This window comes from Kitasatospora sp. NPDC051984 (assembly GCF_044593455.1).
Classification (GTDB): domain Bacteria; phylum Actinomycetota; class Actinomycetes; order Streptomycetales; family Streptomycetaceae; genus Kitasatospora.
In genome coordinates this window covers 1-56,335 of sequence record NZ_JBIUCB010000013.1, presented here as the reverse complement: position 1 = coordinate 56,335, position 56,335 = coordinate 1, and the positions used below count along the sequence as shown (strand labels likewise).

The 56,335-nt window shown below is 72.7% G+C and carries 55 protein-coding genes and 1 riboswitch (1 of these 56 cut by a window edge); of the genes, 21 read left to right on the top strand and 34 right to left on the bottom strand.

Features of this window, described 5'->3' with window-relative positions; all coding sequences use genetic code 11:
* From sepF to rsmH, 14 genes are all read right to left on the bottom strand, one after another.
* Window positions 1–222: the 5' end (the start) of a cell division protein SepF gene (gene sepF / locus ACIHEI_RS24050; RefSeq protein WP_387643811.1), read on the bottom strand. It extends 396 nt beyond the left edge of the window; the window shows 222 of its 618 coding nt (coding positions 1–222); its start codon is at window positions 220–222; its stop codon lies beyond the left edge, outside the window.
* 192 nt (window positions 223–414) lie between these two features.
* Window positions 415–1,203 (bottom strand): YggS family pyridoxal phosphate-dependent enzyme, encoded by a 789-nt coding sequence (locus tag ACIHEI_RS24045; RefSeq protein ID WP_392955637.1) that lies wholly within the window; start codon window positions 1,201–1,203, stop codon window positions 415–417.
* Window positions 1,200–1,934 carry a peptidoglycan editing factor PgeF gene (pgeF, locus tag ACIHEI_RS24040; RefSeq protein WP_396608041.1) on the bottom strand — a complete coding sequence of 245 codons (735 nt, stop codon included), beginning with the start codon at window positions 1,932–1,934 and terminating at the stop codon, window positions 1,200–1,202. The genes ACIHEI_RS24045 and pgeF overlap by 4 nt, the downstream gene beginning before the upstream one ends.
* Entirely contained in the window at window positions 1,931–3,148 is a 1,218-nt protein-coding gene (gene ftsZ / locus ACIHEI_RS24035; protein WP_387643802.1) for a cell division protein FtsZ, read from the bottom strand. Before ftsZ ends, pgeF begins: the two co-directional genes overlap by 4 nt.
* Before the next feature lie 333 nt (window positions 3,149–3,481).
* Window positions 3,482–4,255 (bottom strand): cell division protein FtsQ/DivIB, encoded by a 774-nt coding sequence (locus tag ACIHEI_RS24030; RefSeq protein WP_387861134.1) that lies wholly within the window; start codon window positions 4,253–4,255, stop codon window positions 3,482–3,484.
* Window positions 4,248–5,354, bottom strand: a complete 1,107-nt coding sequence (gene murG, locus ACIHEI_RS24025) for an undecaprenyldiphospho-muramoylpentapeptide beta-N-acetylglucosaminyltransferase (RefSeq protein WP_387643796.1) — start codon at window positions 5,352–5,354, stop codon at window positions 4,248–4,250. The genes ACIHEI_RS24030 and murG overlap by 8 nt, the downstream gene beginning before the upstream one ends.
* Window positions 5,355–5,360: 6 nt before the next feature.
* Window positions 5,361–6,602, bottom strand: a complete 1,242-nt coding sequence (ftsW, locus tag ACIHEI_RS24020; RefSeq protein WP_392955733.1) for a putative lipid II flippase FtsW — start codon at window positions 6,600–6,602, stop codon at window positions 5,361–5,363.
* 327 nt (window positions 6,603–6,929) lie between these two features.
* Window positions 6,930–8,366, bottom strand: coding sequence for a UDP-N-acetylmuramoyl-L-alanine--D-glutamate ligase (gene murD / locus ACIHEI_RS24015; RefSeq protein WP_392955642.1), 1,437 nt, complete (start codon window positions 8,364–8,366; stop codon window positions 6,930–6,932).
* Window positions 8,351–9,412 (bottom strand): phospho-N-acetylmuramoyl-pentapeptide-transferase, encoded by a 1,062-nt coding sequence (mraY, locus tag ACIHEI_RS24010; protein WP_396608040.1) that lies wholly within the window; start codon window positions 9,410–9,412, stop codon window positions 8,351–8,353. The genes murD and mraY overlap by 16 nt, the downstream gene beginning before the upstream one ends.
* The gene (gene murF, locus ACIHEI_RS24005) at window positions 9,409–10,812 is read right to left on the bottom strand and encodes a UDP-N-acetylmuramoyl-tripeptide--D-alanyl-D-alanine ligase (protein WP_392955646.1); all 1,404 of its coding nucleotides are present in this window, start codon (window positions 10,810–10,812) and stop codon (window positions 9,409–9,411) included. The genes mraY and murF overlap by 4 nt, the downstream gene beginning before the upstream one ends.
* The gene (locus ACIHEI_RS24000) at window positions 10,809–12,461 is read right to left on the bottom strand and encodes a UDP-N-acetylmuramoyl-L-alanyl-D-glutamate--2,6-diaminopimelate ligase (protein WP_396608039.1); all 1,653 of its coding nucleotides are present in this window, start codon (window positions 12,459–12,461) and stop codon (window positions 10,809–10,811) included. Before ACIHEI_RS24000 ends, murF begins: the two co-directional genes overlap by 4 nt.
* Before the next feature lies 1 nt (window position 12,462).
* On the bottom strand, window positions 12,463–14,598 hold the full coding sequence (locus ACIHEI_RS23995; protein ID WP_387643780.1) for a peptidoglycan D,D-transpeptidase FtsI family protein: 2,136 nt from the start codon (window positions 14,596–14,598) through the stop codon (window positions 12,463–12,465).
* Window positions 14,595–15,047 carry a septum formation initiator family protein gene (locus ACIHEI_RS23990; protein WP_387643777.1) on the bottom strand — a complete coding sequence of 151 codons (453 nt, stop codon included), beginning with the start codon at window positions 15,045–15,047 and terminating at the stop codon, window positions 14,595–14,597. Before ACIHEI_RS23990 ends, ACIHEI_RS23995 begins: the two co-directional genes overlap by 4 nt.
* A 126-nt stretch (window positions 15,048–15,173) precedes the next feature.
* Window positions 15,174–16,142: a 16S rRNA (cytosine(1402)-N(4))-methyltransferase RsmH gene (gene rsmH, locus ACIHEI_RS23985; RefSeq protein WP_387643775.1), complete on the bottom strand. Its 969-nt coding sequence runs from the start codon at window positions 16,140–16,142 to the stop codon at window positions 15,174–15,176.
* A 482-nt stretch (window positions 16,143–16,624) separates the two neighbouring features.
* Here rsmH and ACIHEI_RS23980 point away from each other — a divergent pair, with 482 nt between their 5' ends.
* From ACIHEI_RS23980 to ACIHEI_RS23965, 4 genes are all read left to right on the top strand, one after another.
* Window positions 16,625–17,140, top strand: coding sequence for a beta-class carbonic anhydrase (locus ACIHEI_RS23980; RefSeq protein WP_387643772.1), 516 nt, complete (start codon window positions 16,625–16,627; stop codon window positions 17,138–17,140).
* Window positions 17,141–17,309: 169 nt separating this feature from the next.
* Window positions 17,310–18,320, top strand: a complete 1,011-nt coding sequence (locus ACIHEI_RS23975; RefSeq protein ID WP_392955735.1) for an AAA family ATPase — start codon at window positions 17,310–17,312, stop codon at window positions 18,318–18,320.
* 1 nt (window position 18,321) lies between these two features.
* The gene (locus ACIHEI_RS23970) at window positions 18,322–19,641 is read left to right on the top strand and encodes a DUF58 domain-containing protein (RefSeq protein ID WP_396608038.1); all 1,320 of its coding nucleotides are present in this window, start codon (window positions 18,322–18,324) and stop codon (window positions 19,639–19,641) included.
* Entirely contained in the window at window positions 19,638–22,064 is a 2,427-nt protein-coding gene (locus ACIHEI_RS23965; RefSeq protein WP_396608037.1) for a transglutaminaseTgpA domain-containing protein, read from the top strand. Before ACIHEI_RS23970 ends, ACIHEI_RS23965 begins: the two co-directional genes overlap by 4 nt.
* An 82-nt stretch (window positions 22,065–22,146) precedes the next feature.
* On the opposite strand, the gene ACIHEI_RS23960 is transcribed toward ACIHEI_RS23965, so the two are convergent.
* From ACIHEI_RS23960 to ACIHEI_RS23950, 3 genes are all read right to left on the bottom strand, one after another.
* Window positions 22,147–22,524, bottom strand: coding sequence for a DUF3040 domain-containing protein (locus ACIHEI_RS23960; protein ID WP_387643760.1), 378 nt, complete (start codon window positions 22,522–22,524; stop codon window positions 22,147–22,149).
* A 240-nt stretch (window positions 22,525–22,764) separates the two neighbouring features.
* Window positions 22,765–23,517, bottom strand: coding sequence for a methyltransferase domain-containing protein (locus ACIHEI_RS23955; protein ID WP_396608036.1), 753 nt, complete (start codon window positions 23,515–23,517; stop codon window positions 22,765–22,767).
* A gap of 94 nt (window positions 23,518–23,611) precedes the next feature.
* Window positions 23,612–24,112: an SAV_6107 family HEPN domain-containing protein gene (locus ACIHEI_RS23950; RefSeq protein WP_387861146.1), complete on the bottom strand. Its 501-nt coding sequence runs from the start codon at window positions 24,110–24,112 to the stop codon at window positions 23,612–23,614.
* A 445-nt stretch (window positions 24,113–24,557) separates the two neighbouring features.
* On the opposite strand from ACIHEI_RS23950, the gene ACIHEI_RS23945 reads away from it, so the two are divergent.
* Together ACIHEI_RS23945 and ACIHEI_RS23940 are read left to right on the top strand one after the other, a co-directional pair.
* A complete protein-coding gene (locus tag ACIHEI_RS23945; protein WP_396608035.1) occupies window positions 24,558–25,235 on the top strand; it encodes a DUF4126 domain-containing protein in 678 nt (225 codons plus the stop codon).
* 75 nt (window positions 25,236–25,310) lie between these two features.
* A complete protein-coding gene (locus ACIHEI_RS23940; protein WP_396608034.1) occupies window positions 25,311–26,702 on the top strand; it encodes a phytoene desaturase family protein in 1,392 nt (463 codons plus the stop codon).
* 7 nt (window positions 26,703–26,709) lie between these two features.
* Here the strand turns inward: ACIHEI_RS23940 and ACIHEI_RS23935 are convergent, their stop codons facing one another.
* Window positions 26,710–27,432 (bottom strand): hypothetical protein, encoded by a 723-nt coding sequence (locus tag ACIHEI_RS23935; protein WP_396608033.1) that lies wholly within the window; start codon window positions 27,430–27,432, stop codon window positions 26,710–26,712.
* 95 nt (window positions 27,433–27,527) lie between these two features.
* The gene (metF, locus tag ACIHEI_RS23930) at window positions 27,528–28,442 is read right to left on the bottom strand and encodes a methylenetetrahydrofolate reductase [NAD(P)H] (protein WP_387643745.1); all 915 of its coding nucleotides are present in this window, start codon (window positions 28,440–28,442) and stop codon (window positions 27,528–27,530) included.
* Between the two features lie 173 nt (window positions 28,443–28,615).
* Here metF and ACIHEI_RS23925 point away from each other — a divergent pair, with 173 nt between their 5' ends.
* Entirely contained in the window at window positions 28,616–29,722 is a 1,107-nt protein-coding gene (locus ACIHEI_RS23925; RefSeq protein ID WP_396608032.1) for a polyprenyl synthetase family protein, read from the top strand.
* On the opposite strand, the gene ACIHEI_RS23920 is transcribed toward ACIHEI_RS23925, so the two are convergent.
* The 4 genes from ACIHEI_RS23920 to ACIHEI_RS23905 all read right to left on the bottom strand — a co-directional run bounded on the left by ACIHEI_RS23920 (window position 29,723) and on the right by ACIHEI_RS23905 (window position 32,815).
* Complete coding sequence (locus ACIHEI_RS23920) at window positions 29,723–30,328, bottom strand: VanZ family protein (protein ID WP_392955668.1); 606 nt, start codon at window positions 30,326–30,328, stop codon at window positions 29,723–29,725.
* 262 nt (window positions 30,329–30,590) lie between these two features.
* Entirely contained in the window at window positions 30,591–31,226 is a 636-nt protein-coding gene (thiE, locus tag ACIHEI_RS23915) for a thiamine phosphate synthase (RefSeq protein WP_396608031.1), read from the bottom strand.
* Complete coding sequence (locus tag ACIHEI_RS23910; protein WP_387643735.1) at window positions 31,223–31,588, bottom strand: Rv2175c family DNA-binding protein; 366 nt, start codon at window positions 31,586–31,588, stop codon at window positions 31,223–31,225. The genes thiE and ACIHEI_RS23910 overlap by 4 nt, the downstream gene beginning before the upstream one ends.
* Window positions 31,589–31,609: 21 nt before the next feature.
* Window positions 31,610–32,815, bottom strand: a complete 1,206-nt coding sequence (locus tag ACIHEI_RS23905) for an NAD(P)/FAD-dependent oxidoreductase (RefSeq protein ID WP_396608030.1) — start codon at window positions 32,813–32,815, stop codon at window positions 31,610–31,612.
* Window positions 32,816–32,863: 48 nt separating this feature from the next.
* A riboswitch (TPP riboswitch) is annotated at window positions 32,864–32,976 on the top strand.
* Here ACIHEI_RS23905 and thiO point away from each other — a divergent pair.
* The 5 genes from thiO (at window position 32,971) to pknB (ending at window position 37,322) form a co-directional block, all read left to right on the top strand.
* Entirely contained in the window at window positions 32,971–34,116 is a 1,146-nt protein-coding gene (gene thiO / locus ACIHEI_RS23900) for a glycine oxidase ThiO (protein WP_396608029.1), read from the top strand. It overlaps the preceding riboswitch by 6 nt.
* The gene (gene thiS, locus ACIHEI_RS23895; protein WP_380481019.1) at window positions 34,113–34,322 is read left to right on the top strand and encodes a sulfur carrier protein ThiS; all 210 of its coding nucleotides are present in this window, start codon (window positions 34,113–34,115) and stop codon (window positions 34,320–34,322) included. Before thiO ends, thiS begins: the two co-directional genes overlap by 4 nt.
* A 1-nt stretch (window position 34,323) precedes the next feature.
* Window positions 34,324–35,115: a thiazole synthase gene (locus ACIHEI_RS23890; RefSeq protein ID WP_387643724.1), complete on the top strand. Its 792-nt coding sequence runs from the start codon at window positions 34,324–34,326 to the stop codon at window positions 35,113–35,115.
* A 106-nt stretch (window positions 35,116–35,221) separates the two neighbouring features.
* Entirely contained in the window at window positions 35,222–35,527 is a 306-nt protein-coding gene (locus tag ACIHEI_RS23885; protein ID WP_396608028.1) for a hypothetical protein, read from the top strand.
* Window positions 35,528–35,591: 64 nt separating this feature from the next.
* The gene (gene pknB, locus ACIHEI_RS23880; RefSeq protein ID WP_396608105.1) at window positions 35,592–37,322 is read left to right on the top strand and encodes a Stk1 family PASTA domain-containing Ser/Thr kinase; all 1,731 of its coding nucleotides are present in this window, start codon (window positions 35,592–35,594) and stop codon (window positions 37,320–37,322) included.
* Window positions 37,323–37,329: 7 nt separating this feature from the next.
* Here the strand turns inward: pknB and ACIHEI_RS23875 are convergent, their stop codons facing one another.
* Window positions 37,330–37,959 (bottom strand): sulfite oxidase-like oxidoreductase, encoded by a 630-nt coding sequence (locus tag ACIHEI_RS23875; RefSeq protein WP_392955679.1) that lies wholly within the window; start codon window positions 37,957–37,959, stop codon window positions 37,330–37,332.
* 313 nt (window positions 37,960–38,272) lie between these two features.
* Here ACIHEI_RS23875 and bfr point away from each other — a divergent pair, with 313 nt between their 5' ends.
* A complete protein-coding gene (gene bfr, locus ACIHEI_RS23870) occupies window positions 38,273–38,752 on the top strand; it encodes a bacterioferritin (protein ID WP_392955681.1) in 480 nt (159 codons plus the stop codon).
* Between the two features lie 13 nt (window positions 38,753–38,765).
* Here the strand turns inward: bfr and ACIHEI_RS23865 are convergent, their stop codons facing one another.
* Together ACIHEI_RS23865 and ACIHEI_RS23860 are read right to left on the bottom strand one after the other, a co-directional pair.
* Window positions 38,766–38,999 (bottom strand): bacterioferritin-associated ferredoxin, encoded by a 234-nt coding sequence (locus ACIHEI_RS23865; protein ID WP_380481029.1) that lies wholly within the window; start codon window positions 38,997–38,999, stop codon window positions 38,766–38,768.
* A 126-nt stretch (window positions 39,000–39,125) separates the two neighbouring features.
* Window positions 39,126–40,457: a class II 3-deoxy-7-phosphoheptulonate synthase gene (locus ACIHEI_RS23860; RefSeq protein ID WP_387643716.1), complete on the bottom strand. Its 1,332-nt coding sequence runs from the start codon at window positions 40,455–40,457 to the stop codon at window positions 39,126–39,128.
* Window positions 40,458–40,755: 298 nt separating this feature from the next.
* Here ACIHEI_RS23860 and ACIHEI_RS23855 point away from each other — a divergent pair, with 298 nt between their 5' ends.
* The 5 genes from ACIHEI_RS23855 to ACIHEI_RS23835 all read left to right on the top strand — a co-directional run bounded on the left by ACIHEI_RS23855 (window position 40,756) and on the right by ACIHEI_RS23835 (window position 45,917).
* Window positions 40,756–42,693: an anthranilate synthase family protein gene (locus tag ACIHEI_RS23855; protein ID WP_396608027.1), complete on the top strand. Its 1,938-nt coding sequence runs from the start codon at window positions 40,756–40,758 to the stop codon at window positions 42,691–42,693.
* A 99-nt stretch (window positions 42,694–42,792) separates the two neighbouring features.
* A complete protein-coding gene (locus ACIHEI_RS23850) occupies window positions 42,793–43,179 on the top strand; it encodes a CU044_2847 family protein (RefSeq protein ID WP_396608026.1) in 387 nt (128 codons plus the stop codon).
* On the top strand, window positions 43,176–44,063 hold the full coding sequence (locus tag ACIHEI_RS23845) for a trypsin-like peptidase domain-containing protein (protein WP_396608025.1): 888 nt from the start codon (window positions 43,176–43,178) through the stop codon (window positions 44,061–44,063). The genes ACIHEI_RS23850 and ACIHEI_RS23845 overlap by 4 nt, the downstream gene beginning before the upstream one ends.
* Before the next feature lie 33 nt (window positions 44,064–44,096).
* Entirely contained in the window at window positions 44,097–45,029 is a 933-nt protein-coding gene (locus tag ACIHEI_RS23840) for a hypothetical protein (RefSeq protein ID WP_396608024.1), read from the top strand.
* Between the two features lie 9 nt (window positions 45,030–45,038).
* Complete coding sequence (locus ACIHEI_RS23835) at window positions 45,039–45,917, top strand: substrate-binding periplasmic protein (RefSeq protein ID WP_396608023.1); 879 nt, start codon at window positions 45,039–45,041, stop codon at window positions 45,915–45,917.
* On the opposite strand, the gene ACIHEI_RS23830 is transcribed toward ACIHEI_RS23835, so the two are convergent.
* The 3 genes from ACIHEI_RS23830 to ACIHEI_RS23820 all read right to left on the bottom strand — a co-directional run bounded on the left by ACIHEI_RS23830 (window position 45,914) and on the right by ACIHEI_RS23820 (window position 48,591).
* On the bottom strand, window positions 45,914–46,582 hold the full coding sequence (locus tag ACIHEI_RS23830; RefSeq protein WP_396608022.1) for a response regulator: 669 nt from the start codon (window positions 46,580–46,582) through the stop codon (window positions 45,914–45,916). The two genes, ACIHEI_RS23835 and ACIHEI_RS23830, sit on opposite strands and share 4 nt — an antisense overlap.
* Entirely contained in the window at window positions 46,575–47,681 is a 1,107-nt protein-coding gene (gene macS, locus ACIHEI_RS23825) for a MacS family sensor histidine kinase (protein WP_392955739.1), read from the bottom strand. The genes ACIHEI_RS23830 and macS overlap by 8 nt, the downstream gene beginning before the upstream one ends.
* A 94-nt stretch (window positions 47,682–47,775) precedes the next feature.
* Window positions 47,776–48,591 (bottom strand): lysophospholipid acyltransferase family protein, encoded by an 816-nt coding sequence (locus ACIHEI_RS23820; RefSeq protein WP_392955741.1) that lies wholly within the window; start codon window positions 48,589–48,591, stop codon window positions 47,776–47,778.
* A 173-nt stretch (window positions 48,592–48,764) separates the two neighbouring features.
* On the opposite strand from ACIHEI_RS23820, the gene ACIHEI_RS23815 reads away from it, so the two are divergent.
* Window positions 48,765–49,544, top strand: coding sequence for an alpha/beta hydrolase (locus ACIHEI_RS23815; RefSeq protein ID WP_396608021.1), 780 nt, complete (start codon window positions 48,765–48,767; stop codon window positions 49,542–49,544).
* A 10-nt stretch (window positions 49,545–49,554) separates the two neighbouring features.
* A complete protein-coding gene (locus ACIHEI_RS23810) occupies window positions 49,555–50,145 on the top strand; it encodes a hypothetical protein (RefSeq protein ID WP_392955696.1) in 591 nt (196 codons plus the stop codon).
* A 51-nt stretch (window positions 50,146–50,196) separates the two neighbouring features.
* Here ACIHEI_RS23810 and ACIHEI_RS23805 read toward each other — a convergent pair whose 3' ends face one another.
* The 5 genes from ACIHEI_RS23805 to ACIHEI_RS23785 all read right to left on the bottom strand — a co-directional run bounded on the left by ACIHEI_RS23805 (window position 50,197) and on the right by ACIHEI_RS23785 (window position 54,183).
* Entirely contained in the window at window positions 50,197–50,955 is a 759-nt protein-coding gene (locus ACIHEI_RS23805; RefSeq protein WP_387643694.1) for an endonuclease/exonuclease/phosphatase family protein, read from the bottom strand.
* A 177-nt stretch (window positions 50,956–51,132) separates the two neighbouring features.
* Complete coding sequence (locus tag ACIHEI_RS23800) at window positions 51,133–52,074, bottom strand: ROK family glucokinase (protein WP_387643691.1); 942 nt, start codon at window positions 52,072–52,074, stop codon at window positions 51,133–51,135.
* Between the two features lie 197 nt (window positions 52,075–52,271).
* Window positions 52,272–52,550 carry a DUF5304 family protein gene (locus ACIHEI_RS23795; RefSeq protein ID WP_387643689.1) on the bottom strand — a complete coding sequence of 93 codons (279 nt, stop codon included), beginning with the start codon at window positions 52,548–52,550 and terminating at the stop codon, window positions 52,272–52,274.
* A 26-nt stretch (window positions 52,551–52,576) separates the two neighbouring features.
* On the bottom strand, window positions 52,577–53,740 hold the full coding sequence (locus ACIHEI_RS23790; protein WP_387643686.1) for an ArsA family ATPase: 1,164 nt from the start codon (window positions 53,738–53,740) through the stop codon (window positions 52,577–52,579).
* An 8-nt stretch (window positions 53,741–53,748) separates the two neighbouring features.
* Entirely contained in the window at window positions 53,749–54,183 is a 435-nt protein-coding gene (locus ACIHEI_RS23785; RefSeq protein WP_387643684.1) for an SRPBCC family protein, read from the bottom strand.
* A gap of 248 nt (window positions 54,184–54,431) precedes the next feature.
* Between ACIHEI_RS23785 and ACIHEI_RS23780 the strand changes: the two genes are divergently transcribed.
* Window positions 54,432–56,228 carry an AMP-dependent synthetase/ligase gene (locus ACIHEI_RS23780; RefSeq protein WP_396608020.1) on the top strand — a complete coding sequence of 599 codons (1,797 nt, stop codon included), beginning with the start codon at window positions 54,432–54,434 and terminating at the stop codon, window positions 56,226–56,228.
* Window positions 56,229–56,335 lie beyond the last annotated feature (107 nt).

The window sequence follows — 56,335 nt, the reverse complement described above, 5'->3', positions numbered from 1 at the left end:
CACCGCGGCGGGCACCGGCTGGGGCGCGATCTGGGCCACGGGCGCCGGCTGCGCGGCGGCCGCCGCGGCGGGGGCCGCGGCCCGCAGGTCCTCGGTGCGACCGGTGCGGATCGGCTCCGGGTCCGTGTCGTAGTCGTCGTCGGGGTCGTACCCCTGGCTGTCGTAGGTCTCGTCCTCGACCAGGCCGAGATAGACCGCCATTTTGCGCATCGCGCCGGCCATGCTGCTGTCTCCTCCGCTCATGCGCCCACCGTTCACCTGCGGACGCCGTGATGGTCACGGCCGGTCAGGCCGACGGTCCGTCAGACCGCGGAGGTGTGCGCTCGGATGCGATCCACGGTTGCCCAGCAGACTGATCATCTGCTAGGTTCTGTCCTATTTTGTCCTGCAGTCTGATCTACTTACTCGGTGACGTTACCCGAGCGGTGACCGCACTCCGAGTACCGCCGTACCGACGCGTACATGTGTCGCTCCGGCGGCGATCGCCTGCTCCAAATCTCCGCTCATCCCTGCCGAAACCATCGTGGCAGTCGGATGCTCGGCGCGTACGGCGCTTGCGATTTCCGCAAGGCGCGCGAAGGAGCGCGCGGGGTCGCCCGCCAAGGGGCCCGCGAGCGGTGCGACCGTCATCACACCGTCCATTCGCAGCCCGGGCGTGTCGGCGATCTTCCCGGCCAGCGCGAGCACGTCGGCGGGCGCCACGCCCGCACGGTGCTCGCCCTCGCCCGACTCCTTGTCAAGAGCGACCTGCACCAGGCAGCCCAGCGGCGGCCGTTCGGCGTTGCGGACGGCCGCGGCGAGCGAGTCGACCAGACGGTCGCGGTCCACCGAATGCACCAGATCGGCGTAACGGACCACCGAACGGGCCTTGTTGGTCTGCAGCTGGCCGACGAAGTGCCAGGTCAACGGGAGATTGACGCAGCGCTCGGCCTTCGGGGCGGCGTCCTGGTCGCGGTTCTCCGCAACGTCGGTGACGCCGAGTCCGGCGAGCAGCGCGGTGTCCTCGGCGGGGTAAGTCTTGGTCACCACGATCAGGGTGACCTCCTCGCGCGGGCGCCCGGCCGCGGCGCAGGCGTCGGCGATCCGCCGCTCGACCACGTCGAGGTTGGCACCGAGTTGGTCGAAGCGGTCGCGCTGAGCGTCCGTCAGGGCGGCCGCGAAGTCGGCGCCACCGGGGAACGGACCGAAGATGTCGTTCGTCATGAGAGTGCAGGCCCCAGCCAGACGTAGCTTGCGAGTCGGCCGGTCCGCTGCTCCCGACGGTAGGAGTAGTGGTCCGGGGATTCCATGGTGCAGACAGAAGATCGCACCACATCGCGCACGCCCGCCTCGGCGAGTTGGGCGGCGACGCCGGCCGGCACGTCCAGGGCGGGAGTGCCCCAGGAGGTTTCCGACCGGGCGGCCGGGACGAGCGCGGCCACCTCGGCGCGCATCGCCTCCGGCACTTCGTAGCAACGGCCGCACACGGCGGGGCCGGTGGCGGCGAGGATCCGCTCGGGGCGGGCCCCGAGTTCACGCATCGCGGCGACCACCGCGGGCACGACCCCGGCCGCCAGGCCCGGGCGCCCCGCGTGCGCCGCGCCGGTCACGCCGGCCTCGGGGTCGGCTAGCAGCACCGGCACGCAGTCGGCGGTGAGCACCGCGAGGGCCAGCGGACGGTCGGTGACCACCGCGTCCACCGTCGGGGCGTACCCGGCGGGCTGGCGGTCCGTCACCACCGCGACGTCGGCGCCGTGCACCTGGTTCATCCAGACCACATCGGCCGGATCCAGTCCCAGTTCGCGGGCTGCGAAGAAACGGTTCTGCACTACGGCTTCGGGCGAGTCGCCCACCGCACCGCCGAGGTTGAGCTCCCCGTACGGCGCGGTGCTCACCCCGCCCCACCGGGTGGTGGAGGCGAAGTGAGCACCGTTGCGAAAGGCCGTTTGGATCACTTCAGGAAGTCCGGCACGTCGAGCTCCTCGGCGGGGCTCTCGACGTACGGCTGGCGCACCGGCTGCACCTGCGGCGGCACCGGCGCGGCGGTGGTCACCGGCACCGGGGCCTCGGACGGACGGGTCGGCTCGTCGGAGCGGGTGACCGAACCGATCGAACCGTAGGACGGGCGGGTGGCCGGACGCTCCGGGGCGGCCGGGGAGCTGCTGCTCGACGCCGAGCTGGAGGCCGACTTGACCACCGGCTCGCGGACGATGGCCGGCGGCTGCCCGCCGTCGAAGCCGGCCGCGATCACGGTGACCCGGACCTCGTCGCCGAGCGCGTCGTCGATGACCGCACCGAAGATGATGTTCGCCTCGGGGTGGGCGGCCTCGCTGACCAGCTGGGCCGCCTCGTTGATCTCGAACAGGCCGAGGTCGGAGCCGCCGGAGATGGACAGCAGCACACCGCGGGCGCCGTCGATCGAGGCCTCCAGCAGCGGCGAGGAGATCGCCATCACGGCGGCGGCCTTGGCACGGTCCTCGCCGCGCGCCGAGCCGATCCCCATCAGCGCCGAACCGGCGTCCGACATCACCGACTTGACGTCGGCGAAGTCCAGGTTGATCAGACCGGGGGTGGTGATCAGGTCGGTGATGCCCTGGACACCGGAGAGCAGCACCTGGTCGGCGGAGCGGAACGCGTCCAGCACCGAGACCTGGCGGTCGGAGATCGACAGCAGCCGGTCGTTGGGGATCACGATCAGGGTGTCGACCTGCTCGCGCAGCGAGGCGATGCCGTCCTCGGCCTGGTTGGCGCGACGGCGGCCCTCGAAGGTGAACGGGCGGGTGACCACACCGATGGTCAGCGCGCCGAGCGAGCGGGCGATGTTGGCCACCACGGGCGCGCCGCCGGTGCCGGTGCCGCCGCCCTCGCCGGCCGTCACGAAGACCATGTCGGCCCCCTTGAGGACCTCCTCGATCTCCTCGCGGTGGTCCTCCGCGGCCTTCCGGCCGACCTCCGGGTTGGCGCCGGCGCCGAGGCCGCGGGTGAGCTCACGGCCGACGTCGAGCTTCACGTCGGCGTCGCTCATCAGGAGGGCCTGCGCATCGGTGTTGATCGCGATGAACTCGACGCCCTTGAGCCCGACCTCGATCATCCGGTTGATGGCGTTGACGCCTCCGCCACCGATGCCGACGACCTTGATGACCGCGAGGTAATTCTGGGGTGCTGCCACGTCGGGGCCTCTCGCCTCGAATTTCCGGGTCGGCTCCCCTGGATACGAAGGCCGACGGATGTCGATGGGTGGGAAGCACGTGGTTCCAACCCGAACCCTAAACTTGAGGTTGAGGGTTATCGCTGTGCCGGTGTCAGTTCGTTGTCAAGCACAGCTCGTTGACACAGGACAGTAGGTCGCAACCAACGCGTGTTCCAACGAACACGCCGAGCTTCCCTTTTTCTTTTGAGCCTATGTGATCATCGACCCCCCGGTGAAACCGGGGTGACCACCAAGGGTCGGACCGGAGCCTCGGCTCCGTCAATACCTCCCCCGCGCAATGAACTTACCGGATCAGCCGGACACCGCCGGGGCATCCGGCGCACTCACGTCGTAATTCGACGCCTTCCGGCCGAGCAGGGCCGTCAACACCCGTGCCTTGCGGGCGGTGTCCTCCGCGCTGCCCCAGCGAACCGTTGCGCCGGAGGCGAGTTGGAGGCGGATGTCGTCGTACGAATAGACCGTGAGCGAACCGGCCTGCTTCGCCACCTCCGACGGGAGGCCGGCGGCCACCGTGATCGCCGAACGGACCAGCGTGGGGCGGTCGATGACGGCCAGTGCGTCGTTGGCCGGCTGGCCGAGTTCGAGCGCCACCAGCGGTACGCCGCTCGGCGGCTGCGGCTCGGTGGCGAATTCCACACCCAGCGCGTCGACCTGGACGAACCGGCCGTCCTCGGCACGGATCGCCGCCACCGGTTGACGTTCCGTCACCTTCACCCGCAGCGTGTGCGGCCAGCCGCGCCACACCTCGACCCGGGCCACCCGGGGCACCTTGCCCACCAGTTGCTCGGCCCGGCCCAGGTCCACCCGGGCCAGCGGGCCGCGGGCGGTGGAGCCGAGCGCCCGCTCCACCTCGTCCTGGCTCAACTTACCGGAGTCCAGGCCCTGGACAGCCACCCGGCGGACCTCCAGCGCGGAGGAGAAGAACACCGTCCAGCCGAGCGCGCCGAGCACCAGGGCGCCGAGCACCGCCAGCACCAGCACGCCCCTGCGGGACAGTCGGAGCCGGGGCGGACGGGCCTCGTCGCCGTCCTCCCCGAACTCCTCCTCGTAGTCCTCGTCAGCCACGGCGGCGGCCGCCGCGGCCGGCCTCGATCGCCTCGTACACCATCTGCACCAGCAGGTCGTCGGCGTCCCGGCGGCCGAACTCGGCGGCGGAGCGCGACATCTCCCACAGCTTCGCCGGGTCGGTGAGCACCGGCAGCACGTTCTTCAGCACCCAGTCCGTGGTCAGGTCGGCGTCGTCCACCAGCAGGCCGCCGCCGGCCTTCACCATCGGCTGGGCGTTCAGCCGCTGCTCGCCGTTGCCGATCGGCAGCGGCACGAACGCGGCCGGCAGGCCGACCGCGGCCAGCTCGGCCACCGTCATCGCGCCGGCCCGGCAGAGCATCATGTCGGCCGCCGCGTACGCCAGGTCCATCCGGTCCACGTACGGCACCGCGCGGTACGGCGGCATGCCCGGGATGTCGTCGATGGTCGGCAGCTCGTTCTTCGGGCCGACCGCGTGCAGGATCTGCACGCCGTACTGCTGGAGCCGGGGCGCGATCGCCTGCACCGTCTCGTTCAGCCGGCGGGCACCCTGCGAGCCGCCGGACACCAGCAGGGTGGGCAGTCGCTGGTCCAGGCCGAAGTAGTGCCGGGCCTCCGCGCGCACCGTGCCGCGGTCCAGGGTGGCGATGGTGCGGCGCAGCGGGATGCCGATGTAGCGGGAGTCGCGCAGCTTGGAGTCCGGGGTGGAGACGGCCACGAAGTCGCTGTAGCGGGCGCCGATCTTGTTGGCCAGGCCCGGACGGGCGTTCGCCTCGTGCACCACGATCGGCACCCCGGCGCGCTTGGCGGCCAGGTAGGCGGGCATCGCCACGTAGCCGCCGAAGCCGACCACCGCGTCGGCGTTGACCCGCTCGATGACCTCCTGGGCGGCCCGCACGGTGCCGCGCAGCCGGCCCGGGACGGTGATCAGCTCGGGGGTGGGCTTACGGGGCAGCGGCACCGCCGGGATCAGCGCGAGCTCGTAGCCGCGCTCCGGGACCAGCCGGGTCTCCAGGCCGCGCTCGGTGCCGAGGGCGGTGATTCCGACGGACGGGTCGTGCCTGCGCAGCGCGTCCGCGAGCGCCATGGCCGGCTCGATGTGGCCGGCGGTCCCGCCGCCGGCGAGTACGACATGCACCGAAATTCACCGCTCCCTGCGCGTTGGCCCGGGGGCCTTCCGCGCTGTGGTTTTCCTACCTGGCACCACCCGGTCCAGGACGGACCCGAACCGGGAGTTGGCCCCTTTACGCCATCGGCGGGGCCGGGCAGCCAGCGCTGCCTTCGCCGCCGGGGTGCTGCGCGCGAAGCACAGCAGCAGCCCGATGGCGCACATGGCCGACAGCATCGCGGAACCACCGTACGAGAACAGCGGCAGCGGGACGCCCGCGATGGGCAGGAGTCCCAGCGCCGACCCCAGGTTGACCACGGCCTGAGCCATGATCCACGTGGTGGCGGCGCCCGCCGCGTACCGGACGAACGGGTCCGTGGTGCTGAGAGCCACACGGATACCCGCGTAGCCTAGTGCCGCGAAGAGCGCGAGCACGGACAGCGTCCCCACCAGGCCGAGCTCCTCGCCGGTCGCCGCGAAGATGAAGTCGGTGTGCGCCTCCGGGAGTTGCCCCCATTTCTCGACGCCAGCACCCAGTCCGGATCCGAACGGCCCGCCGGCGGCCAGCGCGTACAGTCCGTGCAGCGCCTGGAAGCAGTCCAGGTTGGGGTCCGGCTTGGTGACGCCGACGCAGGCCAGCCGGCCCAGGCGGTGCGGCACAGTGATGATCAGCGCGGTGCACGCGACCACCGCGATGCCCAGGGTGGCCGCGAACAGCCGCAGCGGCGCGCCGACCATCCAGAGCAGGCCGAACAGCATCGCGACCAGCACCATCGTGGTGCCCATGTCGCCGCCCAGCATGATCAGCATCATCAGCACGACGGTGCCGGGCACCAGCGGGATCAGCAGGTGCTTCCACTGGTTGAGCATGTGGGTGCGCTGCTTGCGGGCCAGCAGGTCGGCCGCCCACAGCAGCAGCGCGAGTTTGGCGAACTCGGACGGCTGGATCTGGAAGAAGCCCAGGCTGATCCAGTTCCGGTTGCCGTTGATCCGCACCCCGATGCCCGGGATCGCCACCAGCACCAGCGCGGCCACCACCCCGAACAGCAGCGGGTACACGGCGGTGCGCAGCACCTTCACCGGCGCCCGGGTGAGCGCGACGGCGATCGCCCCGCCCAGCAGCAGGGCGATCAGCTGCTTGCGGAAGAAGAACGTCATCGGCAGCCCGAAGTCCACCACCACGCTCTGCGAGGCGGAGAACACCATCACCAGCCCGAGCACCACCAGCAGCGCCGCCGAACCCAGGATCAGGTAATAGGGCGTCAACGGACGGGCCATCAAGTACCCGAACCGCTCACGCGCTGCGCGCACCCGCGCGACGGGTCCTGCGGACTTGAAGGTGGTCGTGGTCGCCGAGACCAGTCGCAGACGCGGCTGCTTCTCGCTGGGCGGCACGTCCGTCTCCTCGTCGTCGGGGGCGCCTACAGGGCGGGTGGAGCTGGCGGGCGGGCGCGAAATCAGGGGCGCGGGGAACTGCGCGACAAGCGCGAAGCCCGTCCGCCAGGTCGCGATCACGTGCAAGCCATTGTCCTGCATCGCGATCTTGCTGACGGGTGCCTTCCGCTCGGCGCAGTTCCCCGCGCCCCTGTTTTCGCGCTCGCCTGCCTACATGCTTCGAACGGCCGCCGCGAACATGTCCCCGCGCTCACCGTAGTTGGTGAACATGTCCATCGACGCGCAGGCGGGTGCGAGCAGGACGGTGTCGCCCTTCTGCGCGGCGGCGGCCGCCACGCGGACGATCTCGGCCATCGCCTCGGCGCCAGTCTTCCCGGGCGCGGGTTCGAACACCGGGACTTCCGGGGCGTGTCGCGCCAGCGCCTCGCGGATCAGCTGCCGGTCCTGGCCGATCAGCACGGCGGCCCGCAGCCGGGGGGCCGCGTCGGCGACCAGCTGGTCGAACGTCGCGCCCTTGGCGAGGCCGCCGGCGATCCACACCACGGGGCGGTAGGCGGCCAGCGAGGCGGCCGTCGCGTGGGTGTTGGTGGCCTTGGAGTCGTCCACGTACGTCACACCGTCGACCTCGGCGACGTGCGCGATGCGGTGGGCGTCGGGCCGGAAGGCGCGCAGCCCGTCGCGGACGGCCTTGGCGTCCACGCCGTACGCCCGGGCGAGCGCGGCGGCGGCGAGCGCGTTGGCGATGTTGTGCGGCGCCGGCGGGTGGATGTCGGCGACGGCGCCGATCTCCGCGGCGGCCCGGTCCCGATCGGGGACGAAGGCGCGGTCGACCAGCAGGCCGTCCACGACGCCGAGGTTGGAGATGCTGGGGGCGTCGAGGCCGAAGCCGATCGCGCGGCAGCCCTCCTCGACGTCGGCCTCGCGGACCAGTGCCTCGGTGGCGGGGTCGGCGAGGTTGTAGACGCAGGCGACCTGGTTGCCCTGGTAGATCCGGCCCTTGTCGGCGGCGTAGGCCTCCATCGAGCCGTGCCAGTCGAGGTGGTCGGGGGCCAGGTTGAGCACCGCGCCGGAGTGGACGCGCAGCGAGGGCGCCCAGTGCAGCTGGTAGCTGGAGAGTTCGACGGCGAGGACGTCGTAGGGCTCCTCGGCGAGGACCGCGTCCAGCACCGAGACGCCCACGTTGCCGACGGCGGCGGTGCGCTTGCCGGCGGCGGTGAGGATGGACGCCAGCATCTGGACGGTGGTGGTCTTGCCGTTGGTGCCGGTGACGGCCAGCCAGGGGGCCGGCTCGCCGGTGGCGGGGTGCGGGGTGCGCAGCCGCCAGGCGAGTTCGACGTCGCCCCAGACCGGGACGCCGGCCTGCTCGGCGGCGCCGAACAGCGGGCTGTCGGGGGCCCAGCCCGGCGAGGTGACGATCAGCCGGGTGCCCTCGGGCAGGGTGGTGCCGTCGCCGAGGCGGACGGCGATGCCCTGTTCGGTGAGGGCGGCGGCCTTGGCGTCCAGCGCGGGGCCGGTGCCGCCGTCCACGACGGTGACGTGCGCGCCGAGCCCGTGCAGGACTCGGGCGGCGCTGACCCCGGAGAGGCCGAGTCCCGCGACGACGACCGGCAGGCCGGCCCACTCCGGGTTGATCATCCGGTCACCCATCCCGCGTAGAAGAGTCCGAGTCCGACGGCGACGCACAGGCCCTGGATGATCCAGAACCGGACCACGATCAGGACTTCGCTCCAGCCCTTGAGTTCGAAGTGGTGCTGGAGTGGCGCCATCTTGAAAACGCGCTTGCCGGTCATCCGGAACGAGCCGACCTGGATGATCACCGAAAGGGTGATGATCACGAACAGGCCGCCGAGGACGGCGAGCAGCAGCTCGGTGCGGGAGACGATGGCCAGACCGGCCAGGGCGCCGCCGAGGGCGAGCGAGCCGGTGTCACCCATGAAGATCTTCGCGGGCGAGGTGTTCCACCACAGGAAGCCGAAGCAGGAACCCATCAGGGCGGCGGCGACCACAGCGAGGTCCAGCGGGTCGCGGACCTCGAAGCAGGACGCGGTGGCCTTGATCGCGTAGGCGCAGTTCTGGGTGTGCTCCCACAGGCCGATGAAGGTGTAGGCGCCGAAGACCATCACCGAGGCGCCGGTGGCGAGGCCGTCCAGACCGTCCGTCAGGTTCACGCCGTTCGACATCGCGGCGATCATGAAGTAGGCGAAGAGGACGAACAGCACCGGGCCGATCGCCCACTTGAAGTCCTGCGCGAACGACAGGTGCGTGGACGCCGGGGTCAGCCCGCGGCTGTCCTCGAACTGGAGCGCCAGGATGGCGAAGGCGAGCGCCACGAAGGACTGGCCGAGCAGCTTCGCCTTGGCCCGCAGGCCCAGCGAACGGCGCTTGACCACCTTGATGTAGTCGTCCAGGAAGCCGACCAGGCCCAGGCCGGTGGTCAGGAACAGCACCAGCAGGCCGGAGGCAGTGGGCGACTCGCCCGTTATCGCCTTGGTCGCGAAGTAGGCGATCAGGGTGGCCAGGATGAAGGCGATGCCGCCCATGGTGGGCGTGCCCTTCTTGCTGTGGTGCGCCTTGGGGCCGTCGTCACGGATGTACTGGCCGTACCCGTGCTTGGCGAGCAGCTTGATCAGGGCGGGGGTGCCGAGCAGCGTCAGCACCAGGCCGATCAGGCCGGAGAAGAGGATCTGCTTCACTTCGCGGCACCGTCCGCGAGCAGTGCCTCGGCGACCTTCTCGAGGCCGACCGAACGGGATGCCTTCACCAGGACCACGTCCCCCGGCCGCACCTGACTGCGCAGCAGCTCGATCGCCGCGTCCGCGTCGGACACCAGCACCGACTCCTCACCCCACGAACCTTCGTTTCTCGCGCCCAGTTCCATCCGGGCCGCCTCGCGTCCGCCGACCGCCACCAGCTTGGTGATGTCGAGCCGGACGGCGAGCCGTCCGATGGCGTCGTGCTCGTCGAAGCTGTCCTCGCCGAGCTCCCGCATCTCACCGAGCACCGCCCAGGTGCGGCGGCGCTCCGGGCCCTTGCCCGCCATCGTCGCCAGTGCCCGCAGCGCGGCCCGCATGGACTCCGGGTTCGCGTTGTAGGCGTCGTTGACGACGGTCAGGCCATCGGCCCGGTCGACCACCTCCATGCGCCAACGGGACAGCGCACCGGCTTCGCCGAGTGCCTCGGCGACGCGGTCGACGGGCATCCCGAGCTCCACCGCCACCGCAGCGGCGGCGAGGGCGTTCGAGACGTGGTGCTCACCGTACAGGCGCAGCTGCACGGGTGCGGAACCGGCCGGGGTGCTGAGCGTGAACTGTGGCCGCCCGGTGGCGTCCAGGCGAACATCGGTGGCACGGATGTGTGCGTCCGAGGATTCGCCGAACAGCACGACGCGGGCCTTGGTGCGGCTGCTCATGGCACGCACCAGCGGGTCGTCGGCGTTCAGCACGGCGACGCCGTCGGCCGACAGCGCCTCCACCATCTCGCCCTTGGCCTCGGCGATGCCCTCCTTGGAGCCGAACTCGCCGACGTGCGCGGTGCCGATGTTCAGCACCAGGCCGACGGTGGGCGGGGTGATGCCGGTCAGGTACTCGATGTCGCCCTTGTGCCGGGCGCCCATCTCCATCACCAGGTGACGGGTGGTCGGGGCGACCTGGAGGGCGGTCAGCGGGTGGCCGATCTCGTTGTTGTGCGAGCCCGCCGGGAAGACCGTCTCGCCGTGCTTGGCCAGCAGTTGACCGATCAGGTCCTTGGTGGAGGTCTTGCCGGCCGAGCCGGTGAGCGCCACGATCCGCACCTCGGTGGCGCGGGCGACCACGGCGCGGGCGAGCCGGCCGAGCGCGACGACCACGTCGTCGACCAGGATCGCGGGCACGCCGACCGGGCGGGTCGCGAGCACCGCGACCGCGCCGTCGGCGACCGCCTTGGCGGCGAAGTCGTGGCCGTCGACGCGTTCGCCGAGCACGCACACGAACAGGCCGCCGGGCTCGATCTTCCGGTTGTCGGTGACCACCGCGCCGGTGATCAGCGCGTCCGGGTCGGCCGCGTCCAGGGTGCCGTCGACCGCCTTCGCGGCCTCGGCCAGGGAAAGTGCGATCACCGGTCTGCCTCCATCAACTGCTCCATCGCGACCCGCAGTACCTCGCGGTCGTCGAACGGGCGGACCTCGCCCTTCACGTACTGCCCGAGCTCGTGGCCCTTGCCCGCCACGAGGACGGTGTCCCCGGCGTGCGCCCGGGCGACGGCAAGCGCGATCGCCTCGGCGCGGTCGGGGACGGCGAGCACCTCGGCGCGCTCGTCCTCGGGCACCTCGGCGGCGCCGCTCAGCATGGTGGCGAGGATCGCCAGTGCGTCCTCGGAACGCGGGTTGTCGCTGGTGAGGACGGCGGTGTCGGCGAGCCGGGCGGCGATCGCGCCCATCGGGGCGCGCTTGTACGGGTCGCGGTCGCCGCCGCAGCCGACGACGACGTGCAGCCGGCCCTTGGTGACCTCACGCAGCGAGGCGAGCACAGCGCTGAGCGCGTCCGGCTTGTGCGCGTAGTCGACCACGGCGACGTACGCCTGCCCGGCGTCGACCTTCTCCAGCCGGCCGGGCACGCCCGGGACCTGGGCCACCCCGGCGACCGCGGCGCCCAGCTCGATGCCGGCGGTGACCAGCGCGGTGATCGCGCCGAGCGCGTTGGCGACGTTGAACGGGCCGGGCAGCGGCACCGAGGCCTCGGCGCGGGCGCCGTCCGGGCCGAGCACGGTGAAGGTGGAGCCGGCCGGGCCGAGCTGGACGTCGACGGCGCGCCAGTCGGCTGCCGGGTCGCCCGCGGCGGAGAACGTGACCATCGGGATCTGGGCCTCGCCGGCCAGCCGGCGGCCGTAGGAGTCGTCGCGGTTGGCGACGCCGAGCCGGGCCTTGCCGGGCTCGAACAGCCGGGCCTTGGCCCGGTAGTAGTCCTCCATGTCGGGGTGGAAGTCGAGGTGTTCCGGCGTCAGGTTGTTGAACAGCGCGACGTCGTAGGCCACGCCGTCGGTGCGGCCGTACACCAGCGCGTGGCTGGAGACCTCCATGACCACCGAGTCGGCGCCGGACTCGTTCATCACGGCGAGCACCGCGTGCAGGTCGGTGGCCTCGGGGGTGGTGCGCTCGGACTTGATCCGCTCGGTGCCGACCCGCATCTCGACGGTGCCGATCACGCCGGGCAGCCGGCCGGCCCCGCGCAGGCCGCCCTCGACCAGGTACGAGGTGGTGGTCTTGCCGTTGGTGCCGGTCAGGCCGATCATCAGCATCCGCTCGGCGGCGGCCCCGTAGACCGCCGCGGCGAGCTCGCCCATCACCGCTCGCGGGCTGTCCACCACCAGCAGCGGCACGCCCGCGCCGGCGGCCAGCTCCGCGCCGGCGGCGTCGGTGAGCACCGCGACCGCGCCGGACGCCACCGCACCGGCGGCGAACGCCGCACCGTGGTGGTTGGCGCCGGGGAAGGCGACGTACACGTCGCCCGGACGCACCGCCCGGGAGTCGTGGGTGATGCCGGTGACGGCGGGCCCGTCAACGGGCGGCAGCCCGAGCAGCCGGGCCGCCTCGGCGAGGGGCAGCGCCGCAGCGCGGCTCGGACGAGGGGGACTCGCGGAGATTTGATCGGATTTCGGCACGGCCGGAAGGCTATCGGCCCCATGCCCCCCTGGGCCAAACCGGGCCCCGGTCGTGACGCTGCTCACATCGCGCTCGGCGCGCCGCGAAGTGTCGGGGGTGTCGCTCATCTCAGGGCTTCCAGTCGACGGGCAGGTTCGGCGCCTCGCTGCCGCTCGGCGGAACCTGGAGGGTCTTGAGGGTGAACTCCATCACCTGCTTGAACACGGGCCCGCACAGCTGCCCACCGAAGTGCCCGTTGACCGGGTGCTGGATGACGCAGGAGACCGTCACCCGGGGCTGGTCGGCGGGCGCGAAGCCGATGAAGGAGGCGGTGTACCCGGAGTACTTGCCGGTCTTCGGGTCCACCCGGTCGGCGGTGCCGGTCTTTCCGGCCACCCGGTAGCCCGGGATCTGCGCCTTGTTGCCGGTGCCCTGCTCGTCGGTGACGACGGACTCCAGCATCTCGGTCAGCGTCTTCGCGGTCGCTTCCGTCACCACCCGGCTCTGCGCCCCGGCCGGCGCGGGCGTGAACCGCCCGTCCGGGCCGGTGGTGCCGGCCAGCAGACTGGGCGCGACCCGTACGCCGCCGTTGGCGATGGTGGAGAACACCGAGGTGGCCTGCAGGGCGTTCACCGAGAGGCCCTGGCCGAACGGAATGGTGTACTGCTGCGAGCCGTTCCAGTCCTCCGGCTTGGCCAGGATGCCGCGGGTCTCCCCGGGGAATCCCAGCCCGGTGGGCTTGCCGATGCCGAACTTGTCGAGGTACCCGGCGAGCACCTTGTTGGACTCGGCCTGGGTGGCGCCCAGGTGTTCGGCGGCCTCGATGGTGCCGATGTTGGACGACTTGGCGAGCACGCCGGCCAGCGTCAGGTACCAGGTCTCGTGGTCGATGTCGTCGTGGAACACCCGGTCGGAGCGCTGCAGGGTGTTCGGCACGGTGACGTGGGTGTCCCAGTTCGCCGAGCCGGTGTCCAGCACCGCGGCCATGGTCATCAGCTTCGCGGTGGAGCCCGGCTCGTAGGCGTCCTGCAGGGCCGGGTTGCCGAGCTGGTCGGCGCGGGCCGAGGACAGGTCGTTCGGGTTGAAGCCCGGGGATGACGCCATCGCCAGCACCTGACCGGTCTTCACGTCCTGGACTATCACATAGCCCTTCTCCGCACCGGAGTTGGACACCTGGTCGGTGATGGCGCGCTGCGCCGCCCACTGGATGTCCGGGTTCACCGTCAGCCGCAGGTCGTTGCCGGGCACCGCGTCCTGCCGGCTGCCGCCGGCGGTGGCGACCCGGCGGCCCCCGGCCGAGGCGTAGGTGGAGTAGCCGTCCTCGCCGGCCAGCTGCTGCTGGTACTGGAGTTCCAGGCCGCCGGTGCCGGTGCCCTCGGCGTTGACGAAGCCGACCAGGTTGGCGGCCAGGCCGTTCGCCGGGTAGCTGCGCTTGGTCGACTGCTCCCAGAACACCCCGGCCAGCGGGTTCACGCAGGCGTTGTCGAGGAACTGCCGGCCGCCCTTCTCGGCGGGCTTGCCGAGCAGCTCGCGCTGGCCCCGGCAGTTGGCCGTGTCGGTCTGCCTGGCCAGCGAGGACTTCAGGTCGGCGATCTGCGCCTTGGCCTGCGGGGTCTGACGGGAGGTCAGCAGCGCGTACTGGCTCTTCGGGTTCTTCGCGTTCGGGTGCAGCGAGCCCGCCAGCTTCTCCTTCGACACGCCGAGGATCGGCGCGAGCAGCCCCGCGGCCTGCTCCGGGGCGTCCGGAAGGTGGGTCGCCTCGGGGGTGAACATGGTCGGGTCGGCGGTGATGTCGTACGCGTCCACGGTGGTGGCCAGCACGGTGCCGTCGGCGGCGGTGATCGAGCCGCGCTCGGCGGGCAGCTTCACCCGCACGTACTTGTTGGCGCCCGCGCCGGCCGCCAGCGCGTCGGAGTCCAGCAGCTGGAGCTGCACCAGCCGGCCCGCGAAGATCGCGAACACCAGGCCCAGACTGACCGTCACCAGCCGCAGCCGGCGCTTCGGATCGGCCAGCTTGATGGCCCGCGGGGCGGACGCCGGGCGGCGGCCCGGGGCGGGGCGGCGGACGTCGGGGCGCGGCCGGGGCCGGGCGGCGGGCCGGCGCTCCCCGTCGGACGGCCGCGGGCGGGCCGGACGGGCCGGGCGCGGCGGGGCGCCGTCGGCGGAACGGCGCGGCTCGCCGACCCGGCGGCGGGGCGCGGCGGGTCGGCCGCCGGCCGGCGGGGTGCGGCGCGGGCGGTCGGCGTCGCCTGGCGGGCGGCTCACCGCTGGGCCCCGGCCGGGGCACTGGCGGGCGGCGCGGGGGCCAGCTCGATGCCCGGGTCGCCGGAGCTCGGCGCCGCCGAGGGCGACGGCGAGCCGGAGGCGCCGCCGGGGCGCTGCCAGGGATCGGAACTGCTGCGCGGCACCGGCGGGTTGTCCTCGGCGGCCTTGGGCTTGCCGGTGACGCTGCCGTCGGCGCCGAGGAAGACCGGGGCGCCGCCGGGGACCATGCCGAGCTCGCGGGCGCGCTGCTCCAGCGCGTCGGGCGCGGACTGGGCGGCGATCTCCTGCTGGAGGGACTGCTGCTGGTCGGTGGCCTCGGTGGTCTGCTTCTTCAGCCGGGACATCGTGAACGAGCCCTCGTTGAGAGCGGTGTTGAGCATCAGCAGGCCGAGCAGCCCGGCCGACAGCAGAGTCACCACCAGCACCGCGAACGGGGCGCGCCCCCGCATCGAGCGTGCCCCGGGCCGGACGGTGATCCGTGCCCTGCCCCCCTGCCCGGGGACGCGCCCCCGGGTCCGCTCGCCGGCCACCGGCACCGCTCCACTCCCCTTCGTTCCGCTGCTCCCGGCGGCTGGCTACCTCCGGGTCTCCCTGATCCTCTCCGCCACGCGCAGCCGAACGGGTGCGGCGCGCCGGTTCTCCTCGATCTCCTCCTCGGTCGCCAGTTCGGCTCCTCGGGTGAGCAACTTCAGCCAGGGCTGGAGCTCCTCGGGGATCACCGGCAGGCCCGGCGGGGCGGTCGAGGTGGCCCCGGCCTGGAGGTATTGCTTGACCAGCCGGTCCTCCAAGGACTGGTAGGACATCACGACGATCCGACCGCCCATCGCGAGGGCGTCCAGTGCGCCGGGAATGGCCCGGTCCAGCACCTCCAGTTCGCCGTTGACCTCGATCCGCAGCGCCTGGAAGGTCCGCTTGGCCGGGTTGCCGCCGGTCCGCCGGGTGGCGGCCGGAATGGCATTCCGCACCAACTCCACCAGACGAGCGCTGGTGGTGAACGGTTCCTTCTCGCGTTCCCGCAGCACCGCGGAGGCGATCTTCCCGGCGAACCGCTCCTCGCCGTACACCTTCAGGATCCGGGCCAGGTCGCCGTGGCTGTAGGTGTTGAGGACCTCGGCGGCGGAGATGCCGCGGGTCTGGTCCATCCGCATGTCCAGCGGCGCGTCCTGGGCGTAGGCGAAGCCGCGGTCGGCCTCGTCCAGTTGCATCGAGGACACGCCGAGGTCGAACAGCACGCCCTGCACAGCGGGGATGCCGAGGTCGGCCAGCACCTGCGGGATCTCGTCGTAGACCGCGTGCACCAGGGTGGCGCGCTCGCCGAAGCGGGCCAGCCGCTCGCCGGACAGCTTCAGTGCCTGCGGGTCGCGGTCCACGGCGACCAGCCGGACCTCGGGGAAGCGGGTCAGCAGTGCCTCGCTGTGGCCGCCCAGGCCCAGAGTGGCGTCCACCACCACGGCGCCGGGCGCGGAGATCGCCGGGGCGAGCGCGTCCAGGCAGCGCTCCAGCATCACCGGAATGTGCCGGGGGTTGGGGCTGTCGGTACTCATACGGGGGCGGGGCCCTTCCTCAGGTGCAGGTGTGGCCCCGCCATTCTCGCCTACCGGCCCGCCGGTTCCGCACGCCACCCGTGGTCCCCGCCCGCTCGCTCGGGGGAAGGAGCGACCGCCCGGCGCCGGGGAAGGTGCGCCAGGTGGGCACGGAGCGGGAGGAGGCCGCAGGCTGCGTACGGGCCGGTGGGCCCGGTGCGGAGAGCGGCCGGGCGCCCGGTTGCCGGGTGCCTTCCGCCGTGCTCCACTGCGCCGCCAGACTATCGCCCACGCCTCGCCAGTCAACGCTCCGCGACGGCGCACCACCCGCCCGGCCGTATCGGTTTGCGCAGGTCGGACCAGTACTGAGGGCCCCCAACCGGACGGGGCGCGGAACGCTCCGGGTGCGCCGGTCGAACCGGGTCGAAGCCGTCCGAAGAGGGCTGGTAAAGGCTTTCGCAGGTGGGCCCCGCCGCCCGCGCGACCCCACTACCGTCGTCGCCATGGCACCTGCTCCCGGCACCGACCGGCCGTCCGAGACCGACCGCTTCGTGGCAGCCAACCGCTCCTACGCCGAGACCTTCCGGGACGGCGGCATGGACGCCCGTCCGGTTCGCAAGGTCGCCGTGGTGGCGTGCATGGACGCCCGGCTCGACCTGTTCGCCGCACTCGGCCTGGAACTCGGTGACGCCCACATCATCCGCAACGCGGGTGGCGTGGTCACCGACGACACCATCCGTTCCCTGACCATCAGCCAGCGCGCCCTGGGCACCCGCACGGTGGTGCTGATCCACCACACCGGCTGCGGACTGCTCGGCCTGACCGAGGACTTCCGGCACGAACTCGAGCGCGAGGTCGGCCAGCGCCCGCAGTGGGCGGTGGAGGCCTTCAGCGATCTGGACGGCGACGTCCGCCAGTCCATGCAGCGGGTACGGACCTCGCCGTTCCTGCCGCACCGCGACGACGTGCGCGGATTCGTCTTCGACGTGCACACCGGGCTGCTCCGCGAAATCCGCTGAAACCGTTCGGCCCGCACCCTCGTCCCAAACCGGGACAGCCTTCGCGAGTCGCCCGGCCGGGTGACTTCTGGCCGGGGGACAGGGAAGAATGCGCCAAGTATTCGGGGTGGGCGGAGGTCGAACCAGCCGCCCGGTGACTGCTGCACATGGGAGCGTACGGGTGACGACCATCAACGGGCAGGGCTCGGAGCAGCCGACGGCGGACCGGCACGAGCGCCGGGAGCCTGCCGGGCTGGCGGAGTTGACGGCGGTGGTCGACCGGGTCCGGGCGTCCGTCGAGAGCGTGATCGAGGGCAAGCCCGAGGCGGTCCGGATCGCGCTGACCGTGCTGCTCGCCGAGGGCCACCTGCTGCTGGAGGACGTGCCCGGCGTCGGCAAGACCATGCTCGCCAAGGCGCTGGCCCGCTCGGTGGACTGCACGGTCCGCCGGATCCAGTTCACCCCGGACCTGCTGCCGTCCGACGTCACCGGCACCAACGTCTTCGACCAGCACCAGCGGGACTTCGAGTTCCGGCCCGGCGCGATCTTCGCGCAGATCGTGGTCGGCGACGAGATCAACCGGGCCTCGCCGAAAACCCAGTCGGCGCTGCTGGAGTCGATGGAGGAGCGTCAGGTCACCATCGACGGCACCTCCTACGAGCTGCCCTCGCCGTTCATGGTGATCGCCACCCAGAACCCGGTCGAGATGGAGGGCACCTACGCCCTGCCGGAGGCCCAGCGCGACCGCTTCATGGCCCGCATCTCGATCGGCTACCCGAGCCCCGAGGCCGAGTACGCGATGCTCGACCTGCACTCGGCCGCCAACCCGCTGGACAAGCTGCAGCCGGTCGCGCACGCCTCCGACCTGCTCAAGCTGATCAGCGTGGTCAAGGGCGTGTACGTCTCCGACCCGGTCCGCCGGTACGCCGTCGACCTGGTCGCCGCCACCCGCAACACCCCCGAACTGCGGCTCGGCGCCTCCCCCCGGGCCACCCTGCACCTGGTCCGCGCGGCCCGCGCGCACGCCGCCCTGGACGGCCGCGACTACGTGCTGCCGGACGACATCCAGGCGCTGGCCGTGCCGGTGCTGGCGCACCGTCTGCTGCCCACCTCGGAGACCCAGCTGAGCCGCCGCACCGTGGAGAACGTGGTGCTCGACCTGGTGTCCCGACTGCCGCTCCCGCGTCCGCAGGGCCGCTGAGGTGGCGGGCCCCACCCGGCCCTCCGGGCTGCGCGCCGCCCTGAGCGGGCTCACCACCCGCGGACGTTCCTTCCTGGCCGCGGGCCTGACCGCCGCGCTCTGCGCTTACCTGTTCGGGCAGAGCGCGCTGTTCCAGGTCGGCGTGCTGCTCGCGATGCTGCCGCTGGCCTCCGCGCTGCTGCTGGTGCGCACCCGTTACCGGGTCGCCTCCGGCCGCCGGCTCAGCCCGCAGCGTGCGGCGGCCGGGCAGGAGGCCCGGGTGCACCTGCGGCTGGACAACATCTCCCGGGTGCCCACCGGCCTGCTGCTGCTGGAGGACAAGGTCCCGTACGTGCTGGGGCCCCGTCCGCGCTTCGTGCTGGACCGGGTCGAGCCGCGCGGCTTCCGCGAGGTGTCCTACCGGGTCCGCTCCGACCTGCGCGGCCGCTACCCGCTCGGCCCGCTGCAGCTGCGGCTGTCCGACCCGTTCGGGATGTGCGAGCTGACCCGCGCGTTCAGCGCCGCCGATGTGCTCACCGTGGTCCCGCAGGTCCAGGACCTGCCGCCGGTGCGGCTGCCCGGTGAGTCCGCCGGGCAGGGCGAGTCCAACACGCACACGCTGGCGCTGGCCGGCGACGACGACGTGATCCCGCGCGAGTACCGGCACGGCGACGACCTGCGACGGGTGCACTGGAAGTCCACCGCCCGCTACGGCGAGCTGATGGTCCGCCGGGAGGAGCAGCCGCTCAGGGCCCGCGCCACCGTGCTGCTGGACACCCGGGAGATCGCGCACCGCGGCTCCGGCCCGGCCTCCTCGTTCGAGTGGGCGGTGTCCTGCGCGGCCTCGGTCACCGTCGACCTGGTGCAGCGCGGCTACCAGACCCGGCTGCTCACCGACACCGGCCGGGCCCACCCGCAGCACGGCGCCTCCGCCACCACCGCCGCCGAGAGCGTCGGCGTGCTGCTGGACGCCCTCGCCGTGGTCGAGCACTCCGACGGCACCGGCCTGGCCCGCGCCGAGGAGGTGCTGCGGCTGGGCGGCGAGGGCCTGCTGGTGGCGATCGTCGGCGACCTCGACGACGAGCAGATCGAGCGCCTGTCCCGGCTGCGCCGCCGCGTGGGCGGCGCGGTCGCCCTGCTGCTGGACACCGGCACCTGGGCGGGCCTGCGGCACCTCTTCCCGGACGCGTCCGACGAGCAGACCGACTCGGCGGTCGGCCGGCTGCGCGCGGCCGGCTGGACCGTCCTCCCGGTGCGGGCCGGCGACTCGCTGCCCGCGCTGTGGCGGGCCGCCGACCGCACCCAGAACTCCGTTCCCTACCGAGACGAGGTCGGCGCGTGACCACCCGGGCCAAGTTGACGCTCTGCGCTGCCTTGGCGACCGCCCTGGCGGCGCTGTCCCTGTCCCCGCTGTTCAAGGACTCCTTCGCACTGGCCCCGCACGGCCTGCTGATGATCGTCGCCGCGGCCGCCGTCGGCTCCGGCCTGCGCGCCCTGCCGCTGCCCCGGGCCCTGGTGCTGCCGCTCCAGCTGCTCGCGGTGCTGTACGTGCTGATGCTGTCCACCGTGCAGTCCGCGATGAGCTTCGGCGTGCTGCCCGGCCCGGGCGCGCTGGACGCCGTCTCCACGCTGCTGGCCTCCGGCGGAAGCGACATCCAGGAGTACGCGATCCCCGCCCCGACCACCGACGGCCTGCGGCTGGTCGTGGTCGGCTCGGTCACCCTGGTCGCCGTCCTGGTCGACGCCCTGGCCGTCACCTACCGCCGGGCCGCCGCCGCGGGCCTGCCGCTGCTTGCCCTGTACTCGGTGGGCTGCGGCCTGGCCGACTCGCCCGGCGGCATGTGGCTGTGGTTCCTGTTCGCCGCGGCCGGCTACCTGGTCCTGCTGTACACCGAGGGTCAGGACCGGCTCACCCGCTGGGGCCGGGTCTTCCACGGCACCGGCCGCTCCGCCGTGGCGATGTCCAACGGCGGCCGCCGGGTCGGTCTGATCGCGCTGGCCGCCGCCGTCCTGCTGCCGGCCCTCGCGCCCGCGACCGGCGCCGGACTGTTCGGCGGCTTCGGCGGCCAGGGCAACGGCAACGGGACGGGCACCGGGGCGGGCGACGAACGCTCGCTCAACCTGGTGGTCGCCCTCACCGCCAACCTGCGCGCCAACGACGACACCGAACTGCTGCGCTTCTCCACCAACGCCACCGACGCCGACCAGCTCTACCTGCGGGTCGCCGCGCTCAGCGAGTTCGACGGCGCGGAGTGGAAGGCCGGCGAGCAGTCCGCCGAGCCGCTGCCGACCACGCTGCCCCAGCCCGAGGGCCAGGGCCCCGGCATCTCCAACACCACGGTCAACACCAACATCAAGATCTCCGACCGGCTCGGCACCACCTGGCTGCCGATGCCGTACCCGGTGTCCTGGATGGAACTGCCGTCCACCAGCAACTGGCGCTTCGACAAGACCTCCCGCACCGTGGCCGCCGTCAACGGCCAGAAGACCAACGGTCTGTCGTACAGGGTCGGCTCGTACAGCGTCGCCGCCGACGCCACCCAACTGCGCGCGGCCGCCCCGCCGCCCGAGGACATCACCCGGCGCTACCTGGGGCTGCCGAACAACCTGCCCTCCGTGGTCGGCGAGACCGCCAAGAAGATCACCCAGGGCGCCGACAACCCGTACGACAAGGCCGTCGCCCTCCAGCAGTACTTCACCAAGGGCGACTTCACCTACAACACCAAGATCGAACCGCGTACCGGGCCGGACGCCATCGCCAAGTTCCTCCAGGACAAGGAGGGCTTCTGCGTGCACTTCGCCGCCACCATGGCCGCGATGTCCCGCGAGCTCGGCATCCCCTCCCGGGTCGCCATCGGCTTCACCCCCGGCACCGGCGACGCCTCCAACCGGATCGTGCGCAGCTCCAACTACCACGCGTGGCCCGAGCTGTACTTCTCCGGCCTCGGCTGGATGCGCTTCGAGCCCACCCCCGGCCGGGGCACCGTCCCGCTGTACTCGCTCCCGAAGACCGCCAACTCGGCCCAGCCCAGCACCCAGCCCAGCGCCTCCGCGTCCGCCGACCAGCCCTCCGCCGGGCCGTCCGCGTCCAGCTCCTGCGGCACGCAGCAGCAGCACCGGATCGGCGACTGCGCCGACGAGGCCGTGCTCGCCGAGCACCGGACCACCAGCACCCCGTGGTGGCAGACCTGGCCCGCCCTGCTCGCCGCGGCCGGCCTGCTCCTGCTGCTCGTCCTGGCGGCCACGCCCATGGTGCTGCGGCGACGGCTCCGCAAGCGCCGCCTCGGCGTCGGACGGCACGCGCCCGGCGCCGACGGGCCCCGGCTCAGCGACGAGCAGGTGCTCGCCGCCTGGGCCGAACTCGTCGACTCCGCCTGGGACCTGGGCCTGCCCCCGGACGAGGCACGCACTCCCCGGAACGCCGCCCGCCGGCTCGCCGAGGACGCCCACCTCGCCCCCGCCGCCGCCGAGGCCGCCGGCCGGGTCGCGCTCGCCACCGAACGCGTCATGTACGCCCGCGAGTCCGACCCGTCCCCGCAACTCGGCAGCGACGTCCACACCGTCCGTACGGGCCTGCTCACCCAGGCCACCCGCCGCCGGCGGCTGCGCGCCCTGCTGCTGCCCGCCTCCACCGTCCGTTTCTGGTGGCGCACCCAGGACCGCGTGGCCGCCCTCCGCGAACGCACCGCCGAACGCACGGCCAGGGTCCGCGCGGCGGTCCGCGACCGGCTGCCCCGGCCGTTCCGGCGGGCGCCGAAGGACTGACCGCCCCGGCAGTGCGAAAAGAGATCCGCCCGAGGAGGGAAACTCCCTCCTCGGGCGGATCTCTGTATTGGTTCCGGTTGCGCTACAGCCCGCTCTGCTCATCGCGGCGCCGCTGCCAGCGCTGTTCCATTCGGTCCACGACACCGGTCTTCCGGCGAGGCGCTGCCGCCTGCCGTGGACCGTGTCCGGCCGGGCCTCGACGCCACGCGGTGACCGCGAGGACCGCACAGCCCAGCATTACCAGGAACCCGACCACGCTGACCCAGATGACCTGCGCGACCAGGCCGCCCATGAGCAGCGCGATGCCCGCCACGAACCCCGCCGCGGCCAGGTAGACCCGCCGACGGGTGTAGGTGCGCAGGCCGGTTCCCTCAAGCGCTGACGCGAACTTGGGATCTTCGGCGTACAGCGCTCGCTCCATCTGCTCGAGCAGTCGCTGCTCGTGCTCCGAGAGCGGCACGGAGTCCTCCTACTCGTCGGTCGCGGGGCGACCGGTCCGCCACCCCTGGCTCGGGCCTGTGTGGTCCATATGCCCCACCGGTCTGGCCGTCATGCTTACCGGCTTTACCCAGATCATACGGTCCACCGGCCCTGTTCGGCGTGGTCAATCAGGCGTGGCTCGGGCCACTGCGACGCAGGGCCCGCACCTTTGCAACGAGCGGACCCGCAACTTGGTGCCCCGGTACGCGTCTCCGGGCGGTCAGACCGCTTCGGCGAGCAGGTGGAGCTGAGTGGCGACAGCGTGGAAGGCGGGCTGCTCGGCGGCGGCCAGCTCCAACTTGAGCAGGGCGTCGAACGCGCCGGGCTCGGTGTCGACCAGGACGCCGGGGACCAGGTCGGCGAAGACCCGGACACCGTGCACCGAGGTGACCTTCAGGCCGGCGCCGGTGGCGAGGGTGCCGAGCTGGTCGCCGGTGAAGCGGCGGGGCATCGGGTCTCCGGCGCCCCAGCGGCCGTCGGGGGCGTCCAGCACGGCGCGGGCGTCGGCGAACTGGCCGGCCACCGCGCGGGCCAGCACGGCACCGTTGCGGTTGGCGGCGAGCAGGCTGACCAGACCGCCCTTGCCGAGCGTGCCGACCAGGTTGCCGAGCGCCTCGGCCGGGTCGTCGACGACCTCCAGCACGCCGTGGCAGAGCACCGCGTCGACCGAGCCGGCCGGAACCAGCTCGGGCAGCGTCTGGGTGTCTCCCTGGACGGCGCGCACCAGGTCGGTGACCCCGGCCTCGGCGGCCCGCCGTTCCAGGGCGAACAGCGCGTCGGGGCTGGGGTCGACCACGGTGACCCGGTGGCCCAGCCGGGCCACCGGCACGGCGAAGTTGCCGGTGCCGCCGCCGGTGTCGACGACCTCCAGGACCGGCCGTCCGAGCTCGGCGGAGCGCCGCTCCAGCGCCGACCGCAGCACCTCCCACACCACGGCGGTACGCAGCGCACTGCGGGGACGAGTCGGATACAAGGCGGCACCCCTCATAGGCAGGACTTCCACGGCGGGAACGCCCTCACCCTATCCGGCCGGAGAGGGCGCCTCCGGTACGGCGCCGGTGCCGGGCTCAGGGGTGCACGGCCAGGATCCGCTCCACGATGCGCAGGTAGAGGGCGGTGTTGCGGATCAGGTCGTCCGCGTCGCGCTCCCCGGCGGCACCGGCGATGCCGGCCTCGGCGGCGGCGCGGCGACGGGCGCCGGCGGCGAAGTAGGCGGCCCACTCGGTGAGTTCGGGAGCGACCTCGGACAGCAGCTCCCAGGCCGGACGGATCGCGTGCCGGCGGCGCGGGCTGCGCTCCGGACGGCCGCGGACCGCGAGCACGGCGGCGGTGGCGCGCAGCGCGGCGAGATGGGCGGTGGCGTAGCGCTCCAGCGGATCCTGCCGGCCGCGGGCGTGCACCAGGGTGCGGTGCGCGTGCCGGAGCAGTTCGAGCGCGGCCGGCGAGGCGGGAACCCGCCGCAGCACCGGGTGGACGTCGGCTCCGCGCGCGGCGGGCAGGGTGGGCTGGTCGACGGTGGGTTGATCGACGGCAGGGCGGGCGACAGGCTCAGGACGGCTGATGGTCATGGGTCTCCCCCGTTCACTCCGGACCTTGCCCGGGCCGGTCGGCCCGGTCATGCATCCATCGTGAACGGGGGGTCTGACAACTCCGGACCGTTCGTGCCCGGCCGGTCGTCCCCACGGCCGCTCCCCCGGTCGAAGCCGGGCTCCGCCGCCCCGTGTCGGCGGTGCCCGGCCCCGTCGGGCGGCCATTTGGTCGCGCCCAGGGCCTGTGGTGCGGGCCAGCTGTCCCCCGTTGACGGTGGCCTGCCCCGGGCGCTTCGGGCGGCTCACCCGGCGGCGGCCTTCCCGTTGCCCACTACTGTGCCGTCGCGGCGTCACAGCGGGAACCCGCCCGAGTACTCAACCGGTGATCTGAGTACGCGTACTCAGACACCCCCGGCGGTCGGCGGGGGCGGGTACGGTGGGCCGGATTTCCGCCCGAGAGCCGGGCGGGCGAAGGGGGGCCGTGGTGGGAGCCGTTCCGCTGATCTTCACCAGTGGCTGGGCGAGCGGGGTCAACGCCTACGCCGTGGTGCTGCTGCTGGGCCTGTTCGGCCGCTTCGGCGGCGCCGAGACGGTACCGCCGGTGCTGGAACGCACCGACGTGCTGATCGCCGCCGCGGCGCTCTTCCTCTGCGAGGCCGTGCTGGACAAGATCCCCTACGTCGACAGCGTCTGGGACGTCCTGCACACCTTCGTCCGCCCCATCGCCGGCGCCACCGTCGGCGCCCTGATGGCGGCCCACGACCCCGGCTCCCTCGGCGAAGTCGCCGCCGGCGCGATCGGCGGAACGACGGCCCTGCTCAGCCACGGCGTCAAGGCGGGCCTGCGAATGGCCGTGAACACCTCCCCGGAACCCGCCACCAACATCCTGGTCAGCCTCGCCGAAGACCTCTCCGTGGCGGGCCTGGTGACCCTCGCGGTCTTCCACCCCTGGCTCGCCGCCTCGGCGGCGGCGGTCCTGCTGCTGCTCGGCGTGCTGCTGGTGTGGTTCGCGGTGTCCCGGATCCGACGCTTCTGGCTGCGCCGCAAGGAGCGCCGGCAGGCGAAGGCAAGGGTGCGAAACCAAGGAGAGCGCAACGAGGGGCGCGGGGAACTGCGCGAGGCGGAAGGCACCCGGCAGCAAGATCGCGACCCCGCACAGTGAGCTGAACGTGGACGCGCCCTCGCAGGCGGGCACTCCCCGGCAGCGCCACGTGAAGGCCGCATAAGATCTCCTGCCATGGCTCGCATTCTCGTCGTCGGCGCAGGTATGGGCGGTCTGGCCGCCGCGTCCAGGCTGGCCACTCTCGGGCACCGGGTGACGGTGCTGGAGGCGGCCGGGACGTACGGCGGGCAGGTGGGGGCGTACCGGCGGGAGGGGTTCGGGTTCGACACCGGGCCGGGTCTGCTCGCGCTGCCCGCGGTGTACCGGGACCTCGCGCTGAAGACCGGCCGGGAGCCGCTGGAGCAGCTGCTCGGGTTGCGGCCGGTGGATCCGGAGAGCCGGCACCTGTTCGCGGACGGCACCGAGCTGGTGCTGCCGAACGCGTCCCGGGGCGGGGTCGGCGAGGCCCTGGACGGGGCTTTCGGCGCGGGCGCGGGTGCGCGGTGGAACGACATGGTCAACCGGGGCCGCACGGTGTGGGAGGCCACCCGCCGTCCGCTGCTGGAGGAGCCCCGCCCGGCGGTCGAGCCGGCCGATCCGTACCCGGTGCCGCCGCGCCGCGGGCTGTCGCGGCTGCTGCCGCGCGGGCGCCACACGCTGGCCGATGTCGCCGCCCAGGAGTTGGCGGGTGCGCCCGGCCCGTCGGCGCTGCTCGCCGAATACGCGTTGCGGTACGGCCTGAGCCCGCTTTCCGCGCCCGCCTCGGCGACCGTCCTGCCGTACATGGAGCAGTCGTTCGGCGTCTGGTACGTGGACGGCGGTCTGCGGGCGCTCGCCGACGCGGTGTTCGAGCGCTGCGAGAAGCGCGGGGTCGAGTTCCGTTTCGGCACGCCCGTACGGGAGTTGGAGCGTTCGGGCGGCCGGGTCACCGGTGTCCGTACCGACGACGGGACGCCGGCCGCCGACCTGGTGCTGTCGGCCGTTCCCGGGCTGGGTGTCGCCGCGCCCGCCGAGCCCGCGCCCGGCCGTTTCACGGTGCTGCTCGCGCTGAACGGTGCCCGCCCGGCCGGCACCGCGCACCGCACCGTGCTGCACGGCGCGGACGTCGCCGCCGAGGCCCGCGCGGTCTTCGCCGACCGCACCCTGCCCGAGCGTCCCACCGTCCAACTGCTGCGCCCGGACGACCCGTTGCTGGTGCCCGGGCCCGACTCCGAGGCGGCCGTGCTGACCGTCACCGTCCCGGCCGGGCTGGAGTTGACCGACGCTCAGCAGGACGCCTACGCCGACGGGTTGCTGGCCCGGCTGGCCGCCGCGGGCGTCGACCTGCGTGCGCGGCTGCGCTGGCGGGAGACCCGGCTGACCGCCTCCGTCCCGGCACCCGCGCTGGCCGGCGGACGGCTCGGCCAGGCCAACGAGGCGGGCGAGCCCGGCCTGTACCTGATCGGCGCGTACGCCCATCCCGGCGGCGGGCTGGCCCGGGTCGGGATGTCCGCCTCGATCACGGCCGGGCTGATCGGTCCGGCCTGACGGGCACTCAGTACTGCTGCTGGTAGCCCCAGTTGTGCTGCTGCTCGCCCGGCTGCTGCGGGATGTACGGCTGCTGCTGCTGGTACTGCTCCGGCTGGTACTGCTGCTGTTGCGGGTACTGGTAGACCGGCTGGCCGTACTCGTCGTAGCCGATCAGCTGCGGCTGCTGGGCGTACGGGTCCTGGTAGGCCTGCTGCTGGTGGCCGAACTGCGGCTCCGGCTGCTGGTAGTAGTACTGCTGCTGGTCGGGCTGCTGCTGGTAGGCGACCGGTTCGTCGGTGTAGATGCCCGCGTCGATCTCCTGGAACTCCTCGTACGCGTACGGCTGTTCGTCCACCGGCTCGTCCTCGACCGGGCCGACCTCGCCGACCTTCGGGGCCGCCGCGGCCACCACCGCCGCGGCGGTCGCCCCGCCGGTGGCCGCGGCAAGCAGCGGGACCTTGGCCAGCGGGCCGGGGAGGGTGCCGTCCGCGCGGCGCAGCGACCAGCCCACCGGGCGGCCGCGCTTGACCGAGAGGGTGACCATCGCCTGCCCGGCCGCGAAGGCCGCGGCGCCCGCGACTATCACCGGAACGGAGGACTGCGTCATCCCCGCGACCACCCCGAGGAAGCCCACCAGGGCCAGCGCCCGCCAGTGCAGCGCGGCCCGGTTCTGCAGCAGCAGTTCGGCCGTCAGCCAGACCGCGACCAGCGCCAACGCGCCATAGAGGAACAGGTTTCCGATGCCCATCCCGCAACCTCCAGACGCCACCATCACCGCGCGATTGCGGGCGACTGTACCGCCTCCGGGCAAACACCACAGCATCCCGTCCACCCGGACGGCGGTCAGTGCTTGTGGAGGCCCAGGTTCTGGTAGATCTCCAGCGTCGAGGTGCTGTGGTTGAGGGTGATGAAGTGCAGGCCGGGGGCGCCCTCCGCGAGGAGCCTCTCGGCCATGACGGTGGCGTGTTCGAGGCCGACGGCGCGGACTTCGGCCGGGTTGTCGGCGGCGGCCTCCAGGCGGCGGCGGAAGTCGGGCGGGAAGTCGGAGCCGGACAGCTGGGGGAAGCGGACCAGCTGGCGGATGTTGGTGACCGGCATGATCTCCGGGATGATCGGCGTCTCGCAGCCGGCCGCGGCGACCCGGTCGCGCAGCCGCAGGTAGTCCTCGACCTCGAAGAACATCTGGGTGATCGCGTAGTCCGCGCCGGCCCGGCACTTGGCGACGAAGTGCTTGATGTCCTCGTCCCACTCGCTGGAGCGCGGGTGCATCTGCGGGAACGCGGCCACGCCGACGCAGAAGTCGCCGATGCCCTTGATGAGTTCGACCAGTTCGTAGGCGTAGCTGACGCCGTCGGGGTGACGCACCCACTCGCCCATCGGGTCGCCGGGCGGGTCGCCGCGGACGGCGAGCACGTTGCGCACGCCCTCGTCGGCGTACTGGCCGATGATGTTGCGCAGTTCGGCCACCGAATGGTCGACGGCGGTGAGGTGCGCGACGGGGGTCAGGGTGGTTTCGGTGGCGATTCGGCCGACCAGGTTGACGGTGCGGCCTCGGGAGGATCCGCCGGCGCCGTAGGTCATGCAGACGAAGTTCGGGTCGAGCGCCTCGACGCGGCGGATCGCGTCCCAGAGTTTGCGCTCGCCCTCTTCGTTGCGGGGCGGCATGAACTCGAAGGAGAAGGAGCGGTCGCCTGCCGCCAGCAGGTCGCGCACGGTCTGGGCGCGGTCGCTTCTGGTGGAGGGAATCCCGAGTGCCATGCAGGCAGGTTAGCGTTCGGCGGCGCGGCCCGGACAAACCGAGTCCAGGGGTTGAGACAGTAATCGAGATTCCCCCGGGCGCGTCCCGGCGGTCCGGCCCGGGCGTCGGCGGACGAGTGCACCCAGGCGGGGGCGTTAGTCTGACTGTCAGACCAATCTATCCGGAGTTCCAGGTGCCCTCCTCCATCCGTCTTCCCCGCAACCCCGTCGATGCGGAGGACGTGCGCGACCGCGTCAACGCCGCGCTCAGCGCGTTCATGGCCGAACGGACCGCCCTGCTCTCCGGCATCTCCGACCAGCTCGGTCCGGTCGCCGGCGCGCTGCGCGAGTTCCTGCTCGACGGCGGCAAGCGGCTGCGCCCGGCGTTCTGCTACTGGGGCTGGCGCGCGGCCGGCGGCTGCGCCGAGGAGCCCGGCATCGAACGCGCCGCGGCCGCCCTGGAGCTGCTCCAGGCCAGCGCCCTGGTGCACGACGACCTGATGGACCGCAGCGACACCCGCCGTGGCCTGCCGTCCGTGCACCGCCGCTTCGAGGGCATGCACCGGGCCAACGGCTGGCGCGGCGACCGCGAACAGTACGGCGCGTCCGCTGCGGTACTGCTCGGCGACCTGCTGCTGATCTGGTGCGACGAGCTGTTCCAGCGCTCGGGCCTGCCCGCCCCTGCGGTGTCCGCCGCCAAGCCCGCGTTCGACCTGATGCGCACCGAGGTCATGCTCGGCCAGTACCTCGACGTACTGGAGCCGGTGGCCGGCGACTCCACCGACGCCGACGCACTGGACCGGGCGCGGACGGTACTGCACTACAAGTCCGCGAAGTACACCATCGAACGCCCGCTGCAGGTCGGCGCACTGCTGGCCGGCGCCGGCCCCGACCTGGTCGAGGCGCTCGGCAACTTCGGCCTGCCGCTCGGCGAGGCCTTCCAGCTGCGCGACGACCTGCTCGGCGTATTCGGCGACCCGGCGGTCACCGGCAAGCCGGCCGGCGACGACCTGCGCGAGGGCAAGCGCACCCTGCTCGTCGCCCACGCGATGCGCGGCCTCTCGGAGCTCGACGCCAAGACCCTGGACACCCGGCTCGGCGCGCCCGACCTCACCCCGGACGAGGTGGCCGAGCTGCGCGAACTGATCTCCGCCAGCGGCGCCCCGGCGATCGTCGAGGCCCGCATCGACCAGCTGCTCACCGAGGCACTGACCGCCCTGCACAACGCGCCGATCGCCGACGGCCCGACCCGCGAGGTGCTCCAGGCCCTGGCGGACGCGGCGACGGTGCGCAAGTACTGATCAGCGGTCCCGCCACCGCCGGGAGGCGAGTGCGGCCAGCCCGGCGCCGGCGGCGTTCAGCAGGACGTCGTCCACCGAGGAGACCCGGTCCAGCCACAGCACGTACTGGGCCGTCTCCACCAGCACCGAGCAGGCCGCACCCAGCGCCAGCACCCGCGGCACCGTGAGCGATCGGAACCGGATCGGCGCGAAGAAGCCGAGCGCCGCGAACACCAGCAGGTTGCCGCCGATCTGCACCGTCGCGGTCACCGGCGTGCCCTGGGTGAGGACCTCGTACAGGTCCCGAAACGGCACCAGGCTGACCCGCCGGGGCGCGACACCCGCCCCCGGGCCCGGCAGCAGGATCATCCAGACCCACGGCACCGTCCCGTGCACCATGGCGACCTCGGCGAAGGCGGCTCGGCGCCGGGAGAGCACCCGCACCAGCACGGCCGACAGCGGCAACGCGGCCAACGACCAGAACACCGCCGCATTGACCGTCCCGAGCCACGGCTGCCACCCGGCACGGTGATGCAACGGCCGCTGCGCGACGAAAGCCACTGCCGTGGCGAGAACGGCGACCGGGGCGAGCAGCACGGCCCGGCGGGCCGGGGATATGGGATTCACGACTGCACGGAGGCCGCCGAGCCGTGCCGCGGTTCCAGGGAGGCGCGAACGGGTGCGAAACCAGGGAGAGCACAACCGGGGGCGCGGAGAACTGCGCGAAGCGGAAGGCACCCAACCGCAAGATCGCGACGCAGGGCAATGACCTGCACTTGATCGCGACCTTGCGGACGTGCTTTGCGCTTGGCGCGCAGTTCTCCCCCAGCCCTAGCGGGCCGGGAGGTACCCCCACGCGCCCCCGGTTGTGCTCTCCCGGTTGCGCTGTCTACCGCAGGCGGGCAGCCAGTTGTGCCGCCGCCGCGCCCGGGTCCTCCGCAGCGGTGAGGGCGCGGACGACCACGATGCGGGTGGCGCCGGCGGCCAGGACCTGGTCGAGGTTGTCCTGGTCGATGCCGCCGATGGCGAACCAGGGCCGGACAGGCCTCGCGGCAGCCGCGTGGCGGACCAGGTCGAGGCCGGGGGCGTGGCGGCCGGGCTTGGTGGGGGTGGGCCAGACCGGGCCGGTGCAGAAGTAGTCGACGCCGGGCTCGGTGATCGCCGCGTCCACCTCGGCCTCGGAGTGGCAGGAGCGCCCGATCAGCACGTCCTCGCCGAGGATGGCGCGGGCCACGGCCACCGGCAGGTCGTCCTGCCCGAGGTGCAGCACGTCGGGGCGGGCGCCGAAGGCGACGTCGGCACGGTCGTTGACGGCCAGCAGTTTGCCGTGGCGCTTGGCCGCGTCCGCGAAGACCTCGAGGTACTCGAGTTCCTGGCGGGCCTCCAGGTTCTTGTCCCGGAGCTGGACGATGTCGACGCCGCCGGCCAGCACGGCGTCCAGGAAGTCGGCCAGGTCGCCCTGCTCGCGCCGGGCGTCGGTGCAGAGGTAGAGCTTGGCGTCGGCGAGTTGCTGCCGGGGCGTCACAGTGCCATGGCCTGGGCGCGGCGCTTGACCTCGGTGCCGCGGTTCTCGCGCAGGGCCTGGATCGGGCTGCCGGGGAGGGACGGGTCCTCGGTGAACATCCACTCGAGGATCTCCTCGTCGGAGAAGCCGCAGTCGCGGAGCACCGTGAGGGTGCCGACCAGGTGCTTGACCGGGCCGTCGTCCTCGATGAAGTCGGCGGGCACCTGGAGGGAGTTGTTCGCGCCGCGGCGGACGGCCAGCAGGGTGCGGTTCTTCACCATGTCGCGGACCTCGGTGATCACCACGCCCCACCGCTCCGAGATGTCGGGCAGGTACAGCCACGCGGGGACCAGGGCGTCAATCTTGGGATCAATCTTGCTCACGGCACCCAGCCTACCCACCCGCTACCCGGCGGCGGCCTTCAGCTGGACGGCCGGGTCGGCGGCGAGCGCCGGATCGAGCACCGTGCCCCGTTCGATCAGGCGGCGGCCCTGCGCGAGGTCGCGCGGCCGGTCCACGGCGAGCAGCGCGACCAGCTTGCCGTCGCGCAGCCAGAGCACCGTCCAGTCGCGCTCTGAGGGGGAGCCGCGCCACAGCAGATGGTCGGCGCCGGCGTGCCGGCCCGCGTACTGCACCATGCGGTCGAACTGCTCGGACCAGAAGTACGGAACGGGGTCGTAGGGCGTGTCCAGGGTGCCGAGCACCGAGGCGGCGACGGCGCCGCCGGAGTGCAGGGCGTGGTCCCAGTGCTGGACGGCGAGCCGGGTGCCGAACCGGGCGGACGGGTAGGAGACGCAGTCGCCGACCGCCCAGATGCCGGGCAGCGCGGTGCGCAGCCGGTCGTCCACCGGGACGGTGCCGTCGGGGTCGAGGGCGAGCGGGCTGTCGGCGAGCCAGCCGGTGGCGGGGCGGGCGCCGATGCCGACCACCACCTCGTCGGCGGGCAGGTGGGTGCCGTCGGCGAGCAGCACCCCGCCGTCGGCGGCCCCGGCGACGCCGACGCCGCAGCGCAGTTCGACGCCGGCTGCGGCGTACCAGTCGGTCATCAGGGTGCCGAGTTCGGCGGGCAGCGCCCCGGCCAGCGGGGTGGCGGCGGCCTCGACGACGGTGACGTGGCAGCCCAGGGCGCGGGCGACGGTGGCGGTCTCGGCGCCGATCCAGCCCGCGCCGACCAGCACGATCCGCTTGTCGGGGGTGAGCGCGGCGCGCAGCGCGTGCGCGTCGTCGACGGTGCGCAAGGTGCGCGCGTCGGGCAGACCGGGCAGCGTGCGCGGGTCGGCGCCGGTGGCGATCACCAGGGCGCCGTACGGGAGTTCGCCGCGGTCGGTGTGCAGCACGCCGGCGTTCAGGCCGGTGGCGCGGTGGCCGGTGCGCAGTTCGACGCCGAGGTCGGTCCAGTCGATCTCGAAGGCGGTGGCGTCGGTCTTGCCGAGCAGCACGTCCTTGGACAGCGGCGGCCGGTCGTACGGGAGGTGGAGTTCCTCGCCGACCAGGGTGATCACGCCCTGCCAGCCACCCTGTCGCAGGTTCAGGGCGGCCTGTGCGCCCGCCATGCCCGCCCCGACCACGACGACCCGGTCCGTTGCCCTCAGTTCAGCCACGGCGTCCACCCTAACCGGCCTGATGTCGGCAGGGGCACCGGCGTTAAAGTGGAGGGACTGAACTATCACGGGAGCCCGGCGCACCGGGCTGAGAGGCGGGCTGTGGCGGCCCGCGACCGTCCGAACCTGATCCGGGTCATGCCGGCGAAGGGAGAAGAAGCGCTGTGGCACATTTCGACGTGCTGGTGATCGGCGGGGGCATCATCGGCCTCGGCGTCGCCTTGCGTACCGCGCAGCGCGGGCTGAGCGTCGCGGTGGTGGACCCGTCGCCGGGCGGCGGCGCGGCCCAGGTCGCCGCGGGCATGCTCGCACCGGTCACCGAACTCCAGTACGGCGAGGAGCCGTTGCTGCGCCTGGGCATGGCGTCCAACGAGCGCTACGGGGCGTTCGCCGCCGAGCTGACCGAGCTGACCGGCCTGGACACCGGCTACCGCCGCACCGGCACGCTGGCCGTCGCGCTGGACTCCGACGACCGCGAGGAACTGCGCGAACTGCACGCCTTCCACGGCCGGCTGGGCCTGGAGTCCACGTGGCTGACCGGCCGGGAGTGCCGCCGGCTGGAGCCGATGCTGGCCCCGGGCATACGTGGCGGCCTGCACGTCGCCGAGGACCACCAGGTGGACGGCCGCCGCCTCGCCGCCGCGCTGGTCGCGGCCTGCAAGCTGCTCGGCGTCGCCTTCCACCGCACCCAGGCCGCCGAACTGGTGACGGACGGCGAACGGGCGCTCGGCGTCCGCCTGTTGAGCGGCGAGCAGCTGACGGCCGGCCGGACGGTGCTGGCGGCCGGCTCGCGCAGCCACCTGCTGCCGGGCCTGCCGGACGGGGTGCTGCCGGCCATCCGCCCGGTCAAGGGGCAGGTGCTGCGGCTGCGCGTCCCGAAGCTGTACGCGCCGTTCCTGTCCCGCAATGTGCGCGCCGTGGTGCGCGGCCAGCACCTGTACCTGGTGCCGCGCGCCGACGGCGAGTTGGTGATCGGCGCGACCAGCGAGGAGATGGGCCACGACACCACCGTCACCGCGGGCGGCGTGTACGAGCTGCTCCGGGATGCGCACGAACTCGTCCCCGGCATCACCGAGTTGCCGCTGGTGGAGACGGGCGCGGGGCTGCGGCCCGGCTCCCCCGACAACGCGCCGCTGCTCGGCCCGACCGCGCTGCCCGGCCTGGCCGCCGCCACCGGGCACTACCGCAACGGCGTGCTGCTCACCCCCGTCACCGCCGACCTGCTCGCCGACTACCTGGCCACCGGCGAACTCCCCGCGCTGGCCGCAGACTTCACCCCCGACCGCTTCCGCACCGAGGTGCCCGCATGAACACCGTCGCCCTGACCGTCAACGGCGAACCCCGCACGCTGCCCGCCGCCACCACGCTGGACGTGCTGGTCGCCGAGGTGTCCGCCGCCAACACCGGCGTCGCCGCCGCCGTCAACGAGGCCGTGGTGCCGCGCAGTTCGTGGCCCGCCACGGCGCTCGGCGAGGGCGACCGGGTGGAGATCCTCACCGCCGTGCAGGGAGGCTGAGATGGCCGACGACCTGCTGACCATCGGCGACACCACCTTCACCTCCCGCCTGATCATGGGCACCGGCGGCGCCCCCAGCCTGGATGTGCTGGAGCAGGCGCTGCGGGTCTCCGGCACCGAACTGACCACGGTGGCGATGCGCCGGGTCAACACCGCCACCCAGGGCTCGGTGCTGGAGGTGCTGGCCCGCAACGGCATCCGGATCCTCCCGAACACGGCCGGCTGCTACACCGCGGGCGAGGCCGTGCTCACCGCCCGCCTGGCCCGCGAGGCGCTCGGCACCGACTGGGTGAAGCTCGAGGTGATCGCCGACGAGCGCACCCTGCTGCCCGACCCGATCGAACTCCTGGACGCCGCCGAGACCTTGGTCGACGACGGCTTCACCGTGCTGCCGTACACCAACGACGACCCGGTGCTGGCCCGCAAGCTGGAGGACGTCGGCTGTGCGGCGATCATGCCGCTGGGCTCGCCGATCGGCTCCGGCCTGGGCATCCGCAACCCGCACAACTTCCAGCTGATCGTGGAGTCCGCGAACGTCCCGGTGGTCCTCGACGCGGGCGCCGGCACCGCCAGCGACGTCGCCCTGGCGATGGAACTCGGCTGCTCCGCCGTCATGCTGGCCTCCGCCGTGACCCGCGCCCAGGAGCCCGTCCTGATGGCCGACGCGATGCGCCGCGCCGTCGAGGCCGGCCGCCTCGCCCACCGGGCCGGCCGGATCCCGCGCCGCTACTACGCCGAGGCCTCCTCCCCCACCACCGGCCTGGCCGACACCCGGGAGCGCCCGGCGTTCTGACGGCGGGTTCCCCGCTGTGTCCCGGTTCGGGAACGGTCCGCCCCACGACCGCTCCCGCACCCGGGCCAGCTGCCACCATGGCACCTCCATGCGGAAGGGGGATTCTGTGGAACGCTCGGGCGACCGTGCCACCGACCTGCTCGGCGCGGCGATGGCCTGGGCGCCGATCGTGCTGATCGACGGTTTCCTGTTGACCAGGATCTGGGGCACGCGTCTGTCGCTGCTGGGCACCGTGCTGCTGCTGGGCCCGATGCTGCTCGGCGCCGCGGTCGGCGCGGCCACCGCACGTCGGCACCCGACGACGGCGCGGCGCTGGCTGCGGGCGGGCGTGGGGGCACTGATCGGGCACGCGCTGCAACTGGCGCTGCTGATCACGTTGCTGATGCTCTTCCCGCCGCGCATCCCCTGGTGACGGGCTCGACACCGGGCCCCTGCCGGACCGCACGTGCTTCGGCCCCTAGACTCCTCGGGTGGACATGACCATAGGTGACCCTCTGCTCGGCGTGCTGCTCGACGGGCGCTACCGGGTCGAGCAGCGGATCGCCGTGGGCGGCATGTCGACCGTCTACCGCGGCACCGACACCCGGCTCGACCGGGCCGTCGCGCTGAAGGTGATGCATCCTTCGCTGGCGGGCGACGCCGACTTCACGGCGCGGTTCATCCGTGAGGCGAAGGCGGTGGCGCGGCTCGCGCACCCCAATGTGGTCAACGTGCTGGACCAGGGCGCGGATCCGCGCGCGGTGTTCATGGCGATGGAGTACGTCCCCGGCCACACCCTGCGCGACCTGCTGCGCGATCGCGGCGCGCTCTCGGTGCGGGCCGCGCTGGACGTCCTGGAGCCGGTGCTGGCGGCGCTCGGCGCGGCGCACCGGGCGGGCCTGGTGCACCGGGACGTGAAGCCGGAGAACGTGCTGATCACCGACAACGGCATGGTGAAGGTCGCGGACTTCGGCCTGGTCCGGATCATGGGCGCCGCCGACTCGAACACCACCGCCGCCACCGAGGCGGGCCAACTGCTCGGCACCGTCTCGTACCTGGCCCCGGAGCAGATCCGCCAGGACGCGGCCACCGACCAGCGGGTGGACGTCTACGCGGCGGGCATCCTGCTGTACGAGATGCTGACCGGCACCAAGCCGCACACCGGCGAGAACGCCGCCCAGGTGATGTACCGCCACCTGCACGAGGACGTCCCGGCGCCGTCCCGCACCGCCCCCGCCGTGGGCCCGGAGCTGGACGCGCTGGTCGCCGCCGCCACCGCCCGCGACCCGCAGGCCCGGCCGTGGGACGCGGTGGAGCTGCTGGCGGCCGTGCAACGGGTGCGCCGGGCGCTGCCGGACGGGCAGTTGGACGCGGAGCCGCCGGCCTCGCACCGGCCCACCCCGCAGTTCGGCCCGGGCGAGGCGACCGCGGTGATCAGCGCCCCGCCCGGCCTGGAGCGCACCAGCGTGCTGGACGTCCCGCCGGACCTGCTGCCGCCGATCCGCCCGGTGAACGAGGACCCGCCGCCGCGCCGCCGCCGCGGCGCGCCCCGGCGCAGCCGCACCCCGCTGATCTGGTCGGCGGTGGTGCTCGTGGTGGTGCTGCTGGTCGGCGGCGTGACGTACACGCTGTCCGGCGCGGTGTACGCGACGGTGCCGAGCGTGCTGGGGCAGAGCCGGCAGCAGGCCGTCACGGTGCTGGACAAGCAGGGCCTGCACGGCACGTTCAGCGAGCAGTTCAGCGAGTCGGTGCAGGCCGGCCAGGTGATCTCCACCGACCCGGGGGTGGGCGCCAAGGTCCGCAAGAGCGACGCGGTGAAGGTGGTCGTCTCGCGCGGCCCGGAGCGGGTGCCGGTGCCGGAGGTGGCGAACCGTCCGCTGGCCGAGGCGTCCAAGGCGCTGTCCGGCGCCAGGCTGACGGCGGGCACCACCACCGAGCAGTTCAGCGACTCGGTGCCGAAGGGCGCGGTGATCTCCACCGACCCGGCGCCCGGAACGGCGCTGTCCCCGAACTCGCCGGTGGCGCTGACGGTCTCCAAGGGCATGCACCTGGTGCCGGACGTCTCCGGGATGAGCAAGGACGACGCGGCGAAGGCCCTGCAGGACGCGGGCTTCACCGCTCAGGTCTCCGGTCTGCTGCCGTTCGGCAAGGTGACGGAGCAGTCCCCGGCGGCAGGGACGCCGCGCCCGCAGGGGTCGACGGTGACCATCACCATCAGCCTCTTCTGAACCGGGTTCAGCGCAGCGGGCCGTCGCCGTCCTGCTCCTGGTAGGAGTAGCGCTGCTCCTGCCAGGGGTCGGCCCGGTTGTGGTAGCCGCGTTCCTCCCAGAAGCCGCGGCGGTCGGCGCGCATGTACTCGACCGCGCGCACCCACTTGGGGCCCTTCCAGGCGTACAGGTGCGGCACCACCAGGCGGACCGGGAAGCCGTGTTCGAGGGTGAGCGGCTGCCCGTCGTGGTGGGTGGCGAAGACCGTCGCCGGATCCGCGAAGTCGGCGAGCCGCAGGTTGGCGCTGTAGCCGAACTCGGCCCACACCATGACGTGGGTGACGCCCGGGTCGGGCGGGACCAGGTCGAGCACTGTCCGGGCGGCGACGCCGCACCACTCGTTGTCGAGCATGGAGAACTTGGTGACGCAGTGGAAGTCGCCGCGGACGGTCACCTTGGGCAGCGCGTGGAAGGCGGCGAAGTCCCACCTGGCCTTCTCCGCGTCGGCGGTCGCCCCGAACACCTGGAAGTCCCAGCTGTCCGGTTTGAATCTGGGCACCGGACCGTAGTGCAGAACGGGCCAGCCGCGCTGCCGGCGCTGGCCGGGCGGAAGCCTCGGGTCAGACGGCGGCGGCTGTTCCGATTGGTGCTGGCCCATGGCTCCATGGTGACAGACGGCGCCCGGCGAACCGTGCGCGCCCCCGCTGCGCGCCCCTTCCGGAACGCATTCCGGCGGAGGGGGGCAACATGAGGCAAATCCGCCCGGACCCCCGTTCAGACGTTCGGGCCAGATACCTCCGTACGGCCCAATCAGTGCGACGTTCGCGCAGGTCAGCGAATTTCCGCACCGGCAGAAACGCCGATTCCCGGCCGCCCGGTAAGCGTGAACTTACTGGAAGTGAACCCGACCGGCTGCCACGATGCGGGCAAACCGGCACCGGCCGGAATTGACCACGTCAGGAAGGCAGGCCATGCAGGGAGATCCCGAGGTCGTCGAGTTCCTCAACGAGCAGCTGACCGCCGAACTCACCGCGATCAACCAGTACTTCCTGCACTCCAAGATGCAGGAGAACAACGGCTGGACCAAGCTCGCCAAGTACACCCGGCACGAGTCCTTCGACGAGATGAAGCACGCCGAGACACTCACCGACCGGATCCTGTTCCTGGAGGGCCTGCCGAACTACCAGCGGCTGTTCCACGTCCGGATCGGGCAGACCGTCAAGGAGATGTTCGAGGCCGACCGACAGGTCGAGGTGGAGGCGATCGACCGCCTCAAGCGCGGGATCGTGGTGATGCGCGCCAAGAACGACGTCACCTCGGCGAACATCTTCGAGGACATCCTGGCCGACGAGGAACACCACATCGACTACCTGGACACCCAGCTGGAACTGCTGGACAAGCTCGGCGAGGCGCTCTACCTGGCGCAGCTGATCGAACAGCCGGAGACCTGAGCCGCGGCGCCGGTCAGGCGGCCTGCGGGGCGGCCGGCCCGGCCAGGCCCAGCCGCTCGGCCAACCGGGCCGTCGGACACGGGCGGGCGCCGTGCTCGCCGAGCAGCGCCTGGATGCGCCGCACGCAGGAACCGCAGTCGGTGCCGGCCTTGCAGCCCCGGGCTATCTGACGCGGGGTGGTGGCACCCTCGTCGATCTCCTGCTTGACCCGGGCCTCGGTGACCGCGTGGCACATGCACACGTACATGTGCGGCCCCTTCCGTGCTCGGCGTTGTCTACTGAGCCTTACCTTACTTGATGCTTCGGACACGAAGAAGGCCCCTCCGCCTCGGATCACCCGAAAACGGAGGGGCCTTCGTCACACCTGACCGGGCTACTGGTTGCGGTACATCTCCGCGACCAGGAACGCCAGGTCCAGCGACTGACTGCGGTTGAGCCGCGGGTCGCAGGCCGTCTCGTAGCGCTGGTGCAGGTCGTCGACCAGCACCTCGTCGCCGCCGCCGACGCACTCGGTGACGTCGTCGCCGGTCAGCTCCATGTGGATGCCGCCCGGGTGGGTGCCGAGCGCGCGGTGCACCTCGAAGAAGCCCTTGACCTCGTCGAGCACGTCGTCGAAGTTGCGGGTCTTGTGGCCGCTGGACGCCTCGAAGGTGTTGCCGTGCATCGGGTCACTGATCCACACCACCTGGGCGCCGGACGCGGTGACCTTCTCCACCAGGGTGGGCAGGTGGTCGCGGATCTTGCCCGCGCCCATCCGGGTGATGAAGGTGAGTCGGCCGGGCTCGCGGTCCGGGTCCAGCCGGTCGATCAGGGTGAGCGCCTCGTCGACCGTGGTGGTCGGGCCGAGCTTCACGCCGATCGGGTTGCGGATCTTCGAGGCGAACTCGATGTGCGCGTGGTCCAGCTGGCGGGTGCGCTCACCGATCCACACCATGTGGCCGGAGACGTCGTACAGGTCGCCGGTGCGCGAGTCGGTGCGGGTCAGCGCCGTCTCGTAGTCCAGGATCAGCGCCTCGTGCGAGGAGAAGAACTCGACCGTCTTGAACTCCTCGGGGGCCACCCCACAGGCGTTCATGAAGGCCAGCGCCTGATCGATCTCCCGGGCCAGCTGCTCGTAGCGCTGACCGGCCGGGGAGTTGCGCACGAAGTCCTGGTTCCAGGCGTGCACCTGGCGCAGGTCGGCGTAACCACCGGTGGTGAAGGCGCGCACCAGGTTCAGCGTCGACGCGGAGGCGTTGTACATCCGCTTCAGGCGCTCCGGGTCCGGGATCCGGGACTCGGGGGTGAACTCGAAGCCGTTCACCGAGTCACCGCGGTACACCGGCAGCGTCACGCCGTCACGGGTCTCGGTGTTCTTCGAACGCGGCTTGGAGTACTGGCCGGCGATCCGGCCGACCTTCACCACCGGGACGGAGGCGGCGTAGGTGAGCACCGCCGCCATCTGGAGCAGGGTCTTCAGCTTGTTGCGGATCTGGTCGGCCGACACGGCGTCGAACGCCTCGGCGCAGTCACCGCCCTGCAGCAGGAACGCCTCACCACGCGCGACGGCGCCGAGCCGGGCGCGCAGCTGGTCGCACTCGCCGGCGAAGACGAGCGGCGGATAGGAGGCGAGCTCCGCAAGGGTCTTGCGCAGAGCCTCTTGGTCCGGCCATTCAGGCTGCTGCGCCGCGGGCAGGGACTGCCAGGAGTGGTTAGTCACGGTCACAGAAGCAAGGCTACGGGTTCGCCCCGGCAGCTTGGGGACGCCGCCCGGTGGGTGAGACAGCTCGTGGACATCGCCCCGGGCGTCCTGCCGGTGGGCTATGGTCTGCTCCATGACCGCGACGCACACCTTCTCCTGGTGGTGGGCCTGCCCGTTGGGCGGCCCACGGATCGCGCGTCCCTAGAGACGAACGACGGCCGCCCTTCGGGGCGGCCGTCGGCGTCTGTGTCCAGCGTCACGGCCCTCCCCGGAGGCGGCGGCAGAAGCCCGCAGCCAACCCCCGGAAGGGAACACCGCAGTCGTGACCACCACCGCAGCCGACCTGCTCGCCCGGCTCACCGCGCCCGGCGCCCCCGCCTTCGCCCTGCTGCACCGCCGCGCGCCCCGGCTCGCCCCCGACACCGTCGAGCTGCTGCTCGGCACCGTCTCCGAGCACGACACGCTGGCCGAACTGCCGGTTCGGCACGGCGTGCCCGCCGACGGGCCCCGGCACGACCTGCTCGCCCTCGTCCCCTACGCCCAGCTGCGCGAACGCGGCTTCGCCGCCCGCCAGGACGGCACCCCGCTGCGCGCCCTGGCCGTCGAGGAGCAGCACGCGCTGCCGCTGGCCGAGCTGCTGGCGGCGCTGCCGGACGCGCCGGTCGAGCTGCGCGGCGGGGAGTTCGACATCGCGGACGAGGAGTACGCCGGGATCGTCCGGCGGGTGATCGAGGACGAGATCGGGCGCGGCGAGGGCGCCAACTTCGTCATCCGGCGCGACTTCCGGGCCGAGCTGGCGGGCTTCTCCACCGCCACCGCGCTGACCCTGTTCCGGCGGCTGCTGGAGCACGAGCGCGGCGCCTACTGGACGTTCCTGGTGCACACCGGCGACCGGGTGCTGGTCGGCGCGTCCCCCGAGGTCCACGTCCGGCAGTCCGGCGGCACCGTGGTGATGAACCCGATCTCCGGCACCTACCGCTATCCGTCGACCGGGCCCACCGCCGAATCCCTCCTCGAATTCCTGCGCGACCCGAAGGAGTTGGAGGAGCTCACCATGGTGGTCGACGAGGAACTGAAGATGATGTGCGCGGTCGGCGACCTCGGCGGGCAGGTGCTCGGGCCGCGGCTGAAGGAGATGTCGCACCTCGCGCACACCGAGTACGAGCTGCGCGGCCGCACCTCGCTGGACGTCCGGGAGGTGCTGCGGGAGACCATGTTCGCCGCCACCGTCACCGGCAGCCCCGTGCAGAACGCCACCCGGGTCATCGACCGGTACGAACGCGGCGGGCGCGGCTACTACTCGGGCGCGCTGGCGCTGATCGGGCGCTCCGCCGGCGGCGGCCAGCAGCTGGACTCGCCGATCTGCATCCGGGCCGCCGACATCGACCCCGCCGACGACTCGCTGGTGGTCCGGGTCGGCGCCACCCTGGTCCGGCACTCCGACCCGTACTCGGAGGTCGCCGAGACGCACGCCAAGGCCGCCGGCGTGCTCTCCGCGATCGGCGCCCGCCCGGCCCGGTCGGCGAAGGCCGCCGCCGCCCGGCCCCGGCTCGCCGAGGACCACCGGGTGCAGTCCGCGCTGGGCTCCCGGCGGGCCGGCCTCGCCCCGTTCTGGCTGCGGATGCAGCAGCCCGCCGAGCCCCGCCCGGGCGCCCACGCGCTGGTGGTCGACGGCGAGGACACCTTCACCGCGATGCTCGCCCACCTGCTGCGTTCGCTCGGCCACACCGTCACCGTGCTGCGCTACGACGCCCCGTCGCTGCGCGAACGGGCCGCCGCCCACCCCGGCCCGCTGGTGCTCGGCCCCGGCCCCGGCGACCCCGCCGACCCGGACGACCCGAAGATGGCGCTGCTGCGCCCGGTCGTCGCCGACGCCCTGGCCGCCGCCCGGGACGGCGCCCGGACCGCCCCGCTGCTGGCGGTCTGCCTCAGCCACCAGCTGCTGTCCGCGCAGCTCGGCCTGCCGCTGGCCCGCAAGGCCGTGCCGTACCAGGGCGCGCAGGAGAGCGTCGACCTGTTCGGCGTCCGCCGCACCGTGGGCTTCTACAACACCTTCACCGCCCGCTGCGACGACGACGCGGCGCGGCGCCTGGCCGCCGACGGCATCGAGGTGGCCCGCGACCCGCGCAGCGGGGACGTGCACGCGCTGCGCGGACCGGGCTTCGCGGGCCTCCAGTTCCACCCCGAGTCGGTGCTCACCAGGGACGGCGTGGAGATCGTCGCCGAACTGTTGAACGCCGTCCCGGCAGTACGCGGCTGACCCACCCGCCACACCCGCCACGAACCCTTAAAACGCGTAGTACGGAGTGGAGTTGACTGATATTCATATCCTGCTTCGCGAGCGGGAATGGAGGGGGACATGGCGCATTCAACGGAACACGACACGGTGGAGATCGTCCTGGACGACGGCACCGTCCTGCACGCGGCCGTCCGCGCGGGCTCGGAACCGACGGCCGGGGACGCGGGGGCGGTCTCCAGGGCGGTGACGCACAGCCTGGGCGAGGTGCGGCGGACGGTCCGCGCGGTGGGCCGCTGGGCCCGGGACACCGCGCGGGAGGCCGGCGACCCGGACTCCTTCGAGGTGGAGTTCGGCCTCAACCTGGGTGTGAAATCAGGCCAGTTGATCAGCGTGCTGGCGGAGGCGTCCGGCGAGGCGAGCCTGGTGGTACGGCTGGGCTGGTCGCGCCCCGACGGCCGACCCGACGACGGCCGACCCGACGCCGACCGCCCCGCCGACGCCGAGTGACGCCGCACGGCGCGCCGGCCGCCGCGCTCTGGCTGGCCGGACCCGACGGGGAGTTCCTCGGCAGCGGCTTCCACCTGGGCGCGGGCCGGGTGGTCAGCTGCGCCCACGTGGTGGCCGGACACCCGTCGGTCACGGCCCACCACTCCGGCACCGCGCATCCGGCCCGGGTGGTGCTGCTGGCCCCGCCCGAACGCCCGCCGGGCGCGGCCGTGCACCCGCCGCCGGACCTGGCGGTGCTGGACGTCCCGGGCCTGGCGGGCGCACCCGCGGTGCCGCTCGCCGGGCGGGACGTCGCCAACGGCGCCGCCGTGCTGGTGCACGGCTTCGCGGAGAACAAGCTGACCCGCGAAGTCGGCCCGGAATCCGCCCGGTTGACCGTGGCGGGCCCCTCCGGGCTCGGCCTGCGGGTGCAACTGGGTGCGATCCCGTTCGGGTTGAGCGGCAGCATGGCGATCGACGGCGACGGCCGGGTGATCGGCATGCTGAAGGCCACCGCGGACAGCGTCGGCACGCTGGGCGGCTGGATCACCCCGCTGTCCGACCTGCTGCCGCTGCTCGGCGAACGCCCGCCCGCGCCGGAACGGAAGGTCACCGCCCAGGCGTGCGCCCGGCTGCTGGCCGAGGTCGCGCTGCTGCAGGACCCACCGGCGCGACTGCTGCTGATCCAGTTCATGAACGAGCAACTCGGCCCGGGCGCGGGGATCAAGGTGCCCTACCACGGGCATGCATTCCTGCACCTGAGCGGCATCGCCGCCGCCTGCCTCAACCACCGCGACCCGACCAGCGCCCTGCATGCCCTGCTTCACTGCGCCATCGCCTTGTCCGGACCGGACCAGGCGCTCGAAAGACTCGGAAGACTGCTGCACATCGACCCGGAGGACTAAGGGATGGACCGCTGCACCAGGGAGACCCGGCACATGCTGCAGCGCATCCTGTCGGGCTGGTTCGAACTGGCCGTACCGCTGCCCCAGTTGGAGCAGCACCTCGCCGAACAGACCGACTACGTCGTCCAGGTGAACTTCGCCGGCCTCCCGCAGGCCGCCCAGCGGATCGCCAAGTACCTGGCCGAGGACCACCCCCAGCCCGCCGCCGCGATCAGCCACCTGTACGACTGGCTGACCGACGCCTTCGGTTCCCAACTGCGCGGCGACTGGGTCGGGTTCCTCGGCCGGGTGCAGGACGCCCGGGGGCTGACGATGGACCAGCGGGCCGACTTCGTGGTGATCGCCCAGGTGCTGTGCTTCCCGGCGCCGCTGCCGGAGCGCGCCTCCGGCCTGGAGCTGCTCGGCCTGGCCGAACGGTCCCTGGCCGGCGGCAGCCCCGCCCTGCTGCTGCTCGAAATCGACCGCGTCGAGGAGCAGTTGGCCCAGCAGGCCCGAGTCGCGGTGGACCGCTCGCGCAGCTACGTCCAGCGCGTGCCGCCCCCGCCGCCCCGGTTCTGGCGGGTGGTGGCGGTCGCCGTCGCGCTGCTGGCCCTGGCGGGCGGGCTGGCGGCCCTGGTGCTCGACAAGGGGCCGGCGCCGCTGCCCGACCAGGCGGTGACCTGGCAACCGGGGTCGGTGGATCCCGGCAACGCGTCCTCGGCCGTGGTGAACGTCCCGCCCGAGGCGAAGCGGCTGGTGGCACACATCGAGTTGACGGACGAGCATCCCGACCAAGGCAGCTGCCGTGGGATCCAGATCGCCCTCTCCGCCGAACCGGGCGGGAGCACCGGCTGGCAGCCGCCGGACAAGCCTCTGTCCGTCGCCGTCCCACCCGGCCACAACGGCCTGCGCATCACCCTGCGCATGGATGCCTCGCCCGGCTGCGTACGAAAGATAGACACCCAGCGCGTCGAGTTCGAGCGATAGGAGGTTCCCGTGCACGCACCACGCACCGTCCGTCTGGCGGCCTGTCTGCTCCTGCTGGCCGCCGCCGCGTTCGGCTGCTCCGACGACAGCAAGCCGAATCCGTTCGACAGTGATCCGATCAAGATCGGCTTCAAGAGCGGCCGCCCCGGCATGTCCGACCTCACCGGCAAGGGCAACTACGACGGCTTCGAGCCGCACGTGGCGCAGAAGGTGGTGCAAGGTCTGCTGCACCGCGACTTCACCTCGCTGCCGGTGACCACGGCCAACTGGAAGGAAGCCCTCCTCGACGGCAAGACCAACCACAACAAGGTCGACCTGGTGATAGCCGACATCTCCGAACGGGACGATCTGAAGCACGACTTCGACATGGCCGGCCCCTACCTGCAGACCCCGCTCGGCGTCCTGCTGAAGGCCTCGGACACCCGGGAGATCAACAAAGCCGAGGACCTCCGGCCGCTCGCCGTCTGCGCGCAGGAGAAGACCACCGCCTACAGCACCCTGGAGCAGAACGGCGGTCGGCCCCCCGTCAGCGCCCCCGACCTCAACGCGTGCATCGACCGGCTCAACGACGGCACCGCCGAGGCCGTGCTCGCCGACTACGTGGTCCTGCAGGGCATCGCGATCAACTCCGGCTCCGGCACCGAGCACACCTACCGGGTCCCCCGGAACGCCCGGATCGGCAGGCCGCAGTACCTGATGATGATGCTGCCCAAGGGCCACCAGAAGGCCTGCGAGCTGCTCCGCAAGGCGATCGCCGAGTACCTCCAGGACACCGACTGGACGACCACCCTGAAGCAGGACCTCGGGCTCGACGACTTCACCAACGAGGAGATCCGCGACACCTTCCAGCCCGTCACCAACGCCGTCGGTGGGGACTGCTCGGCCTAGCCCAGCTCCTCGTCCAGCCCCTGCTCGATCGCGTACCGCACCAGCTCGACCCGGTTGTGCAGTTGCAGCTTGCCGAGGGTGTTCTGCACGTGGTTCTGCACGGTGCGGTGCGAGAGCACCAGCCGGTCGGCGATCTGGCGGTACGACAGGCCCTTGGCGACCAGCCGCAGCACCTCCGTCTCCCGGGGGGTCAGCTGCGGCGCGGCCGGCTGGGCGGGGGTGCCGGGCTCGGTGGCCAGGCGGCGGAACTCGCCGAGCACCAGCCCGGCCAGGCCGGGGGTGAAGACCGGGTCGCCGACGGCGGTGCGGCTCACCGCGTCGATCAGTTCCTCGCGGCCGGCCGACTTCACCAGGTAGCCGGTCGCTCCGGACTTCACTGCCTCCAGCACGTCGGTGTGCTCGCCGCTCGCGGACAGCACCAGCACCCGCACCGCCGGGTCGGCGGCCACCACTTGGCGGCACACCTCGACGCCGGGCAGCGCGGGCAGGTTGAGGTCGAGTACCACCACCTGCGGGGCGCTGGCCCTGGCCCGGCGCACCGCCTCCTCGCCGTCCCCGGCGGTGGCGACCACCGCGAACCCGGCCTCCGCCAGGTCCCGGGCCACCCCGTCGCGCCACATCGGGTGGTCGTCCACCACCATCACCCGCACCGGCTGATCAGACATCGCCACCCCTCCTCGGCCACCGCAGTTCCACCTCGACGCCTTCTCCGGGCACCGAGTACAGCTCGGCGCTGCCGCCGAGGTCCAGCATCCGGCCGCGGATCGACTGCGACACGCCCAGCCGGCCGTCGCGCTGCGCCTGGGCCAGCCGTCCGGCCGGGAAGCCGGGGCCGTCGTCGCGGACCGAGACCGTGACGGCCTGCGGCTCGTCCTCCAGCAGGATCCAGGCGCGGGCGCCCTCACCCGCGTGCGTCCGTACGTTGTCCAGCGCGGCCGCGACCGCGGCGGCCAGTTCGGCGGCCACCGGCGCGGGCATCAGCACCGGGGTGGCGGGCGCGGCGACGGTGATCCGCTCGTCCGCGTGCCGGGAGACCAGCGGGCGCAGGTCCGCCTCGCCGTCCTCGAGTTCCGGCTGCTGGGCGCCTGTCATCAGGGCCCGCAGCGCACGTTCCTGTTCCCCGGCCAGTCGTCCCAGCTCGGCGGCGTCGCCCTGCTGACGGTGCACCAGGGCGAGCACCTGGAGCACCCCGTCGTGGATGTCCCGGGACAGCCGTTCGCGTTCCCGGGTGGCGGCCTCCACCTGGAGTGCCCGGGTGAGCACGGCCTCGCTGGCCCGGGCGAGTTCGATGACGTAGCCGATCGCGCAGCCCGCGACCAGCAGCAGCACGATGTTGTGCAGGTTGTCGGGGCTGACCCCGCCGTGGCCGAGGATGTTGGCGGCGCCGATCACCGCTCCGGCGAACGCGGCGGGCCGCCAGCCGCCCTTGCCGGCGAAGCCGAGCACGGTGCCGGCCGCCCAGATGGTGGGCAGCGTCGGCGCGCCGGCGTGGATCCGGGCGGGGGTGTCGATGAAGCCGCTCTGCACGATGCCGAACACCGCGAACAGCAGGTCGGTGCCGAGCACCGCCCAGGTGCACCGCTTCGGCCCGGCGAACGCCCGGGTGCTGGCCAGCGTCCACAGGGTCAGCGCGCCCAGGTAGATCCAGCCGGACACCGGGTGCAGGAACTCCCGGTACGCGGTGAAGAACCGCAGCACGGCGTACGCGAGTGCCAGCACCCGGAAGTACCCCATGGCACGCCACAGCGGCAGTTCCACCGACATCCCGCCGGCCACCACGGCCGCGGCCGGACCTGACGGCCCCGGCTGCGGCACGGCGGGTCTGTGCTCCCCCACGGCAAGCCCCCCTGACGGCCGGTCAGGCCCCGGCGTCCTTCTCCTGCTCTGCCTTTTCCCGACCCGCGGCCTTCTCCTGCTCGGCCTTCTCCTGCTCGGCCTGCTCGGCGGCGGCGGCCTTCTCGGCCTTCTGCTGCGCCTTGCGGTCCGCGTCGGCGGCCTTCTTCTCCTCGGCGAGCTGCCGCTTGGCGGCGGTCGCGTAGATGTCCACGTACTCCTGGCCGGACAGCCGCATGATCTCGTACATCACCTCGTCGGTGACCGAGCGCAGGATGAACCGGTCGTTCTCCATGCCCTGGTAGCGGGAGAAGTCCAGCGGACGGCCGATCCGGATGCCGGGGCGGACGCCGAAGTTGGGGATCACCTGGCCGGGCGGCTGCACCTTCTCGGTGTCGATCATCGCGACCGGGATCACCGGCGCACCGGTGGCCAGCGCGACGCGGGCCAGTCCGCCGACCTTGCCGCGGTACAGCTTGCCGTCGGGCGAGCGGGTGCCCTCCGGGTAGACGCCGAACACCTCGCCGCGCTCGATCACCGCGATGCCGCTGCGGATCGCCGCCTCGCCGGCGCCGCGGGCGCCCGAGCGGTCCACCGGGAGCTGGCCGACGCCCTTGAAGAACGCCGCGGTCAGCCGGCCCTTGATGCCGGGCGTGGTGAAGTACTCGGCCTTCGCGATGAACGTCACCCGCCGCTTGAGCAGCGCGGGTAGGAAGAACGAGTCCGAGAAGGACAGGTGGTTGCTGGCGAGGATGGCCGGGCCTTCGTCCGGAATGTTCTCCTCGCCCTCCATCCACGGCCGGAAGAAGATCCGCAGCAGCGGCGCGACGATCATCTTCATCAGTCGGTAGAACAACCGGGGCCTCCTGTTGTGCGGACCGGACGATCCTAATGCTTGTGCTTGCCCGCCCGTGCACCGGCGACCCGTTCCAGCGCCGCCGCGCACCTCTGTACGGGGCAACCCGCCCGTGGGACGATCGGGGAAAACCCCCCACACCTCCAGGAGTTCCGCCGATGCCGCTGATGCCGGGAGCCGAGCCGTACCGCCACGACGGCGGGCAGGTCGGCGTGCTGCTCGTCCACGGTTTCACCGGTTCCCCGCAGTCCATGCGGCCGTGGGCCGAACATCTGGCCGACGCCGGACTCACCGTCAGCGTCCCGCTGCTGCCCGGCCACGGCACCCGCTGGCAGGACCTCCAGCCGACCCGCTGGGAGGACTGGTACGCCACCGCGGAGACCGCCCTCCTCGAGCTCGCCGACCGGTGCGAGCAGGTCTTCGTCTGCGCGCTGTCGATGGGCGGGGCACTCGCCCTCAAGCTCGCCGAGAAGCACGGCGACCGGATCTCCGGACTGGTGCTCGTCAACCCGTCGGTGCGCTCCGACAACCCCGCGACGGTGCTTCTTCCGGTCCTGCGCCACCTGCTGCCGTCGCTGCCCGGCATCGCCTCGGACATCGCGAAGCCCGGCACGACCGAGGTCGGCTACGACCGGTTGCCGCTGCACGCCGCCTGGTCACTGGCCCGGCTGTGGAAGAGCGTCCAGGCGGGAATGCCGAGGGTGACCCAGCCCGTTCTGCTGTTGCACAGTCCGCAGGACCACGTGGTCTCGCCGCACAACTCGGCGATGGTGCTCGCCCGGATATCCTCGACCGATGTGACGGAGCTGCTGCTCGACCGCAGCTTCCACGTGGCCACGCTGGACCACGACGCCGGTCTGATCTTCGGGGCGAGCCTCGACTTCGTCCGGCGGCTGGCCCCGGCAGCGGCGGTCGATGCCGGGAACCACTCGGGCTGAAAGGCCGATAGTGAACGAGACCAGCAAAGCGAACGACGACGACCTGCCCCGCGACGACCCGAAGGCGGCCGAACCCGCCGAAGAAGCCGCGCCCGAGCCCGCCCCGCGGCGCCCCGCCGCCGGCAGCCAGGCCGAACAGGACGCGATCTTCGCCGAGCTGGTCGGCCGGTTCGACGAACCCGTGGACGCCACCGAGCACGCCTGGCCCGACGCGGAGAACGTCACCGAGCGCCCCCGGCGGCCCAGCGCGCCCACCGGCCCCACCGGCCTCGGCGACTTCGCCCCCCGCCCGGTCCCCCGCCCCGCCGAGGGCGGCCCCCGCGACTACACCGTCGCCGAGGACGAGGACGAGGGCCACTTCGTCCCGCCGGAGCCCCCGCCGCTGCCCCCGGCCGAAACCACCGCCAAGTTCGCCTGGCTGGCCGTCCTCGGCGGACCGGCACTGATCATGTTCGACGCCCTGGTGTGGCGCGAGGTCTCCGGCTGGCCCGCCTGGGTCGGCGGCATCGCCTTCCTCGGCGGCTTCGCCACCCTGGTGGCCCGCATGAAGGACCGCAACGACGACGAGCCTGACGACCCGAACGGCGGCGCCGTCGTCTGACCCCGCCCGCGCCGGGGCCGAAGACCGCTCAGCCCCGGCGCGACCGTTCCGTCACGGAGCGGGCACCCGCAGTGCCGCCAGCACCGGCAGATGATCCGTCGCCGCCCGCAGGTCCTCCGCCGAGACACCCGGCAGCGGATACGGCACCCCGCAGCCCAGCACGTCGATGTCCGGCGTCGCGAACACCCCGTCGATCCGCTGGTACGGCTGCGCCGGCACCGAAGTGAACGTCCCGCCCCACGGCGCCTTCGCGTGAGCGTCCGTCAACTCCTCCGCGAACGCCCGCCAACCCGGGCCCTCCGGCGGCTCGTTGAAATCCCCGGCCACCACGCCCGGCTCCCCCGGCCGCAGTTGACGCCGCAACAGCTCGAACTGCCGCAGCCGCTCCTCCGGTTGAAGACTCAGATGGCAACTCGTCACGGAGAACGGACGCGACCCGCCGATCCGCAGCAGCGCACTCGCGAACCCCCGCGCGTGCAACCCCCGTGCCTTCGGCAACAGCGTGTCCCGCAGCTCCAGCACGTCCACCCGCAACCTGCCGAGCAACAACGGCCCCGCCGCGACGCGGCCGCCGCCGGCCAGAATCACCATGCCGGTCCGGTGCGCCAGCCACGCCGCGGCCTTCTCGCTCTTCCAGTACCGCGGCGACTCCTGCACACACACCACGTCCGGATCGCACGCCCGGATCACCCGAGCCACCGCCGCCCGGTCATCACGCAACGACCGCACGTTGTAACTCATCACCCGCACCCGCCGCGCCCCGTCCGGCTCCACCCCGGAGGACGCCAACGCAACATCAGTGTCCGTCACCTGACCGACAGTAACAGCTAGGAGGGGGGCAGGTGAGTGCGAAGGCAGGGGCGCGGGGAACTGCGCGAAGGGGAACGCACCCGTCAGCAGGATCGCGACGCAGGCAATGACTTGAACACTGCTCGCGACCTCACGGACAGGCTTGCGCTTGTCGCGCAGTTCTTCACGCCCCTGGTTTCAGCTGCGCGCCAGGTCCGCCGCGCCCGCGATCCCCGCCGCCGACCCCATCGAAGCCAGCACGACGTTCGCGCGCGGCCGGGCCGGCCCGCCCGTCAGGTACTTCTCGAAGGCGACCGAGACGGGGTCGAGCAGCAGACGGCCGGAGTCCGAGACGCCGCCGCCGAGGACGAAGACGGCCGGGTCGAAGAGCGCGGCGAGGTCGGCCATGCCGCGGCCGAGCCAGTCGGCGACCTCCGCGTAGCAGGCGAGGGCCAGCGGGTCGCCCTCCTCCGCGGCCTGGGTGATGTGGATGCCGCGAATGGTCTCGGCGAGGCCCTCGTTGAGTTCGAGCATCCGCTTGCCGGCGATCGGGTCGGCGGCGGCCTTCTCGCGGCCGTAGCGTCGCAGCGCGCGCCCGGAGCCGTACTGTTCCCAGCAGCCGTGGCCGCCGCAGCCGCAGGGCAGGCCGTCGGGGACCATGTTGAGGTGGCCGATCTCGCCGGCGACGCCGAACCGTCCGCGGTGCAGGCGGCCGTCGAGGACGATGCCGCCGCCGATGCCGGTGCCGACGGTGATCAGCAGCATGTCCTCGTAATCGGCCGCGGCGCCGAACCGGAACTCGGCCCAGGCGGCGCAGTTGGCGTCGTTCTCGATCACGGTGGGCAGGCCTGTGAGTTCCTCGACGCGCTGCTTGAGGGGCTCGTTCTCCCAGGCGATGTTGGGCGCCATCAGGACGGTGGAGCGGTCCCGGCTGACGAAGCCGGGCGCGCCGACGCCGACGGCGGCGACGCCAGGGTACTGCTCCTTCAACTCCCGTACGCCCTGGGCGATGGCGTCGACCGCCCACTGGGGGTCGGCCGGGGTGGGCACCCGGGTCTTGGCCAGAATCTCGCCGGACTCGTCGACCACACCTGCTGCGATCTTGGTACCGCCGACGTCCACGCCGATGGTCAGAGCCATGTGTCCCTCAGCTATTCACTCGTTCCCGCTCAGGCGGAACGGTACCGGCTGAGGGGTGCCCACGTACACAGTTCGGCCTACATTATCCGAAGGCAACCCTCGACCCATCGGGCAAACTGCCTTCAGGAGTCATATCGACTGTCCCGTTCGGTGATGGCTCGGAACCGCAAAGTGACGCTGACGAACTTCCGGCTTAACTACTTGTCGGAGGCCTCCTGGGGCCCGTCCAGGTCCACCCGCTCGGTCTCGGCGTGTTGGGGCGCCGACCAGCGCCGCTCGTGACCGGCCACGGCGGCGCGGTACGCGGCCAGCAACTCGCCGCCGGCGGCGGCCAGGTGGCCGTACACCTCGGGGTTGGACTCACGCAGCTTGCCGCCGATCTCCACGGCCTTGCCGCCGAGCGCGGTCGCGAACTTCCGCACCTCTTCCACCAGCGGCGCGAACTCGCCCGTCCCGCCCGGCTGTTCCGTACTCATCACACGCTCCCGTCCGTCGGATTCCGCTACCCGCGCGGCCACAGTGCGGGATCGGGGGTGAACCGCACCGACAGCGTCCCGTCGACCAGGCCGGCCCCGCTGACGGTGCAACGGCGCAGCGCGGACGGGAGTGCCACGACCCGCCGGTAGGTTCCGGCGCCAAGAACCAATTCGTCGCCGCGGCGCAGCAGTTCGAGGTCCTCGCGGTCCGCGCCGGGCAGCGGCAGGTGCCAGATCAGCAGGTTCTCGGCGGCCAGCCGGTCCTCGGTCCACGGCTCGGCGGGCGCGGGGATGCGCGGGGCGCCGGCCCGGTACAGCTGCTCGGCGAGCGCTTCCAGGGTGCTGTCCGGCTGCCGGGCGGTCAGCAGTGGGACGTCCAACGCCTCTGCCAGCGTGTCGAGTTGTTCGCGCTGCCGGGCGGCGGTGCGGGCCAGCCACGGGTCCGGGGAGTCGACGGCTTCGGCGGGGTGCGCGCCGTGCGCGACCACCGCGTCCAGCGGCAGGCCGTGCAGGGCGAGTCCGGCCCGGATCCGGGCGAGGGCGCGCGGCGCGGGGCGGGCGGCGTCCAGCACCAGGCGGACGGTGGTGCCGGGCGCGGTGATCACGGCGGCGGCCTCGGCGAGCGCGGCGGACGCGGCGGCCCGGGCCTCGAACAGCTTGTCGGTGGGCATCGGGACGCCCGCCAGCCCGGCCAGCAGCGGGCGCAGCGCGCGGGCGGCCTGGCGCTGTTCGGGGAGCAGCCGGGTCAGGTAGCGCTCCAGCTGGTCGGGCAGCGCGAGGGTGGCGATCAGTTCGGCGGGCGGCGGGGCGGCGACCACCAGTACCTCGGCCTTGGCCCGGGGCAGCGCGCGCAGCAGGGCGAGGGCGCGGGTGCCGGGCAGCGGGGCGAGCTCGTCGGGGTCGAGCGGCTGGGCGCCGATCAGGTCGAGCGCGGGGGCGAGCCGTTCGCGGTAGCCGTCCAGGGCGGAGCGGAACGCGGCCTGTTCGTCGACCCTGGCGGCGCTCAGGAAGCGCTCCAGCTCGACGGCTTCGGGCCCGAGCCGGACGCCGAGCAGGTCGTCGACGGCCCGGTGCGGGTCGTCGGCGGCCAGCAGCAGGGTTTCGCTGCCCTGCCGGGCGTGGTGCAGGGCGGTGGCGGCGGCGATCCTGGCGGATTCGGGGCCGCTGACGAGTACGGTGCGGGTGGCCACGGACCCGGTCAGCCCTCGACGCGCTTCTTCAGGCCGGCCAGCGCCCGGTCGATGATGACCTTCTCGGCCTTGCGCTTGATCATGCCGAGCATCGGGATCTTGACGTCCACGGCCAGCTGGTAGGTGACCTCGGTGCGGCCCTGGCCGGCGGGGGTGAGCCGGTAGGAGCCGTCCAGGGAGCGCAGCATCTGGCTCCGGACCAGGGTCCAGCTGACCTCGCGGTCGCCGTCCCAGGTGTAGGCGAGGGAGTGCTCGTCGCGGATCGCGCCGGCGTCCAGCAGCAGCCGCACCTCGGCGGCGCGGCCGTCCGGCCCGGTCTGCAGGACCTCGATCTCCTTCAGTTCGTCGGTCCACTCCGGGTAGGCGGCGAAATCGGCGATCACCGCCATGACCTCGGCCGGGGTGGCGTCGATGACAATGCTCGACCTGGTGTGCTCCGCCATTGCGGCCTCCGCGATCTCCCTGTGCTGCTGTGCGCCCACCAGAGGCTATCGCGGGCGGGCCCGGCTACTTTCCGCCCGGGCACCTTACCGGCGGGTCACATTGCGTCTGCCGTAGGGTTCGCATCGATCCATCCCACGTCCGACCTGCGATGTGACGATCGGAACACCGAGGCCGACCCCTCTGGTCGAACTCACCTACCCAGCAGTAACGTCCAGTCGTCCCGCAGCGTCGCAGACGAGGAGCAGTCTTGCTCGAGGAGTTCAGCCTTCCGGCCCGCTACCAGGTACCGAGCGATGGCAACCTCGCCGACCTGGTCCACCAGAACGCGGAGCGGCACCCGGGCGTCGCTGTGCTCAGCCGCAAGGTGGACGGGCACTGGCAGGATCTCACTGCCGTCCAGTTCCTCGCCGAGGTGCACGCCGTAGCCAAGGGCCTGATCGCGTCCGGCGTCGGCCCGGGCGACCGGGTCGCCGTGATGTCCCGCACCCGCTACGAGTGGACGCTGCTGGACTTCGCGATCTGGACCGCCGGCGCGATCACCGTCCCCGTCTACGAGACCTCCTCCGCCGAGCAGGTGCAGTGGATCCTCGGCGACTCCGGCGCACTCGTCGTGATCACCGAGACCGACAAGCACGCCGCCGTGATCACCGAGGTCCGCGAGGCCCTGCCCGCGCTCACGCACACCTGGCAGATCGAACGCGACGGCATCGCCGAGCTGACCCGGGCCGGCAAGGACATCGCCGACCAGGTGATCGCCGAACGCCGCGTCATCGCGAACCCCGACTCGATCTCCACCATCGTCTACACCTCCGGCACCACCGGCCGCCCCAAGGGCTGTCAGCTCACCCACGGCAACTTCCTCGCCGAACTGGGCAACGTCACCGCCCGGATGCCCGAGCTGTTCGTCACCGGCGAGTCCTCGGTCCTGCTGTTCCTGCCGCTGGCCCACGTGCTCGGCCGGATCGCCGAGATCGCCGCCGCCATCGTCCCGGTCAAGCTCGGCCACGTCTCCGACATCCGGAACGTCACCGAGGAACTCGGCTCCTTCCAGCCGACGCTGATCCTCGGCGTCCCCCGGGTCTTCGAGAAGGTCTACAACACCGCCCGCGCCAAGGCCCAGGCCGACGGCAAGGGCAAGATCTTCGACCGCGCCGCCGACACCGCCATCGCCTACAGCCGTGCCCTGGACGCCGGCGGCCCCTCGCTGATGCTTCGGATCAAGCACGCGATCTTCGACAAGCTGGTCTACGTCAAGCTCCGCAACGCGCTCGGCGGCCGCTGCAAGACCGCCATCTCCGGCGGCGCCCCGCTCGGCGAACGGCTCGGCCACTTCTACCGCGGCATCGGCTTCTCCGTCCTGGAGGGCTACGGCCTCACCGAGTCCTGCGCCGCCACCACCTTCAACCCCAACGACCGGGCCAAGATCGGCACCGTCGGCCAGCCGCTCCCCGGCTCCGCGGTCCGCATCGCCGAGGACGGCGAGGTCCTGCTCAAGGGCCCGAACATCTTCACCGGCTACTGGAACAACCCCACCGCCACCGCCGAAGCCCTCCGGGACGGCTGGTTCGCCACCGGCGACATCGGCACCCTCGACGACGACGGCTACCTCACCATCACCGGCCGCAAGAAGGAAATCATCGTCACCGCCGGCGGCAAGAACGTCGCCCCCGCCGTGATCGAGGACCGCATCCGCGCCCACGCGATCGTCGGCGAGGTCATGGTCGTCGGCGACCGCAAGCCCTTCATCGCCTGCCTCGTCACGGTCGACGACGAGTTCTTCCCCCGCTGGAAGGCCCTCAACAACAAGCCCGCCGACGCGACGGTCTCCGACCTCCGCGAGGACCCCGACCTCCTCGCCGCGATCCAGGCCGCCGTCGACGACGGCAACCTGGCCGTCTCCCACGCCGAGGCCGTCAAGAAGTTCCGCCTCCTCACCACCACCTTCACCGAGGCCAGCGGCCACCTCACCCCGTCCCTCAAGCTCAAGCGCAACGTCGTCCTGAAGGACTTCGCGGCCGACATCGAGGCGCTGTACGCCCGGTAAGGGAAATCAGGGGCGGGGGGGGGGGGGGGGGGGGGGGGGGGGGGCCCCCCCCCCCCCCCGGCCCCCCCCCCCCCCGCCCCCCCCCCCCCCCCCCCCCCCCCCCCCCC

Coding starts and splice junctions, on each gene's coding strand:
- ACIHEI_RS24045 (WP_392955637.1), bottom strand. CDS start 1,203: ATGACGAACGACATCTTCGGTCCGTTCCCCGGTGGCGCCGACTTCGCG.
- ftsW (WP_392955733.1), bottom strand. CDS start 6,602: ATGGCCCGTCCGTTGACGCCCTATTACCTGATCCTGGGTTCGGCGGCG.
- murD (WP_392955642.1), bottom strand. CDS start 8,366: ATGGGTGACCGGATGATCAACCCGGAGTGGGCCGGCCTGCCGGTCGTC.
- ACIHEI_RS24000 (WP_396608039.1), bottom strand. CDS start 12,461: ATGAGCGACACCCCCGACACTTCGCGGCGCGCCGAGCGCGATGTGAGC.
- ACIHEI_RS23990 (WP_387643777.1), bottom strand. CDS start 15,047: ATGCGGGGGCGCGCCCCGTTCGCGGTGCTGGTGGTGACTCTGCTGTCG.
- rsmH (WP_387643775.1), bottom strand. CDS start 16,142: ATGAGTACCGACAGCCCCAACCCCCGGCACATTCCGGTGATGCTGGAG.
- ACIHEI_RS23980 (WP_387643772.1), top strand. CDS start 16,625: ATGGCACCTGCTCCCGGCACCGACCGGCCGTCCGAGACCGACCGCTTC.
- ACIHEI_RS23950 (WP_387861146.1), bottom strand. CDS start 24,112: ATGACCATCAGCCGTCCTGAGCCTGTCGCCCGCCCTGCCGTCGATCAA.
- ACIHEI_RS23940 (WP_396608034.1), top strand. CDS start 25,311: ATGGCTCGCATTCTCGTCGTCGGCGCAGGTATGGGCGGTCTGGCCGCC.
- ACIHEI_RS23935 (WP_396608033.1), bottom strand. CDS start 27,432: ATGGGCATCGGAAACCTGTTCCTCTATGGCGCGTTGGCGCTGGTCGCG.
- metF (WP_387643745.1), bottom strand. CDS start 28,442: ATGGCACTCGGGATTCCCTCCACCAGAAGCGACCGCGCCCAGACCGTG.
- thiS (WP_380481019.1), top strand. CDS start 34,113: ATGAACACCGTCGCCCTGACCGTCAACGGCGAACCCCGCACGCTGCCC.
- ACIHEI_RS23890 (WP_387643724.1), top strand. CDS start 34,324: ATGGCCGACGACCTGCTGACCATCGGCGACACCACCTTCACCTCCCGC.
- pknB (WP_396608105.1), top strand. CDS start 35,592: ATGACCATAGGTGACCCTCTGCTCGGCGTGCTGCTCGACGGGCGCTAC.
- ACIHEI_RS23875 (WP_392955679.1), bottom strand. CDS start 37,959: ATGGGCCAGCACCAATCGGAACAGCCGCCGCCGTCTGACCCGAGGCTT.
- bfr (WP_392955681.1), top strand. CDS start 38,273: ATGCAGGGAGATCCCGAGGTCGTCGAGTTCCTCAACGAGCAGCTGACC.
- ACIHEI_RS23865 (WP_380481029.1), bottom strand. CDS start 38,999: ATGTACGTGTGCATGTGCCACGCGGTCACCGAGGCCCGGGTCAAGCAG.
- ACIHEI_RS23850 (WP_396608026.1), top strand. CDS start 42,793: ATGGCGCATTCAACGGAACACGACACGGTGGAGATCGTCCTGGACGAC.
- ACIHEI_RS23840 (WP_396608024.1), top strand. CDS start 44,097: ATGCTGCAGCGCATCCTGTCGGGCTGGTTCGAACTGGCCGTACCGCTG.
- ACIHEI_RS23830 (WP_396608022.1), bottom strand. CDS start 46,582: ATGTCTGATCAGCCGGTGCGGGTGATGGTGGTGGACGACCACCCGATG.
- macS (WP_392955739.1), bottom strand. CDS start 47,681: ATGTCGGTGGAACTGCCGCTGTGGCGTGCCATGGGGTACTTCCGGGTG.
- ACIHEI_RS23820 (WP_392955741.1), bottom strand. CDS start 48,591: ATGAAGATGATCGTCGCGCCGCTGCTGCGGATCTTCTTCCGGCCGTGG.
- ACIHEI_RS23815 (WP_396608021.1), top strand. CDS start 48,765: ATGCCGCTGATGCCGGGAGCCGAGCCGTACCGCCACGACGGCGGGCAG.
- ACIHEI_RS23800 (WP_387643691.1), bottom strand. CDS start 52,074: ATGGCTCTGACCATCGGCGTGGACGTCGGCGGTACCAAGATCGCAGCA.
- ACIHEI_RS23795 (WP_387643689.1), bottom strand. CDS start 52,550: ATGAGTACGGAACAGCCGGGCGGGACGGGCGAGTTCGCGCCGCTGGTG.
- ACIHEI_RS23785 (WP_387643684.1), bottom strand. CDS start 54,183: ATGGCGGAGCACACCAGGTCGAGCATTGTCATCGACGCCACCCCGGCC.